Here is a 57,671-nt window from a genome sequence, read left to right as displayed (position 1 = left end):
AAGAAGCCTTTATTGTCTTTATCTTTATAACGATCACTGTAATTGATACCAGCCGTTAGAGTGTGGAAAACATCACCGTCTAAATTACCTACAACTTCAAAGCGTACTGTGGTTAGTTCTTCTTTGAAATCCGCATAATTTAAGAAACCATCTTGAGCTTGAACATAACTGAAAGGTTGTCCGTTTGCTTGTAGTTCAGAATGATCGTCAAAGTTGTCCGCTAAATTAGCCAAACCGCCACCCCATGCTTGAGGTCCAGTTAATTGCAATGCGTTAGGGTCAGAGAATGCATCAAGTCCAGAGGTGCTTGTGAAATCAATACCATCTTGGCTCATCACGAACTCTCGTGTACCGAACAAAGATGGGTCAGAGGCGTCAAGGGCACCGTTACGTGCTAAGCCTGAGTATGATTCACCTTGTAAATCACGTTTAGTTGACTTGCTTCGAGCAACATCTAATTCAACTGACCAGTCGTCGTTTACGTGATATTTAATGTTCAAACCATAGACATTCAAATCACCGTCTTTTTGTTTAGGGTTGTTGATTAAAACAGAGTTGGCGTTAACTTGTGTTCCTGTGGAATTGAATCCTGTACCTGTTACATTTGCTGCTTCAAAGGGTTCGACGAAACCACGAATAATCCCAGAGTCAGAGAAACTAATATCCAGCGCATCTATTACAATATCAAGATCGTCTGTTGGTTGAAATTGTAAGACAGCTGAAATTGTGTCTCTTTCTAAAACGGTACTTTGTACGTTGGTATCAAGACCAGAAGGTAAAATTTGGCCATCATCATTTGCCGGGTTATATCCCCACACACCAAATTTACGCTGATTGTTTGGTGATTCAGTTGTTGCTAGCGCTACTGCAAGACCAATAGTATCGTCGGCAAACTTTTCAACAAAAGATAGTGAATAGCGGTGACCTTTGTTGTCGAATTCTGGATTATCAGATTCGCGACCACTAATTTCATATACGCCAGTTACTGTAAGTGTTTCTTGAGCTTGTAAAGGACGCACAGTTTGTAAATCAACCGTACCGCCTATACCTTGCACCATCAAAGAAGCATCAGTGGTTTTGTAAACTGTTGCGCCTGTCATTATTTCAGAAGGGTATAAATCGTATTCAACACCGCGGTTATCACCAATGCCAATTAGCTCTCTACCGTTCAATGATGTACCGGTGAAATCTTCTTTAAATCCGCGGATTGATATTCCAGATGTTCGTCCACCTACACGCTCTCCAGACATACCTGGTAAACGAGCCAAGGACTCTGCAATGGATGAGTCTGGTAATTTACCAATATCCTCTGCCGAGATTGCTTCAACAATGGAGGAGTTATCCATTTTTACAGCTTGAGCTCGGATTAAGGATCCGCGTATCCCGCTGACAGAAATAACTTCAAGATCTTCCGCCGCGGCATCTGATTCTTGTGCTAAAGCATGGCCTGAAATCAAAGCTGCAGAAATAGCAGCCGATAATAACGCTGGTTTAAAATATGTGCTCGTTTTCATATGTGTGTCCCGCTAAGTGCGTTTTTTATGGTCAATATTGTTACTACAATGTTAAAAGTACTATCAAATGTAAATAAGATCAACATTTTTCTTAATCGTTTAAGAGTTTTTTTAAATAAAAACCATATTTTTTACATGAGTAGAGCTATTTAGATCACTTTTTTGAGCTTTTTATATAGCTGGAGTTTAATCAGTGAGGCGGAAGTGTTTACTCTTGTCTGTGAAAGTAAATAATTGCTAATGCCTTTGTTTATATGATGAAGGTGCTGGTGGTTTTAAATGTTTTGGGGCGGGAATGTAAATGTAGATGGCTATCCAACGCAATTATACAACGCAATTCAATATTAAATTAAAAGATTGAAAAGGAATAAAAAAACCTAACTTAAATGATTTAAATTATGATTGTTTTTTGCCGAATTAGTGGCCTAAAACAGAGTCGTAATTTAAACCATTAACACTTGGCATGTTAATGGTTGCAAACTTGTTATTGTTTAAACTCAATCTCAGGTTAACTCTTTTGAGATAAAACCACTGCCTGATACGCTTTCAACTTTGCCCTTCCATCATTAATATGCAATTCTGAATAGTTGTTACCTTGAATTTCAAAAGATTGCATATTGTCTGGTAATTGAAAAGTTGAATCCGTCTCTACAAAACTGAGTAGCACTAGCCATACCTGATTATCCAGAGTCCTAGAATAAGCGTAGACCTCAGGATTATCTTTGTCCACTTGCTGATAAGTGCCATAAATTAAAACTGGATTGTTGGTTCTAAGGCTGGTTAGCTTTCGAAAATGATTTAACACCGAGTCAGGGCAGGTTTCTTGGGCTGCCACGTTTACCTCTTTATAATCTTGATTGACTGCTATCCAAGGTGAATCGGAACTAAAGCCAGCATGTTCAGAGTTATCCCATTGCATTGGTGTTCGGCTATTATCGCGAGAGTAAAAGCTAAGATTTTGCATAAACTTTTTCATATCCCTACCTTCGCTTAAGGCTTTTTTATAACCATTCTTAGCCGCAATGTCTTGATATTCGTTGATATGCTGAAAATAAATGTTTTTCATCCCCAATTCATCGCCAAAGTAGCAGTAGGGTGTGCCTCGCATGGTCAGTAAGAAAGTATTCAGCATTTTGCTGGATGCAACTCTGAATTCATCGCTATCATTACCGAACCTAGATACCATACGTGGTACATCGTGATTAGCTAAAAATATTGAAATCCAGCCCTTATCTTTAAAGGACTCTTCCCATTTCGAATGAACTTGTTTGAAATCGGCCAAGGTATGTGGGTCATCCAGGCCATTTCCTACTTCAACACCTTCAAAATGATATACCATTTGCAATTCGTTGCGATCTTCATCAACGAGAGAATGGGCATCTTCAAAACTGCTTCCTGCTCCCTCACTGACTGCAAATACTTCATATTTACTAAGTACTTCTTTATTCATTTCACGTATGTGATCGTGCAAAGTCGGTCCCATGCCGTGGTGTTTTATTACATCCACTACATTATTCTGATAACCCTTTGGAAACGGTGGGAAAGAGGTGTCTTTAGAAATAAATTGAAACGCGTCGAGCCGAAAACCATCTACTCCTTTTCTAACCCAAAAATGCATAATGTCATATATTTCTCGACGTACTTCTGGGTTTTCCCAATTTAAATCCGGCTGTTTGGCTGAAAAATAATGTAGGTAATACGCATCTGTGTGTGCATCGTATTTCCATGCATCACCTTTTTCATCGAAATAACTGAATCTATGATTAGGTTTGCCCTTTTCCGCAGGCCACCAATGGTAATAATCACGGTACAAATTATAACGAGAGCTTCGAGACTGCTTAAACCACTCATGTTCGTCACTTGTATGGTTAACAACTAAGTCCATGACAAATTTGATATCACGATCGTGAAAACCTTTTATCATCTCATCAAAATCATCCATGTTACCGAATTCGTCCATAATCTTGCGATAGTCACTAATATCGTAACCATTGTCATCATTAGGGGAGGCGTAAAAAGGATTAACCCAAACAGCGGTTACACCAAGACTCTTTATATAATCGAGCTTTTCAATAATGCCTTTTAAATCGCCAATACCATCACCATCGCTATCAAAAAAACTGCGAGGATAAATTTGATAAATGATTTGTTCTTTCCACCATTTTTTTGAAGATGAGTTTTTTGATATAGCCATTACACACGCTCCCAATTTCAGTCAATTACAAGATGTTAACTGGAATTATTGAATTTTAAATTAGTCGAATATCGCCACTGTTAATGTTTCTAATTATTTACTTTTCAAATTTAATGGATTTAATTCTAAAACGATTAAGTTTATTTTATCTAGATAATATAGTTCATATTTGGAGTTTAATTGGTTATTTATACTTTTAATTAGATTATTTAATTTTTCATTTAATCGATTAAGTTGAGGGTTTGAGTAATATTGAAATATCTAGCCAGCTTCAAACTATGGCTGTCCATGATAAAAGAGGTCGGAATTAAACTATGGCTGTCCATGATAAAAGTTGTTGGAACTAAATTATGACTGTCCATGATAAAAGCTGTGAAACACAGATAAATATTATTGGATCGGTGAGGGGGATGAATGGAGCCCAAAAAGCCTAGATGTAAATATCCCGCGAGGGTTAGTTCTGGAGAGTGGGACGCGAGTTTAAGGCATTAAATGACCTAACTGACTTCTTCACCTTCGTACTTGCTTGCAAGATCATCTAATTCAGCACTGGTGCTGTCGAACCCTGAATCTGCATATTGATAAGTTACCTGCACTTTCAACGAGCCGCGATACAGTTTGGCTTTGATATTCGGACGTTGCTCGGAATTCACATCGTTTAAAAAACGGTTAGCTACTTGGCCGCTGGGGAATTGATAAATAATTTGATTTTGCATATTCAGATTAAAGTGAGGTTATTTTTAAGATTGCAGACTGTCGCCAATAGTGCATGTTCGGCGGCAAATTGGCAATAGTCAGCCTTGGCATATTTGCATTGTAGGCTCAATTAAGTTTTAAACTTAATCAAGCCCAATTCAATACAGGCTATTTATTCAAATGGGAATAAATCACTCTTAGTGTTGTCATGATGGACTCTTTCACACTGGGCCAAAAAATTGAAATACTGTCAACTTCTCCTTGTCGAAAGTCTGCCTCTAATCGGGTGGCTACATCGTCCAACGGATTAGAGTTAACTTTGCGAGCAATATGCGCCAGCTTTCGGGCCTGAGTAAGTATTGCACTGTTATTGTCTTCCATCACCACCTTATCCATGTTGTGCATCGACTCTTCCAGTTCATTCATCAAGGCTCCAAGATCAATGGCCAGTGACTGCTTGGGTGGATTTTTTTGTAAAAAAGGTAATAGGTCGAACCAAATATGCGGATCCCTTGGCATATCTAATTTAGCGAACTCTGGGGCTTGCTGAGGCTCAGGGCTAGGGCGCTGTTCTTGAACCTGTTTCAATTCCTCTTTATGGGCCGCTACTAGGGCTTTCTCTTTGACTTGTAATTTGGCCTGACTAGATTCTAATTGCTTCTGTGCTTGTTCCAACTCAGTTTCTTTATTGGCAATTTGCTGTTTATTATTGTTTAGTTCTTGTTCAAGTAGTTGTAATTTTTCACTTAACTCTGATTGATTGTTATCCTGGGCGTTTAAACTGGCTTTTGTATGATCGTATTCTGCTTGGATAGACTGCAATTCATCGCTCAGTTGTTGTTGCTCGTTGTGCATTTTCTGCACATTTTGTTCGCTGTTATGCAGTGCTTTTTGTTGTTCTGCTAATTGTTGTTGCAGTTTCAATTCCTGCTGCTCTTGCTGTTTCAGTTTATCTTGCAGTTCTTGGGCTTCTCTTTTTGCCTGTTCTAATTCTGATTGTAATTTTTGTTCACCGGATTGGGTGTCGCTAACCTGTGACTCTGCCCGCGCTAATTCCTGCAGGCTTTGTTGCAGTTTCTCCTGCATTTGCTGGTTTTGTCGTTCGGCGTCAAGTAACGACTGTTGTAATTGTTTTTTCTGTTGTTCGATTTCTGCATGGTGTTGACGCCATTGTTCGTCACTTCCTTGCAGCATTTCTTTTTGTTTAGTGGCACGGTTTTCTACATCCGACAATTCCAATTTAAGTTGGTCGAGTTTTTGCTGCTGTTCCAGGCGCTCGCGTTTTTCTTTATCAGTTTGTCGCTGATTCTCGTCTAACTGTTGTTGGGTTTGTTGCAGTTGCGCTTGTTTGGCTTGAACTTCTTGTTTCAATGCTTCTTGACGCTGTTGCCATTGTTGATCACTTTCTTGCATTTCTCGCTGCTGTTCAGAGCTGCGCTGTTCCATTTCTAAAAGCTCAGACTGTAACTGCTCAAAAATCTTTTGCTGTTGTTGTTTAGCTGCTTTTTCAGCTTCGGTTTGCTGTGCGGTTTTTTGCAAAGCTTGTTCGGTTTCGTGAAGTTTCTGTTGTTTAAGTTGTAGCGCTTTTTGCAACTTATCTTGTTTATCCTTCCAGCGTCGATTCGCTTCTTCAACTATTTGTTTTTGTTGTTGTTCACTACGTTTTTCCATATCAACCAATTCAGATTGCAACCGCGTCATTAACTCCCGTTGTTGAGCTTTCTCTGCTTCGGTTTGCTGTTTCGCTTGATTTAGATTCTGTTCTGCCTGTTGCAGTTTTTGTTGTTGTTGTTCAAGTTCTTGTTGCCATTGGCGCTGCTGTTCTTGCAGTCTTAGTTCAGCTTCATCATTCTTTTGCTGTTGCTGTAGTTCACTACGTCTTTCCATTTCAGCCAATTCTTGCTGTAACTTCTCAAACACTTTTTGCTGTTCAGCCTTTGCCGATTTTTCTGCTTCTACCTGTTGTTCTTGTTGCTGCAAAATGCGCTGGGTTTCTTGTAGTTTTTGTTGTTTGTTATGTAACTCTTGTTGTAATTTTTGTTGCTGCTGGGCCCAGTGATTATCTGCTTCGGCTATTTTCTGTTGCTGCTGTTCACTGCGACGTTCAACTTCCGCTAAATCGTCTTGTAATTGCTGCAATCGTTGCTGTTGCTGCTGTTTTTCTGCTTTATCTTGTTCTGATTGTTGTTGTGCTTGATTTAATATTCCTTGGGTTGCCTGCAACTGACGTTGTTTATTTTCGAGCTCTTGTTGCAACAATGCCTGTTGTTTTTCCATATCGCCTTTTTGCTGTTTGGACATTTCTTCAAATTTGTCCATTTCATGCTGCAAATGGTCAATATGACGGGCTTTGTTTGATAATTCAGACTGGGCAACAAAACAGGACTGTTCGAGGTCACGTCGTTGTTTCTCTGCTATTTCACTGGCTTTACGTTGATTAATTAGTAACTGACGTAATTTTTCACTGGCCTGACTAGAGCTAGATAACTTTGATTGCAAACTACTGATCTGGTTGTTTACATCTGAAAGTTGTTTGTCTTTGTGATGAATAGATGTTTTGAGTTGGTTTATTTCCCCCTCAAAGGCAAGCATTTTCTGTTGTTGTTCTTGCCGTTCTATTTCTAAATTACGTGCGGTTTCTTCACTTTCTGCCAACTCTTTTTGAGCGTCTTTGTATTTTTTGTTGCTGTATTGCAATTCATCGGCAATTTGATTTCGCTGTTTTTCTAAGCCGTGAATACGTTTACCGGTTTGCTCAAGTTGCTCGGCTAGTTCTTCATTGGCCCTTTCACTGCTGGCTAGGGAATCTCGGCTCTGTTGATAATCTTGCTGCAATTGATTCAAGTGTGCAGTGATATTGTCATGGGCTTCTTGTAGCGAAGATAACTCTGAGGTTTTGTCAGTAATATCTTCTTCGGCTGCTTTTAATTTAGATTGAGTGTCAGAAAGGGATCTCACTTTACTGGCTAGCTGATCTTGGCTGCTTTCCAATAGTTGTTGTTTTTCAACAATTAATCGCTCGGCTGCTTGGTGCAAATTAATGGCTTCCAAACGTTCTTGATCGGCTTTTTTAATGGCTCTTAAGTCTGTCCAAATACACAATATTGAATCGAAATCCTGACCCTTAAACATTGGTACAAAGGTAACCTGACAGGGAAGTTTGTGGTTATTTAGGTTATGTTGCCAAGTAATTGATAGGGCTTGTCCGTCCTGTTTTATGTACTCAATTTTATGCTGTAAGTTTTCGAGATCTGATTCACTATCATTAAGTTTCTGTGAATAGGGATAGAGCCCAAATAGTTCATCTTGGTCTTCCACCGAGAAAAAGTCACACGCTGCGGGGTTCAGCTTGTTAAAACCGTCCTCGGTTAATACCGCCATTGGCATACTGCTGTGTAACAACAAACTCTCGAATTTGTCTTGTTGATACTGTTCATCACTAATATCCGATATCCAACATAAAAAATGTTGCTTCTCGCGGTCGAACAATTCAATGTTTAACTCACTAGGATGTAACTGTTGTTGCTTGCCTTTTAGGTCGGCATGGAAACCTTCCAAACGGCCATTTTTATGTAGCTTTTTAGCCGCTTTTCCAGAGTTTTTAGGATCATTAAATAATTGATAAAACGAGCTTTTCTTTAACTCTTTCTCAGATAGGTCTAAGCGTTGAGTTAACGCGCTGTTTGCCTGCACAATGCGATCATCGTCATCAATCATGGCGATGCCAAGAGGCGCTTTGTTGATAATATTTGAGAAATGTTGACGCTCATGTTCAAGTAGCGCTTTCGTTTGTTTTAGTTCGCTAATGTCTTCTAACAAACAAATGGAACCGGCAGGATTGCCGCCTTCATCTCTAAAAGATTGAACTTTGACCTTTAAGGTTTTGTTTTCACCAGACGGCAAGGCTAAGCTCATTTCTTTGGCACTGCCAACACTCGTCGAATAAGCCATGCTGGAAGACTGTCCTTGGGGCATAACATCTTGAATGTCAGTCGGTAACACCGGCAGTTGATATGCTGGTTGGCCTCGTAAATTCTCTGCCGAGGTATTAAAAAATAGTTCAAAAGCGCTGTTACAGGCGACCACCATACTATTTTCATCCAATAATAGAGTAGGGTGACTTATAGAGCTGAGCATGCCTTTTACAAGCTGTTTGCTAGCGGTCAATTGATGTTTCAAGTCAACCTGCAGACTGATGTCGGTAACGGTGATATGGACGTTTTGCGATTTGCCTTTGTCATCCATGTTTAGCGGCAAGCCAATTAACCTGACATAGACATCGCCTGCATGGGCATCCAACTTACACTCTAAATCAATGGGTTGGCCACGCTCTAACTCTTTAAGTCCTTGATTCCAAGCAAACTGTGTTTGTTGCGATAGGTATTGTTCAAAGTGTTTAAGCTCGCCACTTAATTGCTCGTCATTGTTTGTTAACAGCTTAGAAAAAACACTATTGGTACTGAAGGTTTTTTCTGATAAGTCGATTTCTAACTGGCCAATTTGGCTATTATCTAACAGTTGGTTATTCAAGCTTAATGAATTTACTAAGGTATCTATTTGTGACTGGGGAGCGGTGTAGTCGACTATGGATATAACTGACGCAATATTCTGTTGATTGTCTTTTTGGGGGGCAAATTCGAGCTGTAAATCGCGGTCTTTAACTGGGCCTATGAGTTGTTCTTTACATTGAATTTTCGCATTAATACCTTTTTCGATCTGTTCGCCATAGTCTTTGTTAAACAGGGAACTTAATGCTTTGCCATTTAAATTTTCAGCTCTGTTACCTAAATAATATGCTGCGAGTTTATTGCAATATTGAATTTCACCAGCGTGATTAACATGCACCATGCCGATATGGAAATTATCTAAATAGTAAGTATTTTGCTCGAGAATACGCTGATTTTCAGCAAGCTGATTAGCTGCTTTTTTTTGTTTGATTTTGAAAACCATCATCATCACAACAAGCACAGCGAATACGACTGCGATAGCTATTAAACCGTATTCAATGTTATCAGCAGATTGCTGCAATACTTTTTCAGCAATTGCATAAACATTATTTGTCATCAATAAAGTGCTTAGTGCAACACAGGTTTTAGACACGTTTTTAAATGCGTGCAGCGTCATTAGACTATTCCCATTCAACATATTGCAGCCAGAGTAACCTGTCAGCTTTGAACAACAAATCTTTTTAAAAACAACTAGGTGTAGAAAACAATACGCAAGTAAATGTTAAACAGTGGATAGCTAGTTAGGCTTTAGTTGATAATTTATGCTGACTTGCTGCCCAGCTTTCAGGAAACTTGCCTTGCAATACATAGGAAAAAGCGATGAGCTCAGCTATGACATGGTAGAGTTGCTCGGGAATTTCCTGACCTAAATCCATACTGGCAAGAAATTCACTTAAATAAGGATCTTCATGTACTAAAACCCCACTTTGTTTGGCAAGTGCGACTATTTCTTCTGCTAGATCCCCAAACCCTTTGGCGATCACTTTTGGCGCTTGTTTATCACCTTCTTGGTATTGAAGGCCAACGGCACTTTTGTTTTTTTTCGCTTTTTTAGGATCAGTCATTGTGTCTGCTCATTAGGCTTGGGTTTGAAAAATTTGATACGGGCGAGTATGCAAATGGGCTGGAATTTTACCTAGCTGACATTGGGCTTTTGCCACCTCAATGCCCAAACTTTTCAAGCGTTTTTTAAATAACGGCAGAAAGTTATATACCAGTTCTTTCACTGCCTCGTTGGAGGTGTACAAATCTAGTTCTAATTCATCTTGTTGTAGTCTGGCTTTAGTCAATATTTGGCCAACATCGCCAATGTCCATTTTCATGGTTAAGTGCCAAACCGCAAGTTTACTTTTTTGTTTATCTGCGTTTCCGTGCTTTTCTGGTTCACGTTTTATCAGTAACTCGATATCTTTTTTGTTTTCACCAACGCCACTGGGCAACACGTAATAAAAACTCTCTTGTCCTTGCAAGGCTTGCTCAGCGTTGTTCAATTTGCTTGATTGATGTTGTGCAAACATTCGTCCTAGCTGCTTGAGTATCTGATGCTTTTGCTCCATTTGGTTCAAATCATTTAAGCTGCGCTGGCTTGGCGGTGTAGTGGTCTTGTTTGAGCTAGAAAGCAGGCTACTAACAATTTGTGCGATTTTTTCACTGTGCTGTGGTTGGTTTCGATTTAACTTGGCGGCTAAGCTAATTTGCAACATTGTCATCAGTCCAGCCACTATCCCTTGGGATGAAATTGCTTGGGTAAGCTGAATGGGTGATAAGTTTAGGGGGGCTTGGGTAATTAATTGTTTAATATTTTCCACATCAGCTTCTTTACCCTGTGGTGTGCCTTGTTGCAGCTGTTTTAAGATGTTTTCTACCACCGCTTTGGCCTCGGGCGATTTGGCTAAAATCGGATCCTTCAATGCCACCTCAATATTTTGCAGGGTTTCACTTGGACTAGCAGCTTGAGGTAAAACCCGGCGCATCAATTCACTTATCTGTGTTAGCACTTGTTGTTTCTGCGCTGCAGGTATCGATTCTAATTTGCTGGTTAAGCTTTGCAGTGTTTTAGTTATTTCTGCTGAATCCGTTTGCGCTGGCTTGGCCGTCACGTCTTTAGAATTCAGTTGATTTGAAACCTTGTCAGCAACAGGTTTACCTTGGTTAGCTGATTGCCCTTCAAGCAGGGTTTTTAGAGCTGATTCTGGCTTGGGAATCGCGGCGTCTGCGCGCAAAGCAGAAGAATCAATGGTTTGCGAGGCAGCTTGTTTAGATTCAGTTTGCAAAAACAGCACACTTTTTACTTGTTGCACTTGGGTTTCAGTGAGGGGAAGCTGGGCAACAGGCGTTTTTACAGGGCCTTTTATCTCGCCTTTACCGGATACCAGTAGATCTATACTCACATTTTTTACCCCTGCATCAACTCGTAAAAGCTTAGCCACAGCATTGTCTAAATGTAACTCGGGAAGTTTTGATAGGGTTTCGATTAATGTCTGGCGAGGCACCGTTAAGGATATATTCTGAGATGGATTATTTAGCCGAGCTGAATCAGATTGTAACAATTTAACAATATCTGTTTTGTTTAAATTGAGCATAATGACTTTTTGCTCACCGCTGGTTTGACTGCCAGTTAGGGGACTGCTGCTGTTTTGGTTTGGCGTGTTAGCTTGAGTTTGCAGGTTCTGCTGCGCAGTTTTGTGTGTTTGATTGTTTTGGGCGTACTTGTCGAAGATAACCTGTTGGCTTATGGGCTCTGATTTTGCTGGTTGAATGGCAGCTTTAGGAGCCGAAGATTGGATATTGATATTATCTGTTTTAGCTTGATTTTGCCCGTTATTAGGGCTGTCTGCGGTTAGTTTCACTTGCCACTGATTACCTTTAGGCAGGATCTGCAATTGCACATTTTGTGTGTTTGCTGGCAGTTTTGTCGCTGATGGTAAATTCACACTAAATGTTTCTGATTTACCTTGTATTTGAGCAGATACATTTAGGGTGTTGCCACTGTTACTCAGCATTTTTGCATCCACGGTGACGCTTTTAGCCTGGCCATTAGGTGATGCATTGCCACTGATGGCATTTAAAATGGTGGCCAATTGTTTTTGATTGAGGCTGGCGATAACTGCTTGCGCGTCTGTTTTGGTTGACGGGCTAAATAATAATAGTTCTGAAGTAGTATTTTGATTACCCGACGAACTGGTATGATTCTGCAATTGTGCTTGCACTTGGGTGGCGTTTAAGGACTGAGGCAAGTTAGTGGGTTTTGGCAAGGTTACAGTTTGTTGCTGTTTGGGTAAGGTTAAGCCAATTTGATTGTTTGCTAAGAACTGCACAATCACTTGTGCTGCTTGTTTTGCTACTGGCGAGTTTGAAGACAGCTTCGTAAGTTGAGCTGCGGCCTGGACAAGTTGCTGTTGAGCATTAAGTGATATATCTGACATAAACAGGTTATCGGCAACACATCAGTAGATTAAACACTGACTAAGCATAACCTGTTGTAGATATAGAATCTAATAGCTGGATTTGGCTTTTTGCTATGGTATCATTTGCGCCGATTTTTCGGCTGGATGTTTTCACAAAATCGAAATATTTTTGATTTAACAATTAGTTAAGTCTTTGTTGTATATAGCCTAACTGGAGAATGACTCAACTTGGCATTGTTACGTGGGCAAAATTTGGGGTGTGTAAAACAAGATCGAACTTTGTTTGAGATGGTTAATTTTTCAATCGATCCCTCCCAATTACTTTATGTGCGCGGCCAAAACGGCGCTGGAAAAACCAGTTTGTTGCGAATTTTGGTTGGCTTAAGCGATCCTGCTGAGGGGCAAGTAGAGTATAAACAGCAAAATATTCAAACTGTCAGTGAGCAGTATTTTCAAGATTTAATCTATTTTGGACACAAACTAGGGTTAAGTCTGAATCTAAATGCCATTGAAAATTTACGATTTTGGTGTCAATTAAATCAAGTGAGCTGTACGGAACCTGCGTTATTCGATTTACTTGCCGAGCTTGGCTTGGTGGGCTTAGAAGATGTTCCCGTGAGTCAGCTTTCTGCTGGCCAGCAACGGCGTGTCGCGTTAGCCCGCTTGTGGTTGAAGACCGACGCTAAGATTTGGATTTTAGATGAACCCTTTACGGCCTTAGATGTCCAAGGTATTGCCTTGTTGCGAAACAAAATGATTCAACATTTGAGTGTGGGTGGGGCGATAATTATTACATCTCACCAAACCTTAGATGTGGATTACCCCACATCTGAATTGTTGTTGGAGTATCGTATATGACCTCCACACTGCTAGCGGTTTTCAAGCGTGACTTGGCCTTGGCGTTTCGTCAACGAGCTGAGCTATTGCAGCCAATGATGTTTTTTGTTTTGGTGATCAGCCTTTTTCCGTTAGGTGTTGGCCCAGGCCCTGAAATTCTGCAAAAGATTGGTCCAGGGGTTATCTGGGTGGCGGCTATCTTATCTTCCTTGTTAGGCATGGAACGGTTATTCCGAGACGATTTTCAGGACGGCACCCTTGAGCAGATAATGCTAAGTGGTGCACCTATGGCCCTAGTCTGTTTGGTGAAGGTGGCAGTGCATTGGTTGGCCAGCATTGTGCCGTTAATTTTATTGTCGCCACTGTTAGGGCTGTTTTTAAACCTGAGTTTAGAAATGTATTGGGCATTGCTGGCTACCTTATTGGTTGGTACCCCTTTACTTAGTTTGGTTGGCGCTGTAGCGGTTGGCTTGACGGTAGGGCTGCAAAAAGGCGGCGTGCTGCTGGCCCTGTTATTGTTACCGGTTTTTGTACCTTTACTGATATTTGCCACGGCGGCGGTAGATGCAGCCTCGTTACAAATATCCTATTCAGCCCATTTAGGCTTAATTGGAGCAATGTTATTATTCGCTCTTGCACTGGCTCCTATGGCCATTGCCTATGCATTAAAAGTGAGTCAAAGTTAATGTGGAAGTGGTTACATCCTTACGCTAAATCAGAGTCAACTTACAAACTCTGTCAAACCTTATTGCCATGGTTTTCAATCAGTGCAGCAATAACCCTAGTCATTGGCCTAATTTTAGGACTGATGTTTGCGCCAGCTGATTACCAACAAGGTGATTCTTTCCGGATTATCTATATCCATGTGCCTAGTGCTATTACCTCCATGAGTGCCTACGCGGCGATGGCTGTGGCTGCCCTTATCGGTTTGGTGTGGCAAATTCGTACGGCGTATATGGCGATGATTGCCATTGCTCCTGTCGGCGCGATGATGACCTTTATCGCTTTATTTACCGGGGCTGCATGGGGCAAACCTATGTGGGGCACATGGTGGGTATGGGATGCACGCCTAACCTCCGAACTGGTTCTGTTGTTTTTATATCTTGGGGTCATTTCCCTATACAAATCCTTCGATGACAAGGTACAGGCAGGCAAGGCTGCAGGTGTGATGTCCTTAGTGGGCGTTATTAATCTGCCGATTATCCATTTCTCCGTTGAATGGTGGAATACCTTGCATCAAGGGGCAACCATCAGCAAGTTTGATAAACCCTCTATTGCACCTGAGATGTTTTGGCCATTGATGGTCAATCTGTTGGCGGCAGTCTTATTAATTGGGGCAATCACCTTAAAGCGTTTGCAAAATGAGTTGTTACGTCGCGAAATACACCGTCCCTGGGCGGTAAAAACCTTATTGAAAGAGGGGAAATCATGACTTTTCAATTTGATTCTTGGCAAGCCTTTTGGGACATGGGTGGATATGGCTTCTACGTATGGTTGGCCTTTGGTGTTTCATTTGTAGCTGTTTTGTTGGTCGTTTACGAGAGCATTTGGGCTAAAAAGCAGCTCATTAAAGCCGTTAATGCGCAAATGGCGCGAAAAAAACGTATTAAACAAAATAAACAGAAAAAAGCGGCGGCAATAGCCGAACAAGAATCCCAATCGAATTCTGAAAAAGAAGGTGAATTATCGTGAACCCAAGACGTCAAAAACGTTTGTTTGGCATATTGGCAATTGTGCTTTTAGTGGCCGCTGCCGTATGGATGATGCTCAGTGCACTGAGTGAAAATATTGACCATTTTTATACTCCCTCTGAAATCATCGATGGTAAAGAAGGTATTAAACCAACCGTAGGTCAACGTCTGCGAATTGGTGGCATGGTTGTTCCTGGCAGTGTTCAACGTGATCAAGAAAGTTTGTCCGTGAGTTTTGATTTGGCCGATGTCGGTCCTATTGTGACGGTGCGCTACGCGGGGATTTTACCAGACCTATTCCGAGAAGGTCAGGGCATAGTGGCTACCGGCCGACTAACGGAAAATAACCTGATTGTGGCCGATGAAGTTTTAGCCAAACATGATGAAGAATATATGCCGCCAGAATTGGCTGAAAAAATGAAAGGCATTAAGCATGTGAAACCCGACAATTTACAATCAGAACCCAAATCTGGTTCTGGCTATTAGGATAAAAGAAACATGTTTGCAGAATTAGGACACTTTTCGCTGGTATTGGCCTTACTCATGTCAATGCTATTGTCTGTTTATCCAATGTGGGGCGCGTACAAAAACCAAGTCCAATATATGGCTCTTGCCAAACCATTGGCCATAGGTATGTTTTTGTTTACTGCTATTTCATTTGGCGCTCTGGTAAACGCGTTTTATACGGATGACTTCAGTGTTGCTTATGTGGCCAACCACTCAAATAGCTTGTTGCCTTGGTATTACAAGATTACCGCAGTATGGGGCGGCCACGAAGGTTCATTTTTATTGTGGATTTTGATCTTTTCAATTTGGACTGTTGGCGTTGCCGTATTAAGTAGAGGTATTCCTCAAGCCATGGTTGCCAGAGTACTGTCAATTTTGGGAATGGTAGCAATTGGCTTCTATTTATATTTATTACTTGCTTCTAACCCATTTGAGAGTCTTTTACCTTTTTATCCCGTGGATGGGCGAGACCTTAATCCTTTGTTGCAAGATTTTGGCATGATTATTCATCCTCCTATGTTGTATATGGGGTATGTAGGATTTGCCGTTGCTTTTGCTTTCGCTATATCGGCGCTTCTTTCTGGTCAGCTTGATTCTACATGGGCCCGCTGGTCCCGCCCTTGGACCTTAGCCGCATGGTGCTTTTTAACCTTGGGTCTTTCTTTGGGCTCGTGGTGGGCTTATTACGAATTAGGTTGGGGCGGCTGGTGGTTCTGGGATCCAGTTGAAAATGCAGCCCTTATGCCTTGGTTAGTGGGAACCGCGCTGGTACATAGTTTAGCGGTAACCGAAAAACGTAAAATATTTAAATCTTGGACAGTGCTTCTGGCTATATCTGCATTCTCTTTGAGTTTATTAGGTACCTTCTTAGTACGCTCTGGTGTGCTGGTTTCTGTGCATTCATTTGCCAGTGATCCCACTCGAGGTTTGTTCATTCTGGCTATTTTAGGTGTGGTTGTTGGTGGTTCGTTAGTCTTGTATGCCATCCGTGCACCTCAACTTAAAAGTATTGGGCGCTACGAATGGTTTTCCCGTGAAGTAATGCTAATTGGCAATAATTTGTTATTAACCGCCGCTACTATTGTGGTGTTAATGGGCACATTATTACCTTTGGTGCATAAAGAAATTGGCTTAGGTTCTATCTCGATAGGTGCGCCATTTTTTAACCAAATGTTCACTTATTTGATTGTGCCCTTCGTGTTACTGCTTGCCATGGGGCCACTGTCTCGCTGGAAAAAGCAGTCAGCTAAAGCGATTCAAAAACAAATGTTAATTGGCTTTGTCATTAGTGTTTGTGCTGCCCTTCTTATTCAGGCTAGTTACAACCAAATGACCTATATGGCGACTTTGGGATCAATTTTAAGTGTGTGGATTTTGGTTTCAACCCTGCAAGAAATCATGCAGAGAGTGGCTAAGGAAAATAACAAAACCAGCTCTTCAACAACTTGGCAACGATTACGTCGTTTAACACCAAGTCATTGGGGAATGGTGTTGGGACATTTAGGGTTTGCGGTAACTTTGATCGGTATTACCCTCGTGAGTAATTACGATCAGGAAAAAGATGTGCGCATGCGCACTGGAGATGTGGTTGAAATTAGTGGATACGTTTTCCAGTTTAACGGTGTCAGAGAGTTAACAGGCCCGAACTATTACGGTCATGTGGGTATCGTCGATGTGTATACGGATACAACGTTAACTGAAAAAATCACTCATCTTGAAGCTGAAAAACGGTTTTATCCTGTGCAGCGTTCGAGTATGACCGAAGCTGGAATTGATAGTGGTATTTCCAGAGATTTATTCATGGCATTAGGTGAACAGCTAAATGACGGTGCATGGGCGGTGAGAATTTATGTCAAACCATTCGTAAATTGGATTTGGGCCGGTTCTATTATTATGGCGTTAGGTGGATTGTTGTCGATATCCGATAAACGTTATCGTATGGCTAAAGTGGCCAAAGTTAAGCAGCGCCTAAGTGGCGAGCAAACAGCTACGGCAACTAGCTCTGACGTGTTAGCAACCAAAGCACAAGGACAAGCATGAAAAAGGCCTCTTTATTTTTAATACCAATAACCTTATTTGTGTTGTTATCGGTTTTTTTATACAAAGGTTTGTATGGCGATCCTAGGCAACTAGATTCCACGGTATTAAACAAACCCGCACCTAACTTTGCTTTGCCTGATCTGATGCAGCCGGATGTGATCTACGATCCATCCATATTTGCAGGCCAAGTGACCTTGATGAACGTGTGGGGTGTGTGGTGCGTGACCTGTGCTGTTGAACTCCCTTATTTAACTGAATTGAGTCAACAGGGGGTGCGTATTATTGGTCTGTATTACGACCAAGATACCGACCCAGATTTTGGGATTAAAAGTATTCCCACCATTCAAAAAGAAGTGGCTGCTAAGTTGGCGCAACTGGGCAACCCTTATGAGTTTAATGTGTTCGATGTAAAACGAGATTATTCCTTGGACCTAGGGGTTACTGGTGCACCAGAAACCTTCCTAATTGATAAGCAGGGTGTGATTAGAATGCATCATATTGGTGATATTAACACTCGGGTTTGGCGAACTAAAATTGCACCTTTATACAACGAGTTAATAGCCCAATGAAAAAATTAATCCTGTTATTCGTGTTGTTTACCAGCCCACTTTGGGCGTTGGAAGAAGCCTATACCTTCGATGATCCGGTAAAACAAAAAATGTTTTTGGACTTGACCGAAGAACTGCGTTGTCCTCAATGTCAGAATCAAAATATTGCTGATTCTGATGCCATGATTGCCCATGATTTGCGCCGCAAAGTTTACGAATTACTGAACGAAGGCAAAAGTAGAGAAGAAATTGTTGATTTCATGAAGTCTCGTTATGGTGACTTTGTATCCTATCAGCCGCCAGTAACACCGTTGACCATTTGGTTGTGGTTACTACCGGTTATTTTTGTCATCGGTGCTGCTTGGTTCGTTTTTACTCAACGTAAAAAGCAAGTGAATGATTTTGATGAAGATGTGCTAGCAAAGGCAGATTCGTTATTGGAGAAAGAAAATGACTAGTTATTGGCTGGGTTTTGCCATGTTGTCGGCCATTGCTGTGGGAATTTTAGTTGTTCCTTGGTTACTTAAACGCAATCGACATAACCAAGATGTGTTGACCAACACCCAAATTATTAAACAGCGGATGCAAGAGCTAAGTCGTGAAGTGGATGAAGGCTTAATCTCGTCTGATGATAAAGACATTGCAATTAAAGAACTAAAACTAGCCTTAGTGGATGAAACTGTTGCCAGTACAGAACAACAACAAGCCGCTTCTTGGCCGTTGTTTTTAGGTATTAGCGTTAGTGTGGTGTTGTGTGCCATTTTGTATTACAAAAGCAACGAAGTGGCGGATTTACAACATTGGGAAGGGGTTAAACAGCAGTCTTCTGAATTGGCTAAACGGATCGTTATTGAAGGGGACTCCAGTGTCACCTTAGATGAGTTAAATGATTTCAGTTTGGCCATGCGCAGCAAACTTGTTGGCGCACCTGATGATTATATTGGCTGGTTGTTATTAGGCAGATTACATGCTTCGTTAAATCGCCTAGAGTCTGCTTTACAAGCCTTTGAAAAAGCGTATTTATTAGCACCAGAACACAGTGGTGTACTATCTAGTTATACACAAACTTTGGTTATGACAGGTGAAGAGAATTATATTCGCAAAGCGCAACGATTGTTAAAATCAATGGTCCAGAGTAACCCACAAGATATGAATGCTATCGGCATGCTAGCGGTGGCATCTACTCAGTTGGGGGATACACAACAAGCACTGAGTAGCTGGCAACAATTGAAGTTAATTTTACCCGCTGATGATGCAATGATCGCAGAGGTGGACAAGCGTATTGAACAACTTAGTCCTGGGGCGGTTGCACCTCAAGTTGATGAACCTATCGAGGTTACAGACGCGGATACCTCGGTATTAATTACTGTATCAATATCCGATGAACTTGCGGCTAAAATACCAAAAGATGCGTTTATCTTTGTGTTTGCACAAGATGCCAAAGGTTCAGTAAGAATGCCAGCCGCGGTGGTCAAAAATCGATTGTCTGACTTACCGCTACAAGTAAAATTGTCTGATGAGAATGCAATGTTACCGAGTTTTAAATTATCTCAGCTAGAAAGTGCGAGGCTGGTGGCACGAATCTCCCTAGATGAAAATGTGGCCCAAGCTAAAGGCGAACTGCAAGGCGAAGTGACAGTGACACTGCAAGCAGGTAATCAAATCACTCAGTCAATAGTTATCGATAAGGAAGTGATGTAATGAAAGCAAAAATTTACTTGCTATTAATTGCAGCATTTGTGCTTGGCGGCTGTGCTTCTCAGCAAGCTGTTAATGGACAAGTTCAAGAGGTTGAATATAACGATCCCCGTGATTCAGTGGAAGGGTTTAACCGTGCTATGTGGGATTTCAACTACGACGTACTTGATGCCTATATTTTGCGACCTACAGCCGTGGTTTACGTTGATTATGTTCCCCAACCTGCCCGACAAGGTTTGCACAACGCCGCTTTGAATTTAGAAGAACCTTCCAACTCGGTGAATAACTTATTGCAAGGTAAAGTTGGCGGAAGTTTAGCTAGTTTAGGACGATTTGTGCTCAATTCAACTGTGGGAATCCTAGGCATATTTGATGTGGCCAAGGAAATTGGCTTAGAAAGGCAAGAAGAAGAGTTTGGAGAAGTGTTAGGTAAGTATGGCGTTGGTACGGGTACCTACCTAATGTTGCCAGCCTACGGCCCTACAGATCTTCGTTCTTTGACCGGTGACTTTGTGGATTCATCCTATTTTCCACTGCAAGATCTGTCATTTTACGTAGCGGCGGTGCGAACTGGTATTAAAGTGCTTGAAGCCCGTGCTCAACTGATGGAACAAGAAGGGCAACTGGATCAATCACTCGATCCCTATGCCTTCGTGAAAAATGCTTATTTCCAAAACCTCGAGTTTCGTGTCACCGATGGAGAGGTACCGCAATCTGATTTGAATACTGATCCGGAAGAAGAAAGCGAAAACTTTGAAGACTTTTTAGACGACCTTTAGGGTCGTCTGTTTATCGAGAGGGCTACCCTTGCTAACGTGTGCAAGTCATGCTGCTATTGGCGTGTTTGATTCAGGTGTCGGTGGTTTATCCATCGCTGCAGCAATTCGCCAACTATTACCCCATGAAAATATCATTTACGTTGCCGATAGTGCCAATGCTCCCTATGGCGGTAAGCCTGAACAGATGGTTTTACAGCGCTGTCAGGCCATTGTCGAGTTTTTAATGGCCCAACAGGTGAAACTAATAGTTGTGGCCTGTAACACTGCAACCTTAACCTGTATCGCCAAGTTACGTGCACTTTATCCCATTGAATTTGTTGGTGTTGAACCTGGTATTAAACCCGCGCTAAATGCTAGCCAAACAGGCACCATTGGCGTGTTAGCCACCCATAACACCATCAAAAGCCAGCAATATCAGCAATTAGTGGCAAGATTGAAAACCCAAAATACGGTGCTGTCTCAAGCTTGTCATGGTCTAGTGGAAAAGATTGAAGCAGGGGAGTTTGATTCACCCGCAACCCAAACATTAATTAAACAATATGTGTTGCCTCTAATCACCCAAGGCGCGGATCAAATCGTCTTAGGTTGTACTCATTACGGTTTTTTAAGTCGGCAAATTCGCGGTATTGCTGGTGAAAATACACAGCTAGTAAATACCAGTGATGCCATCGCTCGCCAAACCTTGGCAGTGTTAACTCGCAATGAAATGCTAAACAGCAGCCAACCACAAGGGCAAACCAAGTTATTTTCCAGCCGCTGTAATCCAGACTTTTTGGCTGTATCTAAGCTGTTGTGGCCTAATGAAATTCAACAGGCTCATGAATTTCCACACTAGCTTGAGTTGTTGGGATATAGTAACCCTGTTTCCTCGGTTCGGTGTGTCAATATGCGCATGATATTTGCGGTTATTTTTAGTTATTTGCTGTCGGCCTGTGCCAGTCAGAACACTCCATACCAAGGCGAAAACTTGGTCATCCCCTCTATTCAAGTACTCAAGTCTTGGCAATTATTTCAAAAACAAGACGACACTTATCGTTCTAACATGTGGCAAAAAAAAGGACAGCGTTGGGCCGATACCTTTGCCGTCAGTATTTATGCTCAACACCAAGAAAATCTGCAACAAAAACGTACTGAACTAGATGCGCCAGGCAAATCCCACTGCCAGGCATTCCAATCCATCGATATGCAACACCCTAAAATACAGAATGTAGCATATGAATATTGGCAAACCCGCTGTGAAGTGAATGGCAAAGTTGTCGCCCGGATGATGCATTTAATGATCCAAGGGCAAGAAAGCTTTTACCATATCCAAAAGGTCTGGGCATTTGATGTGCAAGAGCCGGAGTTTTTGTTTTGGAAAGAGCAAATGGATGACACTTTTTTATGTAATTTAGGAGCAAGTAAGCACACTTGCCCCATGGAGTAGAATCACTAAGTTAGCTCAACAACAGCATCGAATTTATAACTTCAAACCGAGGCAAGCTTCAGTGGATTTAATTGTTGTCATCCACGGGATTAGCGGAGCAGTGTTTAGCAATAAATTGCGCTTGGCTAGGCATATAATCTACCGATTGTTCGATAACACTTTTGACGTTTTCCATTCGTTTGTGGATTTGTTCTTCGCTAAGTACGTCAACCATTGGATGATAACCTTCGGGCATAATACCTTGTCCAACCATTACACTTAACCAGCTTGTTTGATTAAACAATTCTTCATCCTCGCGGAATATGCGTCCATTTGCTTTAAATAAATCTATTTTCCGTTGCAGGTATTCGGGAATTTCCATATTGCGTACGTAATCCCAAAACGGCGTATCGTCTCTTTCTGTGACTTTGTAATGTAAAATAATAAAGTCGCGAATACGTTCCATTTCCAAAGCCGCCTGTTGGTTATAGGTATCAATGTCGGATTGAAAAAATTGTTTTGAAGGGAATAAACTCATCAGCCGAGAAATGCCGCTTTGAACCAAATGGATAGCGGTTGATTCTAGAGGTTCAATAAAACCGCCAGCCAAACCTATTGCTACACAGTTTTTGTTCCAGAATTTTTTTCGCATACCGGTTTTAAATCGAATTATACGAGGATCGGTTAATGGCTCTCCTTCTATTCCTTCTAGCAGTATCTTTTCGGCTTCTTCATCGCTCATAAATTTAGACGAATAGACATGCCCATTGCCAACGCGATGTTGCAGGGGAATACGCCATTGCCAACCCGCTTCTTGTGCAGTAGAGCGGGTATATGGCACTGGTGCTTCCGTGGTTTTACTTTGCACAGCAACTGCACGGTCACAGGGCAACCAATGACTCCAATCTTCATAGCCAGTATGCAGTGCTTGTTCAATTAGTATGCCTCGAAAGCCACTACAATCTATAAATAACTCACCTTCGACTACTTCACCATTGTCTAATACTAGGCTTTCTATAAAACCATCACTGTTACGCAAATTCACGTTCGTTACTTTGGCATCAGTGCGTTTTACACCGTGTTTTTCAGCAATTTCACGCAAATATTTTACGTATAAGTTTGCATCAAAATGAAAGGCATATGCGATATTGTTTAATGGCGAGTTGGGGGTGTTGATTGAACGCATCATCTTGCCTGATTTGGCGGCGACACTGTTAAACGAATAATCTTGTAAATCACCAGCTTTACCGAGTTTTGACATCTTTAACCAAAATTGATGAAACTCGACCCCTTCAAAATTCAGCCCTATAGTGCCAAATGGATGCATATAGCGATGATCTAATTTTTTCCAATTAACAAACTCAATACCATGTTTGAAGGTTGCTTGGGTTTTTCTAACGAATTCATCCTCGTCTAATCCAAGCAGATCATTGAACAGTTTAATTTGCGGAATCGTTGCCTCGCCGACACCGACATTAGAAATATCACTGGACTCTATTAAGCGAATATTCATGCCGTCTTGGCGCAACAAGGTGCCTAAGGCTGCCGCAGTCATCCAGCCTGATGTGCCTCCACCGACGATGACAATATTTTTAATTAGGTGCTCGCTCATATGCTTTTCCTAGTTTATAAATACACACAGCTACTCGGGTTCTGTAGATCTGTTATTTAACGTTGCTCTATGGGCCATAATGCAAAGTGGCAACTATTCTATCTGAGTAGGCCATTTAATAAACGTCGGTGTTTCAATGTGACTCACAACGTTAATTTAAAATATATGCGCCCCTTGTGTGAGGCGCATATATGTTGCAATTTTCTTTAGTAGTTTACTAGTTTAGAAGTTGGCTCTAACTACAAAAGAGAATCGTCTATCATTTACAAACCAAGAACGTCCGGTTCGAGTGCCTGCATCGTCAATCTGCATGGTTGTTTTTGTGACAGTATCTAACAAGTTTACTGCTTGAATTCCCATCTTAATATTGTCAGTTACATTGTAAAAAATAGAACCATCAAGGAAACCCGCACTTTCATTATAAATGGGTCTATAGGGGGCAATAACGTCTCTAGCGGTTAACAGATATGCAGAACGCCAGTTATAAGCCAAGCGCGCCGACAAGTCATTCTTTTCATAGGTCAACACTAAATTAGCAGTGTGTTTCGATTGACCTTCAAGGGGCAGTGACTCAAATGCGGCTTCTGCTGGCCCATCTTTAGGTTGGCCGTCAGGTTCAGTCTCGAAGGTATTACTATTGGGTACGCCTTCTGCTTCAATATAAGTGTAGTTAGCCTGTACGCCTAACCCATCAAAAGGAGCGGGTAAAAAATCGAAAAATTGCGAGTAGGCAAATTCAATTCCTTGCATAGTACCTTCATCGGTATTTAGGGGCTTTTGCACTCTCACCGTATTGGTAACCCCATTGTTGGTGTACTGCTCATCAACAGCCCCGGTAACAAAGAAGTTACTTAAATCTTTGTGGAATATGGTTGTGGTTAAAGAGTTTGAAGGACTAAAGTACCATTCCAAGGAAAGGTCATATTGAATTGACTCCATGGGAGCCAAATAAGGGTTTCCAGAGTTACCTTCCCAAGTAGTCACATCGGCACTGTTAATGATTGCTACACCACCGGGTTCTGCAGGTTCTGTTCGGTCAGTAACAAAGATACCATCCTGCACATTTACGTAGTTTTTCAAGTTGCCCGTGTCTGGGTAGGCAATGGCTTTAGAGACAGCAAAACGTGCGATTAAATCGTCGTCTAACTCTACTTTTATGTTAAAACTAGGCAGAATAAAGTCGTCTTTATAAACATCGTTAAGTACCGCTGTACCATAGTTACCAAAGGCACGATCATCAGCCGGTAAATAATTCAAGCGGTCGGAAGTGTCCGTTGGATCATTGGGAATTAGGTTCGGAAAGGTTACCGCGCCATCGGTTTCCCGTTTTACTTCAATGTAACGAACACCAAAGTTACCGGTAAATGGGAACCTAAGCTCATCATATTCAAAATCAAATCGAACATAAGCAGCTTTATTTGTTTCCACAAAAGTATTCGACTCAGCCGGTCTAAAAGGCCCGTCTAATTGTTCATACGTGGGGTTACCATCGGCATCAACACCGTTTTGTATTTGTCGTTCAGACAAAGGCTCCCAATCAGAGGCAATATCCGCAAGCCTACTTCCCCAATTCGCATAGTCTTGGACTAACGCTATTGATGGGTGCAACGTTGTGCCACCAGGCACTATGACATTGTCTCCACGATGATGATTGTCCCAACTAACTTGCTGCACTTCGTCAACTAAACTCGCGGTGGCAGGCAAATCAAGCCAAGCCGCAGCATACCCATCACCATCGGTGTCATTACTAAATATTGCTCCCAATGATTGCCAGTTATAGGCCGAAAAGCGCACGGTTTGTTCGCGCTGTGAGTAACGAACACCCGCTTTTACCGAGGAGAGAAAGCCGCTAGCAAAGATATGTTTAGTATCGTATCTAAAGGCCACCGAATCTCCTTCACTACGCTCGTAATGATCCATTGCCGAGCGCCAATAATATGAAGATTTTGTTTGGAAAAAAGCAGGGTTACTTTCCTGTCCATTTCCACCAGGATGGCCGTTCCACGGTTCCAGAAGTTCAATTTGCGGTATATCGCCCTTTAAGTTCAAACTCATATTGGCTTGAGTGCCTAAATACAGCGTGACATCGTCATCTTTGGTAGTTGCATCAATATATTGAACGTCAAACTCATGGGACCAGGTATCATTAGGTCTAAACTTCACGTTGAAAGCGTAGTCATCAACAATGGTTCGTTGTTCTTTGGTGCGAGTTGTTGATTGATAGGTATTTCCGAATTGTGGCACTGCTGGGTTTCCCCAATCGGCAGCCGTAGGGACACGTTGCTGATCATTGCCATTTGAACGCCAACCACCATCACGTTGGTCGGTAATTGTGCCATTAATGAAAGTACCACTATCGTCAAACTCATAGGAAGGTGTGCCGTCTAAAGGATAAGTGTCACGTCTCAGGCCGTCGGCTTCCGCCCCGTTATTTAGGTCGGTTTGATAACTAAAGGTATTTTCTGTCCAAGCTAAGGTCGCATCGGAACGCATAAATTGGCCAGTGATAAGAGTCCGTCGATCGGGGCTTTCCCATTGAGCAGCCAGAGCAAGCCCTTGTCTTTCACGGTTGATATTGTTTTTCCCAAAGTTTCCGCCATTAGGAGCAAGAACCGTTTGTCCTTCAACTAAATCATCGCGGGTTAAAAATACTTCAGATTGCATACTGTGGGAAAGGCTTTCTAATTCAGACGTAGCGATGTTGACGAGGAATCCAAATTTCCCTGCATCTGTTTTCCAACTATCACTAAACATAGCAGAGGCGCTTGGCGTGGTTTCTTCTATAAGATCACTGTAGGTAAGATCTGCAGAGACTGCGACAATACGTTCTTCTGAATCAAATGGCAGGCGGGTATGCAGGCTGACAGTACCACCAATTCCGCCCTCAATTAAATCCGCACTTTGATTTTTATAGACTTGTACCGACCCCATTAATTCAGGGGGAACATCTTGGAAACTAAGTCCTCGACCCGAGTTGGCAGTAAATGAGTCTCGTCCATTAAATTCACTGCGCGTGGCCGACATACCGCGGATCACTGCTCCACTGCCTTCCACACCAAAGTGATCAGGATCATTGGCTGCGGCAAAGCGTTCAATTGAAATGCCCGGGATGCGCTGCATCGCTTCAAGCACGCTGCGGTCTGGAAGTGCACCAATATCTGATGCGGTGATAGCGTCTACGAAAGTGTCAGCTTCTCGTTTTAATTCTTGCGCTTGAATGACACTAGAGCGTACACCTCGGACGCTGATAATTTCGACATCGGCGTCTTCCACCGTGCTATTAGGCTGTGTTTGTTGTGCAAAATTTTGACTACTAAATCCCATTATTGCTAATGCAATCATGGATTTATTGAATTTTGGTATACTCTTACGTTTTAGTTCGGCTAAATGGTTTTTATGCTTCACGGTTAAACTCCAAGTTCGTATGTCTATTTATGGTTATCATTTTTAATTGTGTTTAATCGGTAATTTAATTACCGCAAGCAGCCCAATTAATGCCGCCTTAAAAAGGGACTAAAATGATTTTTTCGGGCAAACGTCAGTGAGCTAATCTGGACGATTGAAACCGTCTAAGCTAAAAATGACGTTACCCAAAGAATCTGGTTTTTTAGTTATTGCTCGCTGTAGTGAAAGTAATCAAAATCAGCAGGACATTGCTGGCCTGACACATCCTGACAAGCCATGCCTACAAACCCACCGGTGAAATGCGCCCCGTCGCCGCCACCTGCTTCGTCAGAAATAATGCTGTAGTCGAGGTTAACTGGCAGTTTTGTCCAATGAATTTCGTCAACTGAGAAGGAGAAGTTGAGGAGGTGGTGGTCGACATCTGCTCGCAAATATACGGGCCCTTGCTTAGGTAGCAAGAAACGTTTACCGGTTATAAATGCCTCGGTATGCCCCTCGCGAAGACCAAAGGTTAGGGTCAAGTCTTGACTGCCTAAACAACTCATTACATCGACAAAACGGTTCCCCTCATCGTCAATGGAAACATAGCAGTAGTGAAATTTATTGCTGTTGTAGTAACAAATCAGTCCAGCGGTTTGCTGAAAATTGGTGGGGGAGAACTCCATTGCAGTTTGTGCTGAATATTTGAAAGCCTCTTGTCTACGAGCGACTAAAGCATGTTCGTATAATGAACCTATGGATTCTCTTCCAATTAAGCGTAAATAACCTGAACGAGCAGTTAAACTGAACAAACGCTCGGGGTTAGGGGTGCGTAACCATTGGAATTCTGTTGGTAATTCTGCTGTATCAAAGTTGTGGGTGCGTTGCGCTGCAGGCCAAGGGTGTTCGGGGAGGTCTGGCGCCGGAACTTGCAACTCAGGTAAACCATCGGCAAGGGCATTTTCGACCCTTAGCCAGTTATCATCAGTCCAATAGGTTTTCTGCAATCCTGTTTCACGACCCAAGGGGCAACGACGCTCTCCTAGCAAGGGACGGCCACATAAATGCACGAGGTAGGTTTCGCCATTAGACGTTTCAAACAAGTCACCATGTCCGGTGCGTTGTAGTGGCAAATCTTGATTATCTTTAGCGGTTAATAAGTACCCATAAGGGTCTAGCTCATAAGGTCCATCAATATTTTTTGAACGTGCCATGGTCATTGCATGGGTATAAAACGTGCCGCCTTCAGCGGTTAATAAGTAGTAATAACCATTTCGTTTATACAAGTGCGGAGCTTCTGTGCAAGCCAGTTTACTACCAGCAAATATATTCTTGATTTCACCCACTAACTTTTTGGTTTCAGGACAATACTGTTGTAATAAAATGCCGCCGAACCTATTTTTTTCCCGGCGGTGATCCCACACCATGTTAACGAACCACTTTTTGCCGTCATCATCATGAAATAGAGAAGGATCGAAACCGCTCGAATTCATGTAAATGGGGTCACTCCATTCACCATCTATGGTTTCACAGGTGGTTAGATAATTATGGGCGTCTTTAAAATCGCCATTGAATCGTTTTACGTCTGTATAAATTAAATAAAATAGTCCGTCATGATAGCTAAGACAGGGGGCCCACACTCCGCAGGAATCTGGCTCTCCACGCAAGTCCAACAAAGCTTCTCGATTTAGTGGACGGCTAACTAATCGCCAGTTCTTGAGATCTTTTGAGTGGTGAATTTGCACTCCCGGATACCATTCAAAAGTGGAGGTCGCGATGTAAAAGTCATCATCCACTGCAACAATACTCGGATCTGGGTTGAAACCAGGCAGTATTGGGTTTTGTATCATTGGTCGAGTAGGGGTAGTCATTCTTACGCTTCCTTAAAATCACGTGTAAGTTTGTAGAATTTCATGCATGCAAACACCACAATACCGGCAATAACGGAGCTTGCTGAGTACAAGAAGAGGATGCCGTTCAATGCCGATTCGCTTTGGTCTATGTTGGGTTGATAGCCAGACGTTGCGAGTATCCAGCCAGTAAATGCACCGCCTAGGGCGATGCCCAATTTGATCATCAATAGGTGGCCGGAAAACGCCATGGCCATGGCACTTTGACCTAATTTTTTAGCTCCATAGTCGACGGTGTCGGGTACGGCAGAAAATAACAGGGGGGTAAATATCATGTGGACGAAATTGGCTAATATCGTAAATACCAACGCGATCTCCATTCCATCCCGAGGGACAAAAAACAAGGCTCCATTGGCAATCACTATGGCTAATGCGCAAGTGCGCATAAGAGCAACTTTACAGAATCGTTTTACCAGCCAATTAGCACTTAGTGCGCCAGCAATGCCTGCAACCATGCCGCTGGTCATGAATAGTGTAATGAGTGACTCTTGTTGCAAATAATATTGCACATAAAACGGCGTAGTCGCGCCTCGCATTGCCACGCTAATAAGTAGCAACAGACTTACAATTGCAATGATTCGCCATTGATCATTTTGCAGCATTTTGGCGAAGTCTAGCCAAATGCCTTTAAGAATATGATTGGTTGGGGACGTGGGCATTTCGACACGTTCTTTAGTCAAAGAAAAGCAGCCGACAAAACATAATACGGCAACAATGGATAAGGTCGCCATCGCCATTTGAAAGCCATATTGCTCGTTACCTTGACCAAAGTACTCAACTAAGGGCAGTACACTGGCTGTAACAATTGCGCCACCTACCATGGCTAATGCAAATCGATAGGATTGGACGGAAGCGCGCTCAGTTGGAGATGCCGTCATGACGCCACCTAGAGCTGAATAAGGAATATTGATTGCGGTGTAAACTGTCATCAACAACGTATAGCTAATGTAAGCGTATACGAGCTTACCCGTATCACCCAAATCGGGTGTCGAAAAAGCCACAATTGCCAACAAACCATATGGAATAGCGAACCACAATAAATAGGGACGATATTTGCCCCATCTTGTATTGGTTCTGTCTGCAATTCCGCCCATAACGGGATCTGTAAAGGCATCAAATATTCTAACTACTAAGAATAACGTACCCACTGCTGCTGCAGATATTCCAAATACATCCGTATAGAAATACAGCAAAAATCCCATGACTACTTGGAAGACGATGTTACTTGCTGCATCGCCCAGACCATAGCCAATTTTTTCAGTAACGCTTACCTTCTCCATCGTATATTTACCTTAAATTATCGATATTGATTAGCTAGGGCCACTAAATCTTTTACAAAAGCTTTAGCTTGATAGTCTCGATTAAACAGCAGCGGATAGTCTGTTCGCCCTTGCATAGGCCAGTTATTGCGCCAGGTATCATTGTCAGAAACGCCCCAGAATGTGACTCTATCGATATGCTCTTGGTAGCGTAAAAACAGAGTGAATAGGTCCTGATAGGCGTCAGCTAATTTAAGATTGGATGATTTTGAAATGCCATTTACATATGGGTTGAATTCATCTTCAAGAGCAAAATTCAATGAGATATCTGCACCCATATTTTTTTCGTCGGGAAATTTAAGAACAGAAATATCTAGCTCCGTAATCATCATTGATAAACCCGTTTCAGCGACTTTTTGAATACTGTTTTCTAGCTGTTTAAGAGGGGGCTCTAATCCGTAATGACCTTGCTCGCCAATTCCGTCAATACGAATGCCTTTGGCTTTAAGACGTTTGGCCAATGCTATTACACTGTCCATTTTTTCGGCTTTATATAAGTTGTAATCATTGTAATAAAGCTGCGCATTTGGCGCGGCTTGGTGGGCATATTCGAACGCTTTTTCAATAAAGTCTGGACCAATGATGCGTGACCATTTTGAGTCTCTTAAAGAACCGTCTTCGTTGAACGCTTCGTTCACCACGTCCCAGCCTTTGATATCGTTTTTATAGCGACCTGCTAGGGCGAATATATGGGTTTTCATTCTCGACAGTAGAGCCTTACGACTGATGGGCTTGCCAAATTCGTCTTCGAATACCCAATCTGGCGTTTGTTGATGCCAAACTAAGGTATGGCCAATGATGTCTTTGTTGCTGGCTTTAGCATAGGCAACAAGGGCGTCTGCCGCTTCAAAAGTAAAGTGATTCAATTTAGGTTGAATACTCTCCCATTTCATATCATTTTCAGCGGTGAGGGTGTTGAAATGCTGATCAATAATTGCCACCGACTGGTGGTCCTGACCGTTTGCTTGCTGGGTATTGATTGCCACGCCAACATTGAAGTAAGCAGAAAAAGCTTGCTGTAGTGAAAAGTCTGATGCCAGGTTGGCCTTCGTACTATTTGAGTTGGAATGGGTGCATCCAGATACGCAGCCGAGTCCAAAGATTAAAAGTGTCGTCGCTAAAATAAGTTTCATTACTCACCGAAAATTGATAACAAAATGTTAGCGCTAACAATATTTTGTCACATTCGGTTTGTCAATTATAATTTTACGTTAATTTAACATTATTTTTACTTGAATCTCGTAGCTGCACTTGATATTCCAGTACATGACGCATGTTGGAAGCTTTAAGAGTTTTATCTGTTTTAGGGGTCGTTAGGATATCGATGGCCAGTTCAGCCATCTCTTCTAGGGGTTGAGTAACTGTTGATATGTTTGGCCATATGGTGGTGGCAAGTTCAGTGTCATCAAAGCCGACAATAGAAACATCTTCTGGTACATCTAAATGTTTCATGTGTGCAACGGAAACAACGGCTGCAGCCATTTCATCATTTGCTGCAAATATTGCGTCGGGTTTGTTAGGTAACTCAAGTAATCGTTTGGCTGCGTCTAAGGCAGATTTATAAGTGAAATCTCCTTGCTCAATGTACTCTGGAGGCATCATTTTTTGATTTGACCGTAATGCGTCTAAATACCCTTGATAACGCATTCTACTTGCGCCTTGATTTGGGCTACCAATGATATGTGCAATTCGAGAGTGGCCGCTTAAAATAAGCTGTTCAGTGATATCGAATGCCGCTTGATAGTCATCGATACAAATGTAAGGACTTGCGGTTAAATTGATGTCAGGAGCAATACGTACAAAGTCGATATTCGCACTTTCTACTAAGTCGACAACCTCAGGTATATTGCTAACAGGGGGTAGTAAAATCAATCCATCTACCTTAGTGACTTCAATTAGATCTTTTATTGTTGCTAAGGTTTTATCACGGTTACCTGTGGTCTCATCCAAAATAATATGATAGCCCGTTGTTCGGCACTTCCGCAGTCCGCCAACTAAAAATTTGCTAACGTATGATGAGTTAGCGTACTCACAGACTAAGCCAATAAAATAAGATTTAGAACTAGCTAGATGTCGAGCCGCTATATTGGGCTTATATTGCATTTCCTTGGCAATTTTACTTACTTTTTCTCGGGTTTTTGCTCCTACTTTAGGGTCGTTGTTCATTACCCTAGAGACTGTCATCATTGAGACGCCAGCTTTATCCGCGATATCTTGTAGCTTAACCTTAGACATGTATTTCTAGCCGTTTTGTTAACAGAATAATTTCCAATTTGTGTAGTCTACTGCATCACAAAGAATAATCCTAAATGTTAATTAACATTTTTTTCTGTGTTTTAGTTATGATTTGTAACAAGGTGATTTTAAATCAGCCGCCAACCTCGCTAGCGTGCTTAATCTAGGCAAAGAATAAATACATGCAAGTTTGAGGTTAATTTGTGTTTTGCAGGTTAACCCTTTTAGCGGGTCTTTTAAGAACAAAACATAATCGTATTTTATTACACAGAATCGCAACCTTGTTGCCCTTATGAAGCTTTAAGCGTTCAATAATACGTTTAATGATGCGTTCAATGATGACAGGACAGGAAAGCTTTTATCATATCTAAAAGCTGTAGAGATTTGATGTACTAGCGCCGCAGTTTTTATATTGGAAAGAGCAAATTGACGATAGTTTTTTATCTAATTTTGGGGGCAAGTATTCACACTTGCCCCCCTAGAATTAAGTTTCAGCTTTGTTTAATCCCTTTATTCGCCAAAAGCACCAGCTGCACCGGGGAAGACAACTGGGCTTTCAAATCCTTCTTTGTTAACGCTGCTGACACCAAAAAAGTAGTTATCAATAACCACATTTTCCAATGTAAATTCGGACACTTTGCCAACATATCGACTGAACTGCCATTGGGGGGCATCAGTGTATCGCCAGTAAATCTTATAACCTGCTAAATCTGGTGCCTGTTCAGGTGAAGCCATCTGCCAACTCAAGGTGGTACTAGGTTGCACTGCACCTTTAATTTCTACATTCGCTGGTGGAGTGGGGGCCCATGCCATACCTGCCAGTGACACTGCATTTAACGCGGTTAATTTGGCAGCATAAGCAAAATTAACTCCGTCAATGGTATCGCCAAACTTTATGCCATTTTCAGTGCGTAGATCTTGATGTTGACGATTGTAATTCTCGTTAGTTTCCATAATACGCACACCGGGATAACCCAGGTCATTAAATGGGCGATGGTGTCCGCCACGGGCAAAACGGTCTAAGCGATAGATCACCATGGTATCTAAATTGGGAATATAACGGTCGGCCATCCAGTCAATGTAACGGGCTAAATTACGACTTGGTGAATCCACTTCGCCACCAGTGAATCGTCGCGTTCGCGCTTCATCTTGGGTTTCCGTTTGACGGGTACCTTCTGCAAAAATACGTGCGCTGGTGTTATCAATAACACCATTTATACCTTCGATATTACCGATCATGTCGTTGTTTAGAACCGCTTTTATCCGCCACCCGCTTTGTTTGGCATGTTCGGCTAATATTTTGCCGCCAAATAACCCCTGCTCTTCTCCCGCCAGCGCAGCATAAACAATAGAACCATTAAATTGATATTTGGATAACACTCGGGCTGCTTCTAAGGTGCCGGCGATACCAGAGGCGTTATCATTGGCACCAGGGGAGTCAGAGGTTGAGTTCATTACATCCGAAACTCTAGAATCTATGTCGCCAGACATGATCACGTAGCGCCCAGGATCTGTTTGACCTCGTTGAATGGCAATAACACTTACCACCTCAGTAGCATCGGGGATACGTTTTTCACCACTTATGGTCCCTGATTGAAAATAAACCTGTAAACAACCACCACATTGGGCGGAAATCTTGTCAAATTCTGCCTTTATCCAGCGTCTTGCCGCGCCAATTCCTCGGGTATCTGATTGGGTCTCGGATAAGGTGTGACGGGTGCCAAAGTTTACTAAGGTAGTTATATGGTTTTCAATATTGTCAGCCGAAACTTGCGCCGCAATATCATGTAATTTCTGTTGATCTTGATAGTCCACTTTGTCTTGGGCATATGCACAAGGTAGGCTCGAAAAAATTAAACAGAAAACTAATCTAGAAAGGGTCATGTCAACCTCTTGTTATTTAATGTGCACGGTCACAAACGTCAACCGCTCATAGTCGTTAAGATAATTCTATCTATTTAAACCATAAACTGCTCTGAATGAAATCTTTTATCGTTGAACCGCTTAATTAATGGTGTCAAAAGGAATGATTAAGCCCGCCTAGGGGGTTAGTGATTGCCTAGTCTAGGCATAGAAAAACTACACTTAGGTTTGAAATTAATTCACGTTGCCAATAATAAAATATAGTTTTTGATTTCGAATTTCACGCTGGTTGATTGGTTAACTATCTGATTCCAATGTGGAATTTTAAGGTTTTTCAGTGGTGTTCAAAAGTGGTTCGGTCTTTGCTGTTTAACTCTATTAGAGAATCTTTTATGAACTAAACAGAATTAGTATTTTGACAATGGATGGACTTATGGCAGTGAATAACAAACCGAAAATTGCAGTTACCGGACCCAATAGCTCTGGTCTCACTGCGTGGCTATTTACTGCCTTAAACGTGCGTTTAGCGGGAGGAGTGCCGGTACGCGTCACGCCTGACAAATTTACTGGTCACATTGATTTTGATGGCGTCATCATTGGTGGCGGTTCCGATATTCATCCAGACAATTACACCAAACAAGCATTACCTAAAGTCGAACGTTCCATGTGGTTAAAAATCAAAGAAGCATTGGTGTATCCCATGGAGTTTCTAAGTCGATTCTCAACCGGTGAATACGACAAAGCCCGTGATGCCATGGAACAAGAATTTATCGACTACGCTATGGAGCACGATAAACCTATATTAGGGATCTGTCGCGGGCATCAACTTCTTAATGCAGAACTCGGTGGCAGCATGTACCAATCTACATTGCCACTGTTACAGGAAAAAATGCGGATCCGTAGTCCATTCCCCCGTAAAAAAGTGATTTACACCAAAGACAACACACTGATCAACGACATAGTGGGTGATGATCCTATTCGCGTAAATGCCATTCACTCCCAAGCCATCGCGGAGCCAGGAGACTCTTTGCAGGTAACCGCAAAGGAAAAAGCTGGCATCAATCAGGTTATAGAAAGTAAAGACAGTGACAACGTCTTGGGTGTGCAGTGGCATCCAGAGTATTTGTTTTATATGAAAACCCACAGAAGTATTTTTCAATGGTTAGTACAACAGGCGAAAAATAGTAAAAATAATAAGGAAGGGTGAGATGAAAAAACATAATGGGATTAAATTAGGGGTAATCGTTGCTATTTTGGCCGGTGTTGTTGCGGCGTATTTCTTAACACCTTTAGGGGAATATTTGAGTATAGATAAGATCACTGAACTAACCAGCAGTGTTCCGCAAAACCTTGTCACAGCGTTAGTTTTCTTGGGGATATTTTTTATAGGTGGGAGTTTATTGGTGCCTATTCCTCTGATGGCTTTTGCCGTGGGCTTGGTATTTAATATTTGGATTAGCTTGCTAATTTGTATCCCTGGATTTCTACTGGCAAGCCTCAGTGGTTATGGCGTCGGCAAATTCATGGGCGTTGAAGTATTTGGCCAAAAAGTGAGTAATAGCTTAGACAAAGTAAAAGATAAGATGGATGATAAAGGCGCTTGGGCAGTCCTTGCACTACGATTAGCACCAACACCGCCATTTACAGTAACCAGTATTATCGGTGGTTCTTTAAGCATTAATATTTGGAAATATGCGTTCGGTTCTACTGTGGGGATTATGCCCCTTGGTCTGAGTGCGGTATTCTTTGGAGAAGGTGCGCTGCAGATGATGAAAGACCCTTCAGGGTTAGCGGCTACCTCATTGGTTGCTGCAATTATTCTGTTTATTGTTTATCGTGTCATGGTAAATAAGCAGACCGAGCAGTAAAGCTCAGTAGTTAGATTAATTTTATATTTTGGAAGTCTATGATCCCACTGGTATTTCATCCTATTTATTCGATTCTAGATTTACCGGTGAGACACCGATTTCCGATTCAGAAGTACCAAGCTATTCATACCGCACTACGTCAGTTTGGGGTGCCAGAGGCTAGTTTCCATCAACCCCAAGCGGTTAATATCGAAAGCCTAAAGTCGGTTTTAAATCCCTTGTATGTGCAGCAGTTGACTACCGGCACCCTTGATCCTAAAGCCATGCGTCGCATTGGTTTCCCATGGTCTGAACAATTGATTGAACGAACTCTTACCGCCGTTGGAGGAACGATTTTAACCAGTCAACTTGCCTTACAGACCGGTAAAGCTATCAATTTAACCGGAGGTTACCATCATGCTTTTGCTAATTTTGGCTCAGGCTTTTGCATGGTAAACGACTTGTATCTCAGCGCCTTAAATATGTTGCAACAGCCCAATATCGATCGGATTTTGATCTTCGATTGTGATGTGCATCAAGGGGATGGGACTGCCAAATTGGCCGAACGAAACGCCAACGTTAAAACTGTTTCCATTCATGGCGAAAAGAACTTCCCTCACCGAAAACAAATCTCAGATTATGACTTTCCATTACCCAAAGGAACCACAGATGATGCCTATTTGGAGACTGTGGATTCAGCGTTAAATCTAGCTGTAAATATATTCCAACCCGATGCCGTTATTTATGATGCTGGGGTGGATGTCCATGAAGATGACGACTTAGGACATTTGTGCATGAGCACCGAGGGCGTATACGCCAGAGACAAATTAGTCCTCGATTTATGTGAACAAAAAGGCCTTCCCGTCGCAGCCGTTATTGGTGGTGGGTATCAGCGAGATATCGATGCCCTAGTCAAAGTGCATTTACAGTTGTTCAAAGCCGCAGGAGTTTATTGATTTCCCCCGAGGATAAACGCATCCATGATAATCGCGAATAAATCGCGGGGCTAAAGCACCCGCCTACAGGATAGGGAGGTTCAATTAACCCTTTGTAGCATGGGCTTTAGCCCATGGGGGTGCAGGATAAACGCATCCATAATAAGCGCGAATAAATCGCGGGGCTAAAGCACCCGCCTACAGGGGGGGGATGTTTAATTATCCCTCTGTAGCATGGGCTTTAGCCCATGGGTGTGCAGGATAAACGCGTCCATGATAAATCGCGAATAAATCGCGGGGCTAAAGCACCCGCCTACAGAATTGGGAGGTTCAATTATCCCTTTGTAGCATGGGCTTCAGCCCATGGGTGTGTAGGGTAAACGCGCAGGATAGGGAGGTTCAATTAACCCGTTGTAGCATGGGCTTTAGCCCATGGGTGTGCAGGATTATGCTAGATTGATGCGGCTAACTCTGCACCTTGTCTTATGGCTCGTTTAGCATCAAGTTCGGCGGCCACATCTGCACCACCAATAACATGGACAGTCATACCCGCAGCGACCAAACTCTCTTCTAATTCACGGAAGGGCAATTGACCGGCGCAGATGATAATATTATCGACTTCTAAAAGTTTAGGCTTATCGCCAACCTTGATATGAAAGCCTTGGTCGTCAATTTTTTCATAGCTTACTGAGTTGATCATGTTCACATTGTGATGGGCTAGGGATGTGCGGTGGATCCAGCCGGTAGTTTTACCTAAATTTGCGCCCACCTTTGTGTCTTTGCGTTGCAGTAAGTAGACCTCTTTGTCGGTTGGTGCAATCTGCGGGGGCATTAATGCCCCTGGATTGGAATAACTTTTGTCAATGCCCCAGTGAGTTAACCATTTATCTAAATCGGTGGTGAGATGTTCGTGTTCCACTAGGTATTCAGCCACGTCAAAGCCAATGCCACCCGCACCGACAATAGCCACCCGTTTGCCCACAGGTTTGTGGTCTCGCAACACATCTAAATAACTCATCACACTAGGATGTTCGATACCTGGAATGCTTAATTGCCGTGGTTTGATGCCAGTTGCCATGATGATTTCAGTAAAACCTTGTGCTGCTAACATTTGGGCATCTGCATTGGTGTTTAGATGCAAGTTCACACCTAAAACCTCGATTCTTCTTCCGTAATAACGCAAGGTTTCGTAAAACTCTTCTTTACCGGGAATTTGTTTAGCGTAGTTAAATTGGCCGCCTATTTCAGCGGATTTTTCAAACAGATGCACCTCATGTCCGCGCTCTGCGGCATAAGTAGCAAAAGCTAAACCTGCTGGCCCTGCACCTATGACCGCAAGTTTTTTAGGCTCTGCCACCGTTTTGAAAATAAGCTCTGTTTCATAACAAGCTTGAGGATTAACCAAGCAACTTGCGCGTTTTTGGGCAAACGCATGATCTAAGCAGGCCTGATTACACGCAATACAGGTATTAATTTGGTCTGATTCATTGCGCATGGCTTTGGCCACAAAGTCGGCGTCGGCTAAAAATGGTCTGGCCATGGATACCATATCGGCATCACCATGGGCTAACACTGACTCTGCCACTTCTGGGGTGTTAATGCGGTTCGTGGTGATAAGTGGGATCTCGACCTCGGATTTTAAGCGTTTTGTTACCCAAGTGAATGCGGCTCTGGGGACAGAAGTGGAAATTGTGGGTATTCGAGCCTCATGCCAGCCAATACCTGTATTGATTAAGGTTGCCCCGGCTTTTTCAATTTCCTTTGCCAAGTACACTACCTCTTCCCAGGGGGCGCCTCCCTCAACCAAATCTATCATTGATAATCGGTAAATAATGATAAAGTTTTCACCCACTTTTTGCCGCGTCTGCTTAACGGTTTCTATGGCTAAACGGGCTCTATTTTCTAAACTGCCGCCCCATTCATCATCTCGTTGATTTGTTCGTTGGCAAAAGAACTGATTAATCAAATAACCTTCTGAGCCCATAATTTCAACACCATCATAACCAGCAAATTGGGCGTACTTGGCACTGTTGGCGTAATCTTTAATGGTGTTATACACACCTTTGGTTGAAAGTGATCTGGGTTTAAAGGGGGAAATCGGCGCTTTTACCGCGGACGCAGAAACGTTTAATGGGTGATAACCATAACGCCCGGAATGCAATATCTGCATGCAAATCTTGCCGCCGTGGGCGTGCACCGCATTGGTGACTACCTTATGCTTTTTGGCGTGTCGACGGCTGCTCATTCGCCCTGCAAAAGGGGCCAACCAGCCAGCGATGTTAGGACTTACTCCCCCTGTAACTATTAATCCTACACCACCCTCAGCGCGTTTGGCGTAAAATGCAGCGAGCTTTTCAAATCCACCTTTTTCTTCTTCAAGACCGAGGTGCATTGAGCCCATTAAGGTGCGATTTTTTAAGGTCGTAAAACCAAGATCCAAAGGGCTTAATAAATGTGGAAATGCCGAGGGTATTGTCATATCTTTATCCTTAATTATTATTCGCCAAGATTAGAACGCATATGCACAATACGCAACTATGCATAGGCGCAACTTTGCAACAAACACGATTATGCAAAACCGCAACTGTTAGGATAGTGCTACAATGTTTGTTCGCAAATTAACGTGTTAAATCCAATATGAGTCAAAGTTACCCAGTTTCGTTGCTGGAAATATTAAAAGCCTATTTTCAAGATCCAAAAGTACACAAAGTGGAGTCCATCCAGACTTTGTGGAGTGGCTATGGGGAAATTGCTCGTTATTTTGTGCCTGCTAAACAACAGTATTTTGTGGTTAAAGTGGTAGATCCTAACACCCACTCTGAACATCCTAGAGGATGGAATACCTCTATATCCCACTCTCGTAAATTAGACTCCTATCAAAACGAGCAAGCCTTTTATCAAAAATACAGTGCTTTGGCCGATAACAAATGCCGACTTCCAAAGAGTATCGCCACCGGTCAAAACCAACAGCTACGCTGGCTAATTATGGAAGATTTGGATGCCAGTGGTTTCACCTGTCGATGTGATGATGCGCCTTTGGAATTAGTCAGATTAGGCGTTCGCTGGTTGGCTTATTTCCATGCTCGCTTTATAAATCAGGCTACTCCTGAACTTTGGCCCGTAGGCACCTATTGGCATCTTAAGACTCGTCCAGATGAGTTTCAAAAAATGCCGGAAGGACGATTAAAATCCGCAGCAGCTGCTCTAGATGAAAAGTTGAACTCTGCGAGCTATCAAACCCTTTTACATGGTGATGCTAAGCTGGCTAATTTCTGTTTTGCTGCCGATCAGAAGGATTTAGCCGCAGTAGATTTTCAATATGTAGGTCGAGGTGTGGGAGTTAAGGATTTAGCTTACTTTTTAGGTAGCTGCTTTTATGATGAGGGATTGTTTACCCATGCCGATAATTTGCTAAATGAGTACTTTACCCACTTCAAAGCGGCTGTTTCGCACTATCAACTAAATTGCAATGTTGCATTATTGGAAGCTCAGTGGAGAGCTTTATATCCCTTGGCGTGGGCAGACTTCGATCGCTTTTTAAGTGGCTGGGCGGCTGACCATTATAAACGCAATGAGTTTATGCAAAACCAAACGGAACAAGGGTTACTGTATTTAGAACAGCATAAATCCAGCCGCTAGGCCAGTCATGGCAATAACCAACCAGCGATATTGTTTATCTGGTACACGTTTAACAATTTGAATTCCTACATAAATACCCAGCGCGATAAAGGGCAAGCCCAGTAAACTTAACCCAAAGGAATTCACGCTAATGGTCTCCCACGACCAAATGTGAAAGGGCACTTTAAACAGGTTGATAATCAAAAAGAACCAAGCGGCGGTGCCAATATATTCGTTTTTAGGTAAGCGCATACTCAATAAATACAGGGCCATTACAGAACCTGCCAGATTGCCAATCATGGTAGTAATACCACCTAGGGTGCCCATTAAAATTGCAAACCATAAATAGTCAGGTATTTTTTCTTTATTGGCTGTTTCCATCCATAACATAATGGCCAAGCTGGCAATAATGATGTAGCCCATAATTTGTTTAAACACAGCGTCGTCAATGCTGTTGCCGATTAACGTGGCAATGAGTACACCTATGGCCGCTGAGGGAAACAGCTTGATCAAAAAGCTCCAGTTTGCGTGACGATGATAATATTTAACGGCAAATAAATCGGCCATAATTAACATCGGCAACATTAAACCCGAAGAGGCTTTACCACCGAAAATCAGAGCCAGAATGGGCACCGCAAACAGGGAGATTCCGTGCACACCGGCTTTTGCCATACCGATAAATAGCGCCACTAAAAATAGCAGGCCGAGTTGATCATAATTTAGTGAATAGGAAAATAATTCAAACATTGAATAGCGAGCAACTGTATTTTGACGTTATTAAAAACAAAATAAATATCCAAATTTGCGTTTAAATTGCTGATGTTATTAATTAGTTTAACATTGAAGTATGAGTTAGATTGAATGAGTGGGCGTTAAATTGCCAATGGTTTTTTTGCTAAACAACTGGGTTTTTGATGGCGTTTCAAGGTGGACTTATTCAGTTAATAGCTTGGCTAGGGTTAGTACGCCGGATTCTAATAAGCTATCTTTGCGATAAACCACGGATAGTTGAACATGTCTTGGACCGTACTGGACGGGATGAATTGCCAGTGAGTCTTTATAACGACTGCCCTCAACCATATTTTTTCCAATGATGGTGTAGCCTAAGCCTGCAGATATGCAGCCTAATATTCCGTCGGCGCTACTCATCACCATGAGCTCATCACTCCCTCGGCCCGCCTCGTGTTGCCAGTTAATGGCGTGTTTTCGGTAACCACAACCTTGATCGCGCACAAACAACACAGGATCATGAGCACTTTCTAGCGGAGTGACCATCACCAACTCTTCTTTCACAATGGGGATCACCACCAGTTTGTCATGGCTAGGGGCATTGCCAATGGCGGCGCAATCTACTTTGTTGTTCAAAACCGCAAACACTAGCCTGTCACTGGTGTCTGTGTATATTTTGGCTCGAATATTAGGGTGGTTTTGCTTAAGTTGTTTAAGGGCTAGGGGCATGTGCACAGCAGCAAAGGTTTCAGGCATACCTACTCTTAATTCATAACTGCCTTTATTGCGCTGAATTGCTGCTGTGGCTTCATATTCCAGCTGTAAAATTTGTTCGGCGTATTGCCAGAGTTGCTGTCCACTGGGAGTTAACTGTAATTTTCTGCCGATTAAATTGAATAGTTTTGTATCCAGTTCGCTTTCGAGCTTTTTTATCCGATTGGTTATATTGGATTGAACCGTATGGAGTTTCTCAGCGGCACCTTTAATACCTCCTTCATCCACAACGGCTTTGAAGGTTTTAAGGGTTAATATTTCCATACTATTCTCAAAATAAGAAGTTTAGATTCTAAATAATTCAATTTTTAAGAATAGCATGTGAATGTAATCTTTGTGAATAGAGTGAAAAAGCGTTGATAAGTAGAGGTACAAAGGTGGACATCAAGCTGAGCAAATACCGTGTATATCTGGCGGGGATATGTAGCTTAATTGTGACCGCGGGAATCGCTCGATTTTCCTACAGTCTGTTGTTACCTATTATGCAAGATAGTGCGGGTTTGTCAGAGTCTCAAGGAGGCTGGTTAGCTACCACTAATTTTATGGGTTACATGACCGGGGTTTTTATCGCCTCGAGTATGCACAACCTAAATTATAAATATAACTTACATCGTCTCTATCTTATTCTGAGTATTGTCACCTGTGGGGCAATGTTGCTCACCACCAATATGCTTGTTTGGGCGATATTGAGGTATATCGCAGGGATCTGTGCTTCAGGTGGCTTTATTATCGCCGCAGGTTTAATTTTAAAGTGGTTGGTGAATCATCATCACCGCGCTGAATTAGGTATCCATTTTGCCGGTGCAGGGGTGAGTATAGTGATCACCTCAATTCTGGTGGAAGTCATGTTAACTATGTCGGCAAGTTGGCAACAACAGTGGTTAGCGTTAGCTGTATTGGCTGCGATAGCCGCAATTCCTGCGTGGTTATGGATGCCTCATCCTGCTATCAAAGGCACTGCTACCCATGTCGCTGTGGACAATCCTCCAAGCAAAACTTTTACATCAATTTTAATGCTAGCCTATTTCTGTGCCGGATATGGCTATGCAGTCAGTTCGACGTTTATAGTGGATATTGTTGAACGTGCTGATGGATTAGCTGGAAAGGGGAGTTTGGCGTTTTTATTGATTGGGTTAGCGGCCACTCCCGCAGCTTTGTTCTGGGACCGAATTGCTCGAAAAAGGGGGTATCTGCAAACACTGCTTGGTGCATATATCCTGCAGGCAATAGGCATCATACTGCCCGCAATGAATGAGACTCTGCCCGTTGTTATCATCAGTGCATTGTTATTTGGCGGCACTTTTATCGCATGTGTTAGCCTAGTATTGACCATGGCTGGGAATTTTTATCCAAGTAACCCCGCAAAATTTATGGGCACAATGACCTTAGCTTATGGAGTTGCACAAATCATTGCACCTATCCCCACAGGCTACCTTGCCGAAGCATTTGGCAATTACGATATCGGACTTTATTTGTCTGCCACTGTGGTGGTGATCGGCTCTCTATTACTTGGCTTTTTGTATTTAGATAATGGGCTGGTGGAGAGTAAAAATACCGCCTGATTGAATGCACGCTATATGCACAATATTTTCAAATTATTTACTAACTTACCTGCCTTAACCATTGGTATTAAACATGGGTGTCCATGTAAAAGAAACATGCCTGTCCACGATAGTTAACATGGGTGTCCATGTAAAAGAAGCATGCCTGTCCACGATAATTAGTTCGATAATTAAACATGGGGGTCTATGTAATAGAAACATGCCTGTCCACGATAGTTAACATGGGTGTCCATGTAAAAAAAGCATGCCTGTCCACGATAGTTAACATGGCTGTCCATGTAAAAGAAACATGGCTGTCCACGATAGTTAACATGGGTGTCTATATAAAAGAAACATGCCTGTCCACGATAAAGTACCCGTAGAAATAAAAAACGGCCAACTGGTGGCCGTTTGTAAAATTAGGTTAAGGTGTGCCTTAGTAACTTAAACTTTGGGTTCAGGTACTCTAATCCAACCTTCCATTAAGATCCTTGCACTGCGACTCATTACCGCTTTTTCAACTTGCCACTTACCTTGATTCAGCACAGCTTTTGCGCCAACTCGTAGGGTGCCTGACGGGTGACCAAAACACACCGACTCAAGTTCTCCGCCGCCAGCGGCTAGATTGACTAAGGTGCCTGGAATGGCTGCAGCTGTGCCTATTGCCACCGCTGCAGTGCCCATCATTGCGTGGTGCAGTTTGCCCATGGAAAGCGCGCGTACCGACAAGTCTATGTCTGATTTCGCCACGGTTTTTCCACTTGAAGACAAATAATCTGCTGGTGGAGCTACAAACGCAACTTTAGGAGTGTGTTGACGCTGGGCTGCTTGTTCTAGGTTGTCAATCAAACCCATTTTAACAGCGCCGTGAGCACGAATAGTTTCGAACTTAGTCAATGCATCGCTATTGCTATTGATTGCGTCTTGCAATTCAGTACCTTGATAACCTATTTCTGCGGCATTCAAAAATATAGTAGGAATTCCAGCATTGATGAGGGTTGCATTAAGCTTACCTACACCTGGCACATCCAAAATTTCCGATACTTCACCGGTGGGGAACATATCACTCTCACCGTCGGCAGGATCAATAAACTCTACTGGGATTTCAGCGGCTGGGAAGGTAACCCCATCTAACTCAAAATCACCTAGCTCTTGCACTTGACCATCACTCATGGGTACGTGGGCAATAATGGTCTTTTGAATATTAACCTGCCAAATTTTGATGGTCACAACGCCATTTTCAACCAGTTTTTCACTAGGGATTAAGCCTGCGTGAATGGCGAAAGGGCCCACTGCGGCTGATAAGTTACCGCAGTTTCCAGACCAATCCACAAAGGCTTTGTCGATGGCCACTTGACCAAACAAATAGTCAACATCGTGGTCACTTTGCTGACTCTTCGAGACAATTACCGTTTTACTGGTACTAGAAGTGGCACCGCCCATACCGTCGGTTTGTTTACCGTAGGGATCTGGACTGCCGATAGTGCGCAACAACAAAGCATCGCGATAAGCACCGGCAGTTTGGGCTGGTTCCGGCAGATCAGCAAGGTTGAAAAATACGCCCTTGCTGGTCCCGCCGCGCATATAGGTGGCAGGAACCTTTATTTGTTGAGGAAAATGACTCATTGTCCTTGTCCTTCAGACTCCAAAAAGTCCTGAGCAAAACGCTGTAACACACCGCCAGCTTCGTAAATAGACACTTCTTCTGCTGTGTCTAAACGGCAATTTACGGGTACTTCTACTGTTTCACCGTTAGTACGGGTGATTACCAAGGTAAGTGATGCACCAGGTTGACGCTCACCTTTAACATCGAACAATTCGCTACCGTCGATATTCAGAGTTTTGCGTGTTGTGCCCGCTTCAAATTCTAGAGGTAGCACACCCATGCCAATTAAGTTGGTACGGTGAATACGTTCAAATCCTTCAGCAACTATCACTTCAACTCCGGCTAAACGCACGCCTTTGGCAGCCCAATCTCGAGATGAACCTTGGCCGTAATCAGCGCCCGCAATAATAATTAGCGGCTGCTTACGTTGCATATAGGTTTCAATGGCTTCCCACATGCGTACGGTTTGACCTTCAGGCTCAAGACGGGTGAGCGAACCTTGTTTGACTTCACGGTTTTCTATTACCATTTCATTTAACAATTTAGGATTGGCAAAAGTTGCTCTTTGCGCTGTTAAATGGTCGCCCCTGTGGGTTGCATAGGAGTTAAAGTCAACTTCAGGAACATCCATTGAAAGCAAATATTCACCGGCAGCGCTGTCGGCTAAAATAGCGTTAGACGGTGACAAGTGATCTGTAGTTATGTTGTCGCCAAGGACGGCTAAAGCACGCATGCCTTTCATAGTGCGCTCTGCTGCCAGTGCACCTTCCCAATAGGGAGGACGACGAATATAAGTACTCTTTGGACGCCATTCGTACAAAGGATCAATGTCTTCACCATAATCCACAGTCAAATCAAACATGGGATCATAGACTTTCTTGAATTGCTCCGGCTTGACGCTTTTGGCTACTATGGCATCAATCTCTTCATCAGTTGGCCATAGGTCTTTCAAGGTAATTGGGTTTCCTTGGGCATCGGTTCCCAGTGCGTCTTTTTCAATATCGAAGCGGATAGTACCGGCAATTGCATAAGCGACTACTAACGGTGGAGACGCTAGGAATGCTTGTTTGGCATACGGATGTATGCGGCCATCGAAGTTACGGTTTCCGGATAACACCGCGGTGGAATAAAGATCGCGGTCGATGACTTCTTTTTGAATTTTAGGATCTAATGCGCCACTCATACCGTTACAGGTAGTACAGGCAAATCCAACGATACCAAAACCTAGCTGTTCCAATTCAGGTAACAGTTTTGAGTCTTCTAAGTACAGTTGAACCGCTTTGGAACCTGGTGCTAAAGAGGTTTTCACCCATGGTTTACGCGTTAAGCCCAGCTTATTGGCGTTTCTGGCAACCAGTCCTGCTGCAATTACATTGCGAGGGTTACTGGTATTGGTACAACTGGTGATAGCAGCAATAATAACCGCGCCATCTGGCATTAAATCACCGTCATGTTCAACAGTACCGGAAATTCCTTCGGCGGCTAAATCAGTGGTAGAAACACGTCTATGGGGATTGGATGGTCCCGCGATATTACGACCTACAGATGATAGGTTGAAGGTTAATACTCGCTCATATTTGGCTTTTTTCAGGGTATCGGCCCACAAACCCGCTTGTTTGGCGTAGTTCTCCACAAGTTCAACTTGTGCATCGTCCCGACCTGTTAATTTAAGGTAATCGATGGTTTTGTCATCGATATAAAACATCGCTGCCGAGGCGCCAAACTCTGGAGTCATATTTGAGATAGTGGCACGATCACCAAGGGTAAGGTCAGAAGCCCCTTCACCAAAGAACTCCAAATAAGAAGATACAACGCGCTCTTTACGTAAAAATTCGGTAATAGCTAAAACAATATCGGTGGCGGTAATGCCAGGTTGGCGTTTACCAGTAAGCTCAACACCAATAATATCTGGAAGACGCATGTAAGATGCGCGTCCTAACATAACACTTTCAGCTTCCAATCCGCCCACACCCAAGGCAATCACACCTAAAGCATCAACGTGAGGGGTGTGGCTATCTGTTCCTACTAAGGTATCGGGGAAAGCAACGCCGTCTCTGGCGTGTACAACTGGAGACATTTTCTCCAAATTAATTTGGTGCATGATGCCGTTACCTGGCGGGATAACGTCAATATTTTTAAATGCGGTTTTGGTCCAATTGATAAAGTGAAAACGGTCTTCGTTTCTGCGATCTTCAATGGCACGGTTTTGTTCAAAAGCGTCGGGTTCAAACCCTGCATGTTCTACCGCAAGAGAATGATCCACTATCAATTGTGTCGGAACCACTGGGTTAACTTTGGAGGGATCGCCACCTTTTAAGGCGATGGCGTCACGGAGACCAGCTAAGTCTACCAAGGCGGTTTGGCCCAAAATATCATGGCAAACCACTCTTGCTGGATACCAAGGGAAATCCAAATCTTGTTTGCGTTCGATGATTTGTTCTAGTGCAGCATTCAGTTTTTCAGGCTCACATCTTCGAACTAAGTTTTCGGCCAATACACGAGAAGTGTAGGGTAGGGTCTCATAAGCGCCTGGTTTTATTGCATCTACCGCTTCTTGGGTATCGAAATAATCAAGTTTGGAACCAGGAAGGCGTTTTCTATATTGCGTATTCATATTTTCTACCTTGCTATTGCGTGAGTAGAGTGGGCATATTGAATGCCCACTTATTGATTGCCTGGAAAAGGAAAGTTTTATCGTTGTTTAATCGGGGTAACCTTGCGAGGTTCTTCACCGATGTAATCCGCACTAGGTCTGATGATGCGGTTATTCGATCTTTGTTCCATTACGTGTGACGCCCAGCCAGTTAGGCGTGAACAGACAAATATGGGAGTGAACAACTTCGTTGGAATCCCCATGAAATGATAAGCTGAAGCATGGAAGAAGTCGGCATTACAAAACAGCTTTTTGGTGTCCCACATAAACTCTTCACAGGCCACTGAAATGTCATACAAGCTTGAGTCACCAAACTCTTGTCCAAGTTTTTCAGACCAAGATTTAATGATCACATTGCGTGGGTCAGATTCACGATAAATAGCGTGGCCGAAACCCATGATCTTTTCTTTGTTTGCCAACATTTCGGCCATTTTGATTTTGGCATCTTCAGGGGAGCTGAATTTTTGAATCATATCCATGGCAGCTTCATTGGCTCCACCGTGCAGTGGACCACGTAAGGTACCAATTGCGCCGGTGATACAAGAGAACATGTCAGATAAGGTTGATGCACAAACGCGAGCTGTAAAGGTTGATGCATTGAACTCATGCTCAGCATATAAAATCAAAGACACGTCCATTACTCGACGGTGCAACTCTGATGGGTCTTGATCCGTTAATAGCTTTAAGAAGTGACCTGCGATGGAAACTTGATCACTGGTACATTCAATTTCAACATTGTCGTGGCTATAACGATACCAATAACACATGATGGCCGGGAAGGCTGCTAGCAGTCTATCTGCGCTTTCTTGTTGTTGGCTAAAATCTTCTTCAGGTTCTAAGTTACCTAAAAACGAACAACCCGTGCGCATAACATCCATTGGGTGAGTATCGGCAGGAATGAGTTTTAATACTTCTTTTAAGGCGTCAGGTAAGTCACGCTTTGCGAACAATTGCGCATTATATTCTTGCAATTGTGCTTCGGTGGGCAATTCCCCTTTAAATAACAAATAAGCTACTTCTTCAAAGGTGGCATTGTCTGCTAAATCAGATACATCGTAGCCGCGATAAGTTAAGCCAGAGCCTGATTTACCTACTGTGCACAATGCGGTTTCACCTGCGCTTTGACCACGAAGTCCTGCGCCACTGAGTTTTTTGTCAACCATGATAGAGTCCTGTTTTATATATGAAAAATATAGGGTTATTTATTCTTACCTTGCGAGAAAAGACTATCTAACTTTTGTTCGTAATCGTGATAGCCAAGGTAGTCGTACAAATCCATGCGGGTTTGCATGCTATCTACCACTGCTTTTTGATCGCCATCTTTGAGTATTGAAGTGTAGACGGTTTCTGCGGCTTTATTCATTGCTCTGAATGCGCTCAACGGATAAAGCACCATGTCAGCGCCCCACTGTGCAAGTTGCTCTTTGTTCCACAGTTCAGTTTTACCGAACTCTGTAATGTTGGCTAAAATTGGTACATCTAAGGCTTCAGAGAAGGCACGGTAATGCTCTTCGGTTTGAATCGCTTCGGCAAAAATGCCATCTGCGCCAGCTGCAACGTAAGCTTTTGCTCGCTCAATTGCCGCTTCTAGACCTTCCTGAGCAAATGCATCGGTACGTGCCATGATGAAAAAGTCAGGATCGGTACGGGCATCTACTGCAGCGGTAATTCGGTCAGCCATTTCTTCAATGGAAACAATTTCTTTATTAGGACGATGACCACAGCGCTTTTGAGCTACTTGATCTTCCATATGCACTGCAGCGGCACCGGCTTTTTCCATATCACGTATGGTTTTGGCAATGTTAAATGCGCCGCCCCAACCGGTATCAATATCAACCAACAAAGGCAGGTCACAGGCTGAAGTAATACGTTGTACATCAACAATTACGTCGTTCAGTGATGTCATACCAAGGTCAGGTAAACCGTATGATGCATTGGCCACACCGCCACCAGATAAATAAATTGCCTTATGACCAATCTGTTTTGCCATCATTGCTGAATAAGCATTGATAGTGCCAACAATTTGAAGTGGTTTATTATCAACCAATGCTTGTCTGAATTTTTTGCCTGGAGTCATTATTTTCTCTCTTTAACAATCGGTGAGTTTGTTAACCTGTGGTGGGAATAGCGTATTTCTAATCAACTCTGCTTAGTCCCAAGCTCAGGTTAGTTACGTTACTGCAATTTCTTTTCAATATTATTTTTGGAATACAAAATATGGCGGCGCATTAACATTTCAGCTAATTCACCATCACGATTAGCAATGGCCTGCACTATGTGTTTATGTTCATCAAACGCGGTGGAGACCCTTGGCCCTGCCATGCCCAGTTGTACGCGGTACATACGCACCAAGTGATAAATGCCATTGATGAGCATGGAAATAAGGTGTTCATTTTTACTGCCCACTATAATTCGGTAGTGAAAATCCACGTCTCCGGCTTCTTGGTAATAGGACTGTCCTTCTTTAACTTCTTGGAAGTGTTCAGAAAGCAAAGATTCAAGCTCGTGAACTTCTTCGTCGGTCATATTTGTTGCTGCCAAACGAGCAGCCATTCCTTCAAGAGATTCTCGTACTTGATACAACTGAATTAGCCCTTCAGGTGTTAATGTCACCACTCTGGCACCGACGTTCGCTTTACGTTCTACCAAATGACAGGTTTCTAAGCGATTAATGGCTTCTCGCACAACGGCTCGACTAACCGCATATTTTGTCGACAATTCAGTTTCACTTAGTTTGCTACCAGGTTGGATATCACCTTCGACAATATCTTTGCGAAGTTGAAAAAACGTCTTATCCGCTGATGTAACCGGTGATTCTGATAAAAAGTTGACCAAAATAATGTCTTCGTGTTGCCTTTAATGTCGACAATATAGACCTGAAATGTGAATAATTCAATATTTAATCGCAATATTGTCGACAATTTATCAATTTTGTTGATCTAAGTCAGTTTTAACCACTTATAACGGGTTTTGCATTAGAAGAAAGCAAATTGCGAAAATTTGAAGGTAAAGTGTTTTCGAGAAGGGGGGCGACTAACCTTAGTTGATCAACCTATAAGAAAAGGTTAGCCGGGTTGTGTGTTAATACCAAAGATACCAGTTACGTCAGAATGTGAATTTAAACTCTATAGCGAGGAGATTTTAACGGTGCCAGCAACAGGTAAAATATCCAAGCGAACCAAGAAATAAAAATCACCGCTAATAACCATGCCGCTTTTTCGCCTCCTGTGGTGCGACTTGAAGTGGCGATTGCCACTATGGGAATGAGCCATAAACAAAAAATGATTAAGCCACATAAAAAAGTAAACATCTGTATTCTCCTTTTTACCGCAACCACAGTATGGTGGGGTTTAGATTATTATTTTGCTCGGTTGTTTCTAACCGTTGCCACTTTGCAGGTAATTAAGCAAAGCACACTTATACAGAGCAACTTTTATTCCAGATGAAAAAACTATAAAAATCAATTGAGTAGGTTTTTGATTCAGTGTGCTTCCACAGCGTTTTGACTAAAAAATAGTAATTTTGCCTAAATAAATAAGAGGCGCAAAATCAAAGGCATATAAAGGTGCAGACAATTTTAGTTTCGCTGATATACTCCCAAGGTAATTAAAAAGTAATAAAAATGTAATTAAGTAATTGATGACTTAATAGGTTTATTAGCAATCGTTTGGACAAGGTGTTTCCTTTTCGTTTTGCTGTTTGGAACTCCATATGCGTGAAAAGTCAAAGCTGACGTCAGATCAGTGGGTAGCGTTACTTGCCAAAGAGGAATTGCCGGCAATTACCTCCATTGCGGGTATTTTAGATAAATTCTCAAATGACGATAGATCCTCTATCCCCAATCTTAGCAAAGTCATTTTGCATGATCAGGCACTATCATCCAGCTTATTAAAAGTAGCCAACAGTTCGAGTCGTTCCCCTGTTAAACGGGTTACTACTGTCTCTCGTGCCGCTATTTTTCTAGGTATTCAATCAGTTAAAAATATTTGCTTAACCGCCAAAGTGTTAGAAGGTTTGTTAAATAGCAAACATCTGTCACCTGCGGTTTATGACAGACTGATGAAGTTAATGGCGAATGCTTTTTATGCTGGGTTGTTGGCCAAAATGATGGTCCCTGACTACGATGAAAGTACTCAAGAAGAAGTGTATTTAGCCGCAATGATGTACAACATTGGAGAAACTTCATTCTGGAGTACAGGCAATCCACTTACACGTCAATTGATCCAAAAAGTAAGTATGCCGAAAATTGCTTTTGAGCAATATTGTGCATCCACTGCAGGTATAAAATTTAAAGACTTGAGCATTGGTCTTGCACGGACTTGGAACTTAGGTGAACTGCTAATTAAATCTTTAAATCAGCCGCAAAGTCGCACAAAAGAGATGAATATTATCAGTTTGTCTAATCAACTGAGCGAAGCGATTGGCTCTCCTCCCAAAAATAAGGCTAAATTTGATCAACTTATAAAAGATGTTGGAACGCTCATTAATGTTGATGAACATAAATTAAAACTGCGCATAGAGTCGACTCGTAAACTTGCCGTTGAATTGCTGGGCTCGTATAACGCATCTGTGTTAGAAACCTATATTAAACCGCTGCCTAAACAGCAGGATTTTGGTGGCTTACCCAGCCCGGTGGAGCTGGCGAATCTGACCATCGAAGAACAACTTATTATTGGCATAAAATCACTAAATGCATTAACCAAAACAAGTCGGAGTATGAACGAGTTTCTTACTCATACGTTGCAGTTATTGTCACAAATATTCTATTTTCATCGTTGTAGTTTTTGGGGATTTAGCCAAGATAAGCGGCAGATGGAATGCAGACAAAGTGTCGATAGTGACGGGGATCCCGTGCGCTTCCATTATACTTTTGCTTTGAGTGATTCTCAGAACATTATGAGCCATGCCGTTAATCAAAACGAAACCCTATTTGTTGAAAACTTTAAAGACCTAAAATGGCGAGACTATTTAACCTTCGAATCAGAGCAGTTTATTGAAAGTGGATTGTTATGTTTAGCACCGGTAAAAGTAAACTCGAAAGTGGTGGGTATGATAAGTGCGCAGATTTTCGATAAAACAGGTTACTTTACTGAACAAGATTTCTCCCATTTTGACTTAATAACTGAGCATCTAAATCTTTGTTTATCCTATGTTTCTAAGCAGCTTCAGTCATAACATAAGTTTTCCTAGAGCAATAAAAAAGCCGTTAGCATTAACTGCTCACGGCCCAGGGAGATTCAACAGTTCACTACGCTGTCATTAATTAAGACGCACAGAAGCTGCAAAAAGTTTAAAAAATATTCAATTTTTTTTCATTTTAGCTATTTTTAAACATAAATCTCCAATTGAAATCAAAAAGATGCCATCAAAATGATTGCTATCTGGTTTTAAAATCCCTATAGTTAGAAAAAAACAATATGGGAATACCGCTATGGAAAACGAATTAGACAGCATGAACCACGGTCAAAAAGAGCGATTGGCCTTTATCGATTTTAGTTTGCAGTATTTTGGTCATGTGGCACGCACTGACTTAATTCAGCGTTTCAAAACAGGCTTAGCGGCATCGACTCGAGACTTCAGTGCATACAAAGCCTTGGCACCAAATAACCTAATTCTTGTCCATCAAACCAAAAGTTATCACCGAACGAAAGATTTTAAGCCGGTTTTCAAACATGATCCGGAAGTGATTTTAACTTCCTTAAGTCGTGGTTTTGGTAATGGTATTTCCAATGGTGTGCAACCGTCAGAGCAATGTTTCGACGCCGTACGTTTAATCCATCCTGACCAAAATATTATTGCCGCATTGATGCGCGCCATTCATATTAAACAACCCATTGAGTGTGGTTATGTCTCGATAAGCTCTGGCGAGTCAACCAGAGTAATAGTGCCCCACGCGATTGTTAACAATGGACATCGCTGGCATGTAAGAGCCTATGATAGGAAGCATCAAAGTTTCAGAGATTTTGTGTGCACAAGGTTTACCTTTGTCACCCCATTAGCCCAAGACATTAATACCTTAGAAAGTCGAAAGTTTGATGGTCAATGGAATAACCAAATTGAGTTGGTTTTGGTGGCTCACCCTAGTATTAAATACCCCAAAGCTATTGAGTTAGATTATGCCATGGTTGAGGGCAAGTTAAGGGTGAAAGTCAGGTCAGCCTTGGCGGCTTATTTGCTTAGGCAATGGCAAGTTGACTGCTCTCAAGGACATAAATTTAGAGGACAAGGGTGTCAACTAGCTTTAGCTAACTTAGAAGTATTGAATGGAGTTGAGAATACCCCTTTAGCCCCAGGCTATAAAACTTAGTGTGTCACTAATACCCTGAGGTGCCTAGCTCTTAGGCGCTCAGCGTTTTCCAACTCAGTTAATGAAAAAATGACCAAGCCCTGATGTTTTTCAATTACGGTAAAAAGTAAATCAAGATTAATTTTTTCATCTGAGTGGGCATAGGTAATATTATTGCTAATTAAGTCGTCTGCTTGGTCAAAATAAATTATCGCATTATGTTGTTGGATATCGGCAATGAGTTTGGCCAAATTGGAGGGAGACAACTGGTTAATCCGTTGTTGGGTGATAAACAATACTTTCTTTTTCGATTTATAGGCAATATCGGCGAGCAGCAAACTTTTGTTTAGTTCGGAGTTTCCAAACAACCCACACACTGACGGGCTGTGTTTTTTACTCAAACTAACCAAAAGGTAAGTCTGTTCACGATCTTGCTCCGATAGGGGAGGGTCCTGTGTTGCTTTAGTCACAAGGCTTAACAAAAATGTATTTTTCAGTGGACCTTGGACTTTGTCGCCAAAGTGTTTGCTGTAATTAACTAAACTCATTTATCTACTCTAGCCCGTTAGGATACCCATTTACAGTGTAGCCATTTTCTGCAAATTGCAAATATTCAAGGTTGAAACAACATAGATTACTACGCTTGAATTCCCTTTTTTTAATCCAATACTAGTAAATATACGTTCCTATATGTAGTTAATAATTAAGGAAAATAAATGTCAGCATTATTTGAGCCATTAAAGCTAGGAAATATTCAGTTAAACAACCGTGTTGTTATGGCGCCGCTAACAAGGTGCAGGGCAACTGAAGATAACGTACCCACTGAGCTAATGGCTACTTATTATGCTCAACGAGCTGACGCGGGACTGATTATTGCTGAAGCGACAATGGTCATGCCGGGCAATTCAGCATTTTATCGGGAGCCAGGAATTCATTCTGATGAGCAAGTTGCCGGGTGGAGAAAGGTAACGGATGCGGTGCATCAAAACGGTGGGAAAATAGTATTACAGTTATGGCATGGAGGCAGAGCTTGTCATCCCGTATTGAATAATGGCAGAACACCTGTAGCACCCAGTGCCCTGTCCATAAATGGTTATGTGCATACACCTCAAGGGAAAAAAGATTATGTGGTCCCTCAAGCACTCAATACAGAAGATATACCTGCAATAGTAGAAGGCTTTGTTAAAGCAACGATCAACGCTAAAGCCGCAGGTTTTGATGGTGTTGAGATACATGGTGCTAACGGTTATTTAATTGATGAGTTCTTACGCGATAGTGCCAACATCCGTAATGATAACTACGGTGGTAGCTTGGAAAACCGTAGCCGTCTGCTATTTGAAGTTCTAGATGGAGTTATCAATGTTTGGGATAGTGGTAATGTTGGTCTGAGGATCTCGCCAATCAATAGTTCCAATAGTATGCGAGACAGTGATCCACAAGCGCTTACTAGTTATTTAGCGGAAAGACTAAACGACTATCAGCTAGCGTATTTTCATGTGATGCGTTTTGATTTTTTGCAAAAACAGCAAGGTGATGTGTTGTCAGTTGCAAGTCACCTTTATCAAGGCAATCTCATTAGTAATATGGGCTATGATTATGCAGAAGCTAACGATGCTGTAGGACAAGGACTTGTAGCGGCAGTTGCGTTTGGCTCTGCTTTTATTGCAAACCCTGATTTACCTTATCGCTTTGAACATGGACTAGCGTTAGCGAGCCCCAACCCTAAAACCTTCTATACCCATGATAGCCAAGGGTATACCGATTATCCTAAAGCTGAAGAAAGATAAAGTGCAAACTGCCTGTAAATAAACTCTGAGTTAAGAAAGTTTGGTTCAGAGTTTATTTATATGAGAAAAGGAAAAATTAAGGCTAAGGTTAGCTTGATGGGGCTTTTTCTGAGAAAGGCTCTGTTTGGTAAAATATAGGTTTCATAGAGCCACAAAAACTCAAACGATAATTCAGCATATCTTCAGCTGGAACACTGCTTCTAGCATTTACATCAGTAATACAGCTAATGTTTTCAAACAGTAAAATAAGATGGTCATAGCTTGGCGCACCTTGGATTTGGTGGATCAATGCATGACTATTATAGCCTAGCTCAACCTTATCGTATTTTTGCAAATTAACGGGTTCTCCTAACTTTTCCAACACCCGCACATACTTTTGCTCACTGAAAGTTATCTCCATCTGTTCGTAGGTTAAACTACCACCGTGATCAAAGTGCCCAATAAATACATCCGCTTTCACTGTTAACGATTGGCCGCGGACTAACCTTTGTAAGTTGAAAGGTTCCGGTTTGATGGTGACTAAGTCTGCATCTCTAGTTAAGTAAATTAAAGCGGGATTCTTGGGTGTCAGTTTATAAATTAATTGCACATTGTGGGGCTTTCTATAATTAGCAAAATTAGAAACAAACAAAGAAGAAGCATGATTAAATACCACCATTCCATGCACACCTTCATAGGCAGGATCTAATGGTTCTGCTGTCGCATCGCTATCGTCGCTTTGCGCAAAGCCAGAGGTTGAGAACACTAACAACAACCAGCAAAAAACTATTCTAATCATAAAAAACCTTAAGTTTGGAAACAGGACTACCATTTACAATTTTAGTATATAAATTAATCGACATTATACCTGTGAGTGTAGCAAGAGGTGATTGCACTTTAGTCTAAATCAAGATTGCTTAAATTCAGGGGCAGTAGAGTAATTACTATAAAAAAACAGAATAAGAAATTTGCGTAGATAAATACGTCAGGACTCTAGCTTAGATTGGCTAAATGTTTAACTTAAGCAAATTTCACAAACTGCTTAGTAGCAACTGCAAATATTCAAACATTTAGTCAATCAATGTCACCGCTGTTATTAATTGCTGAGATTATCTACAGTCTTAGATTCAACGCCGTATTTATGCAAGATCACGGATATTTACCGTATTTTCACAGAGAGAAAAGCAGATATATGAAAAACCTCATATGTTGTAATAAGTTACACTCTGTGATTAGAATAGGTTAAATTTGTATACGGCCAAATACCGTGTTTAAACACGGACTTTTGCGACTTAATAATACTGTTATGTGCCAATAGACTATGATATTTTTTGAATTTTCCGTTCTTTTAATTCCAACCTTTTGTCTAGTGTTCGCCTACCTGTTTTGGGTTCGAGCTAAGGAAAGTCCACGTTATTTTGCAGCTCTTTGGTTGGTGTTCCTATGCTTACTATTTATCTTGGGGTGGCATACTTGGGAACCAGGTCATGAAATTAGCCAATTTGGCAGTGCTTTATTGGTAAGTGCTAGTATTTGGTTAAATGGTATCCTCATGGTTACTACGGTAAAAACTAGTAAGTTAAGATTTTGGGTAATTCCATTATCTGGGCTTTTGACTGTTTTATCGGTATATTTTTGTTTTTACCTTTTAGCCATCACCAATCAAATATGGGGGCTTTGATGGCACATAACAAAAACATCATGGTGGGAATTTTACTCGCTGGCCTTCGGCCAAAAACACTCGTAAAATCCCCATATGTTAAGCGTTA

Annotated in this window: 45 protein-coding genes (1 of these 45 running past the window's edge); 21 read left to right on the top strand and 24 right to left on the bottom strand. The window is 42.1% G+C overall.

Annotated elements, in window-relative coordinates:
- The 6 genes from ABJV04_RS08570 to ABJV04_RS08545 all read right to left on the bottom strand — a co-directional run.
- Positions 1 to 1,514, bottom strand: partial view of a TonB-dependent receptor gene (locus ABJV04_RS08570; RefSeq protein WP_348491113.1) — the 5' portion only. Its footprint begins 1,417 nt before the window's first position; 1,514 of the gene's 2,931 nt are visible here — the first part of the coding sequence; its start codon is at positions 1,512 to 1,514; its stop codon lies off the left edge, out of view.
- A 508-nt stretch (positions 1,515 to 2,022) separates the two neighbouring features.
- Complete coding sequence (locus ABJV04_RS08565) at positions 2,023 to 3,708, bottom strand: alpha-glucosidase (protein WP_348491112.1); 1,686 nt, start codon at positions 3,706 to 3,708, stop codon at positions 2,023 to 2,025.
- A 497-nt stretch (positions 3,709 to 4,205) separates the two neighbouring features.
- A complete protein-coding gene (locus ABJV04_RS08560; protein ID WP_348491111.1) occupies positions 4,206 to 4,424 on the bottom strand; it encodes a hypothetical protein in 219 nt (72 codons plus the stop codon).
- A gap of 148 nt (positions 4,425 to 4,572) precedes the next feature.
- Positions 4,573 to 9,528, bottom strand: coding sequence for a PAS domain-containing protein (locus ABJV04_RS08555; protein WP_348491110.1), 4,956 nt, complete (start codon positions 9,526 to 9,528; stop codon positions 4,573 to 4,575).
- Between the two features lie 124 nt (positions 9,529 to 9,652).
- Entirely contained in the window at positions 9,653 to 9,976 is a 324-nt protein-coding gene (locus ABJV04_RS08550; RefSeq protein ID WP_348491109.1) for an EscU/YscU/HrcU family type III secretion system export apparatus switch protein, read from the bottom strand.
- Positions 9,977 to 9,988: 12 nt separating this feature from the next.
- Positions 9,989 to 12,337 (bottom strand): flagellar hook-length control protein FliK, encoded by a 2,349-nt coding sequence (locus tag ABJV04_RS08545; protein WP_348491108.1) that lies wholly within the window; start codon positions 12,335 to 12,337, stop codon positions 9,989 to 9,991.
- Positions 12,338 to 12,547: 210 nt separating this feature from the next.
- Here ABJV04_RS08545 and ccmA point away from each other — a divergent pair, with 210 nt between their 5' ends.
- The 12 genes from ccmA to ABJV04_RS08485 are packed head-to-tail and all read left to right on the top strand — an operon-like array spanning position 12,548 to position 21,845.
- Positions 12,548 to 13,177, top strand: a complete 630-nt coding sequence (ccmA, locus tag ABJV04_RS08540) for a cytochrome c biogenesis heme-transporting ATPase CcmA (RefSeq protein ID WP_348491107.1) — start codon at positions 12,548 to 12,550, stop codon at positions 13,175 to 13,177.
- Positions 13,174 to 13,842: a heme exporter protein CcmB gene (ccmB, locus tag ABJV04_RS08535; protein WP_348491106.1), complete on the top strand. Its 669-nt coding sequence runs from the start codon at positions 13,174 to 13,176 to the stop codon at positions 13,840 to 13,842. The genes ccmA and ccmB overlap by 4 nt, the downstream gene beginning before the upstream one ends.
- Entirely contained in the window at positions 13,842 to 14,588 is a 747-nt protein-coding gene (locus ABJV04_RS08530; protein WP_348491105.1) for a heme ABC transporter permease, read from the top strand. Before ccmB ends, ABJV04_RS08530 begins: the two co-directional genes overlap by 1 nt.
- Positions 14,585 to 14,848 (top strand): heme exporter protein CcmD, encoded by a 264-nt coding sequence (ccmD, locus tag ABJV04_RS08525; RefSeq protein ID WP_348491104.1) that lies wholly within the window; start codon positions 14,585 to 14,587, stop codon positions 14,846 to 14,848. The genes ABJV04_RS08530 and ccmD overlap by 4 nt, the downstream gene beginning before the upstream one ends.
- Positions 14,845 to 15,333, top strand: coding sequence for a cytochrome c maturation protein CcmE (gene ccmE, locus ABJV04_RS08520; RefSeq protein ID WP_348491103.1), 489 nt, complete (start codon positions 14,845 to 14,847; stop codon positions 15,331 to 15,333). The genes ccmD and ccmE overlap by 4 nt, the downstream gene beginning before the upstream one ends.
- A gap of 12 nt (positions 15,334 to 15,345) precedes the next feature.
- Positions 15,346 to 17,394, top strand: coding sequence for a heme lyase CcmF/NrfE family subunit (locus ABJV04_RS08515; RefSeq protein WP_348491102.1), 2,049 nt, complete (start codon positions 15,346 to 15,348; stop codon positions 17,392 to 17,394).
- Positions 17,391 to 17,963: a DsbE family thiol:disulfide interchange protein gene (locus tag ABJV04_RS08510; protein ID WP_348491101.1), complete on the top strand. Its 573-nt coding sequence runs from the start codon at positions 17,391 to 17,393 to the stop codon at positions 17,961 to 17,963. The genes ABJV04_RS08515 and ABJV04_RS08510 overlap by 4 nt, the downstream gene beginning before the upstream one ends.
- Positions 17,960 to 18,400: a cytochrome c-type biogenesis protein gene (locus tag ABJV04_RS08505; protein ID WP_348491100.1), complete on the top strand. Its 441-nt coding sequence runs from the start codon at positions 17,960 to 17,962 to the stop codon at positions 18,398 to 18,400. Before ABJV04_RS08510 ends, ABJV04_RS08505 begins: the two co-directional genes overlap by 4 nt.
- Positions 18,393 to 19,643, top strand: coding sequence for a c-type cytochrome biogenesis protein CcmI (gene ccmI, locus ABJV04_RS08500; RefSeq protein WP_348491098.1), 1,251 nt, complete (start codon positions 18,393 to 18,395; stop codon positions 19,641 to 19,643). The genes ABJV04_RS08505 and ccmI overlap by 8 nt, the downstream gene beginning before the upstream one ends.
- The gene (locus ABJV04_RS08495) at positions 19,643 to 20,419 is read left to right on the top strand and encodes a VacJ family lipoprotein (protein ID WP_348491096.1); all 777 of its coding nucleotides are present in this window, start codon (positions 19,643 to 19,645) and stop codon (positions 20,417 to 20,419) included. The genes ccmI and ABJV04_RS08495 overlap by 1 nt, the downstream gene beginning before the upstream one ends.
- A 28-nt stretch (positions 20,420 to 20,447) precedes the next feature.
- The gene (murI, locus tag ABJV04_RS08490; protein WP_348491095.1) at positions 20,448 to 21,254 is read left to right on the top strand and encodes a glutamate racemase; all 807 of its coding nucleotides are present in this window, start codon (positions 20,448 to 20,450) and stop codon (positions 21,252 to 21,254) included.
- Between the two features lie 51 nt (positions 21,255 to 21,305).
- Positions 21,306 to 21,845: a hypothetical protein gene (locus tag ABJV04_RS08485; protein ID WP_348491093.1), complete on the top strand. Its 540-nt coding sequence runs from the start codon at positions 21,306 to 21,308 to the stop codon at positions 21,843 to 21,845.
- Positions 21,846 to 21,912: 67 nt separating this feature from the next.
- On the opposite strand, the gene ABJV04_RS08480 is transcribed toward ABJV04_RS08485, so the two are convergent.
- The 7 genes from ABJV04_RS08480 to ABJV04_RS08450 form a co-directional block, all read right to left on the bottom strand.
- A complete protein-coding gene (locus ABJV04_RS08480) occupies positions 21,913 to 23,436 on the bottom strand; it encodes a tryptophan halogenase family protein (RefSeq protein ID WP_348491091.1) in 1,524 nt (507 codons plus the stop codon).
- A 222-nt stretch (positions 23,437 to 23,658) separates the two neighbouring features.
- The gene (locus ABJV04_RS08475; protein ID WP_348491089.1) at positions 23,659 to 26,841 is read right to left on the bottom strand and encodes a TonB-dependent receptor; all 3,183 of its coding nucleotides are present in this window, start codon (positions 26,839 to 26,841) and stop codon (positions 23,659 to 23,661) included.
- Between the two features lie 206 nt (positions 26,842 to 27,047).
- The gene (locus ABJV04_RS08470; RefSeq protein ID WP_348491088.1) at positions 27,048 to 28,691 is read right to left on the bottom strand and encodes a glycoside hydrolase family 43 protein; all 1,644 of its coding nucleotides are present in this window, start codon (positions 28,689 to 28,691) and stop codon (positions 27,048 to 27,050) included.
- A 2-nt stretch (positions 28,692 to 28,693) separates the two neighbouring features.
- Positions 28,694 to 30,010 (bottom strand): glycoside-pentoside-hexuronide (GPH):cation symporter, encoded by a 1,317-nt coding sequence (locus ABJV04_RS08465; protein WP_348491086.1) that lies wholly within the window; start codon positions 30,008 to 30,010, stop codon positions 28,694 to 28,696.
- Between the two features lie 17 nt (positions 30,011 to 30,027).
- Positions 30,028 to 31,182 carry an endo-1,4-beta-xylanase gene (locus tag ABJV04_RS08460; RefSeq protein ID WP_348491085.1) on the bottom strand — a complete coding sequence of 385 codons (1,155 nt, stop codon included), beginning with the start codon at positions 31,180 to 31,182 and terminating at the stop codon, positions 30,028 to 30,030.
- A 73-nt stretch (positions 31,183 to 31,255) separates the two neighbouring features.
- Complete coding sequence (locus ABJV04_RS08455; protein ID WP_348491083.1) at positions 31,256 to 32,284, bottom strand: LacI family DNA-binding transcriptional regulator; 1,029 nt, start codon at positions 32,282 to 32,284, stop codon at positions 31,256 to 31,258.
- A 510-nt stretch (positions 32,285 to 32,794) separates the two neighbouring features.
- Positions 32,795 to 34,168: a M28 family metallopeptidase gene (locus ABJV04_RS08450; RefSeq protein WP_348491082.1), complete on the bottom strand. Its 1,374-nt coding sequence runs from the start codon at positions 34,166 to 34,168 to the stop codon at positions 32,795 to 32,797.
- Positions 34,169 to 34,580: 412 nt separating this feature from the next.
- Between ABJV04_RS08450 and ABJV04_RS08445 the strand changes: the two genes are divergently transcribed.
- The 3 genes from ABJV04_RS08445 to ABJV04_RS08435 are packed head-to-tail and all read left to right on the top strand — an operon-like array spanning position 34,581 to position 36,950.
- Positions 34,581 to 35,354 (top strand): gamma-glutamyl-gamma-aminobutyrate hydrolase family protein, encoded by a 774-nt coding sequence (locus ABJV04_RS08445; RefSeq protein ID WP_348491080.1) that lies wholly within the window; start codon positions 34,581 to 34,583, stop codon positions 35,352 to 35,354.
- A 1-nt stretch (position 35,355) separates the two neighbouring features.
- Positions 35,356 to 36,015, top strand: coding sequence for a VTT domain-containing protein (locus ABJV04_RS08440; protein WP_348491078.1), 660 nt, complete (start codon positions 35,356 to 35,358; stop codon positions 36,013 to 36,015).
- 38 nt (positions 36,016 to 36,053) lie between these two features.
- Positions 36,054 to 36,950: a histone deacetylase gene (locus ABJV04_RS08435; protein ID WP_348491076.1), complete on the top strand. Its 897-nt coding sequence runs from the start codon at positions 36,054 to 36,056 to the stop codon at positions 36,948 to 36,950.
- Positions 36,951 to 37,380: 430 nt separating this feature from the next.
- Here the strand turns inward: ABJV04_RS08435 and ABJV04_RS08430 are convergent, their stop codons facing one another.
- Positions 37,381 to 39,408, bottom strand: a complete 2,028-nt coding sequence (locus ABJV04_RS08430) for an NADPH-dependent 2,4-dienoyl-CoA reductase (protein WP_348491075.1) — start codon at positions 39,406 to 39,408, stop codon at positions 37,381 to 37,383.
- A gap of 158 nt (positions 39,409 to 39,566) precedes the next feature.
- Here ABJV04_RS08430 and ABJV04_RS08425 point away from each other — a divergent pair, with 158 nt between their 5' ends.
- Positions 39,567 to 40,568, top strand: coding sequence for a phosphotransferase (locus ABJV04_RS08425; protein ID WP_348491074.1), 1,002 nt, complete (start codon positions 39,567 to 39,569; stop codon positions 40,566 to 40,568).
- Here ABJV04_RS08425 and ABJV04_RS08420 read toward each other — a convergent pair.
- Positions 40,542 to 41,294 (bottom strand): sulfite exporter TauE/SafE family protein, encoded by a 753-nt coding sequence (locus ABJV04_RS08420; protein WP_348491073.1) that lies wholly within the window; start codon positions 41,292 to 41,294, stop codon positions 40,542 to 40,544. The two genes, ABJV04_RS08425 and ABJV04_RS08420, sit on opposite strands and share 27 nt — an antisense overlap.
- Before the next feature lie 186 nt (positions 41,295 to 41,480).
- Positions 41,481 to 42,314 (bottom strand): LysR family transcriptional regulator, encoded by an 834-nt coding sequence (locus ABJV04_RS08415; RefSeq protein ID WP_348491071.1) that lies wholly within the window; start codon positions 42,312 to 42,314, stop codon positions 41,481 to 41,483.
- A gap of 113 nt (positions 42,315 to 42,427) precedes the next feature.
- On the opposite strand from ABJV04_RS08415, the gene ABJV04_RS08410 reads away from it, so the two are divergent.
- Positions 42,428 to 43,612 carry a YbfB/YjiJ family MFS transporter gene (locus tag ABJV04_RS08410; protein ID WP_348491069.1) on the top strand — a complete coding sequence of 395 codons (1,185 nt, stop codon included), beginning with the start codon at positions 42,428 to 42,430 and terminating at the stop codon, positions 43,610 to 43,612.
- A 423-nt stretch (positions 43,613 to 44,035) separates the two neighbouring features.
- On the opposite strand, the gene prpF is transcribed toward ABJV04_RS08410, so the two are convergent.
- The 6 genes from prpF to ABJV04_RS08380 form a co-directional block, all read right to left on the bottom strand.
- Positions 44,036 to 45,217, bottom strand: a complete 1,182-nt coding sequence (prpF, locus tag ABJV04_RS08405; RefSeq protein WP_348491068.1) for a 2-methylaconitate cis-trans isomerase PrpF — start codon at positions 45,215 to 45,217, stop codon at positions 44,036 to 44,038.
- Positions 45,214 to 47,811 carry a Fe/S-dependent 2-methylisocitrate dehydratase AcnD gene (acnD, locus tag ABJV04_RS08400; protein WP_348491066.1) on the bottom strand — a complete coding sequence of 866 codons (2,598 nt, stop codon included), beginning with the start codon at positions 47,809 to 47,811 and terminating at the stop codon, positions 45,214 to 45,216. Before acnD ends, prpF begins: the two co-directional genes overlap by 4 nt.
- Before the next feature lie 77 nt (positions 47,812 to 47,888).
- Complete coding sequence (prpC, locus tag ABJV04_RS08395; RefSeq protein WP_348491064.1) at positions 47,889 to 49,013, bottom strand: 2-methylcitrate synthase; 1,125 nt, start codon at positions 49,011 to 49,013, stop codon at positions 47,889 to 47,891.
- A gap of 35 nt (positions 49,014 to 49,048) precedes the next feature.
- A complete protein-coding gene (prpB, locus tag ABJV04_RS08390; protein WP_348491063.1) occupies positions 49,049 to 49,927 on the bottom strand; it encodes a methylisocitrate lyase in 879 nt (292 codons plus the stop codon).
- A 98-nt stretch (positions 49,928 to 50,025) separates the two neighbouring features.
- On the bottom strand, positions 50,026 to 50,685 hold the full coding sequence (locus tag ABJV04_RS08385; RefSeq protein ID WP_348491061.1) for a GntR family transcriptional regulator: 660 nt from the start codon (positions 50,683 to 50,685) through the stop codon (positions 50,026 to 50,028).
- Positions 50,686 to 50,968: 283 nt separating this feature from the next.
- A complete protein-coding gene (locus ABJV04_RS08380) occupies positions 50,969 to 51,160 on the bottom strand; it encodes a PLDc N-terminal domain-containing protein (protein WP_348491060.1) in 192 nt (63 codons plus the stop codon).
- Between the two features lie 401 nt (positions 51,161 to 51,561).
- Between ABJV04_RS08380 and ABJV04_RS08375 the strand changes: the two genes are divergently transcribed.
- A complete protein-coding gene (locus ABJV04_RS08375) occupies positions 51,562 to 53,025 on the top strand; it encodes an HDOD domain-containing protein (RefSeq protein ID WP_348491058.1) in 1,464 nt (487 codons plus the stop codon).
- A 256-nt stretch (positions 53,026 to 53,281) separates the two neighbouring features.
- Complete coding sequence (locus ABJV04_RS08370) at positions 53,282 to 54,157, top strand: WYL domain-containing protein (RefSeq protein WP_348491056.1); 876 nt, start codon at positions 53,282 to 53,284, stop codon at positions 54,155 to 54,157.
- Here ABJV04_RS08370 and ABJV04_RS08365 read toward each other — a convergent pair.
- Positions 54,154 to 54,684: an AAA family ATPase gene (locus ABJV04_RS08365; RefSeq protein ID WP_348491054.1), complete on the bottom strand. Its 531-nt coding sequence runs from the start codon at positions 54,682 to 54,684 to the stop codon at positions 54,154 to 54,156. The two genes, ABJV04_RS08370 and ABJV04_RS08365, sit on opposite strands and share 4 nt — an antisense overlap.
- A gap of 168 nt (positions 54,685 to 54,852) precedes the next feature.
- On the opposite strand from ABJV04_RS08365, the gene ABJV04_RS08360 reads away from it, so the two are divergent.
- A complete protein-coding gene (locus tag ABJV04_RS08360; RefSeq protein ID WP_348491052.1) occupies positions 54,853 to 55,923 on the top strand; it encodes an alkene reductase in 1,071 nt (356 codons plus the stop codon).
- Positions 55,924 to 56,011: 88 nt separating this feature from the next.
- On the opposite strand, the gene ABJV04_RS08355 is transcribed toward ABJV04_RS08360, so the two are convergent.
- The gene (locus tag ABJV04_RS08355) at positions 56,012 to 56,701 is read right to left on the bottom strand and encodes a hypothetical protein (RefSeq protein ID WP_348491051.1); all 690 of its coding nucleotides are present in this window, start codon (positions 56,699 to 56,701) and stop codon (positions 56,012 to 56,014) included.
- Between the two features lie 788 nt (positions 56,702 to 57,489).
- Between ABJV04_RS08355 and ABJV04_RS08350 the strand changes: the two genes are divergently transcribed.
- Positions 57,490 to 57,671: hypothetical protein (locus ABJV04_RS08350; protein WP_348491049.1), on the top strand; the 182-nt coding region annotated here is incomplete at its 3' end.

This window comes from Aliiglaciecola sp. (assembly GCF_039982535.1).
GTDB lineage: Bacteria > Pseudomonadota > Gammaproteobacteria > Enterobacterales > Alteromonadaceae > Aliiglaciecola.
Note: the sequence above shows the minus strand (reverse complement) of the source record. Positions and strands in the feature narration are given on the sequence as shown.

What these genes read in the sequence shown, in the direction of transcription:
- ABJV04_RS08375 (WP_348491058.1), top strand. Translation starts at nt 51,562, where the DNA reads ATGCGTGAAAAGTCAAAGCTGACGTCAGATCAGTGGGTAGCGTTACTT.
- prpF (WP_348491068.1), bottom strand. Translation starts at nt 45,217, where the DNA reads ATGAGTCATTTTCCTCAACAAATAAAGGTTCCTGCCACCTATATGCGC.
- ABJV04_RS08565 (WP_348491112.1), bottom strand. Translation starts at nt 3,708, where the DNA reads ATGGCTATATCAAAAAACTCATCTTCAAAAAAATGGTGGAAAGAACAA.
- ABJV04_RS08460 (WP_348491085.1), bottom strand. Translation starts at nt 31,182, where the DNA reads ATGAAACTTATTTTAGCGACGACACTTTTAATCTTTGGACTCGGCTGC.
- ABJV04_RS08485 (WP_348491093.1), top strand. Translation starts at nt 21,306, where the DNA reads ATGCGCATGATATTTGCGGTTATTTTTAGTTATTTGCTGTCGGCCTGT.
- ABJV04_RS08425 (WP_348491074.1), top strand. Translation starts at nt 39,567, where the DNA reads ATGAGTCAAAGTTACCCAGTTTCGTTGCTGGAAATATTAAAAGCCTAT.
- ABJV04_RS08545 (WP_348491108.1), bottom strand. Translation starts at nt 12,337, where the DNA reads ATGTCAGATATATCACTTAATGCTCAACAGCAACTTGTCCAGGCCGCA.
- ABJV04_RS08415 (WP_348491071.1), bottom strand. Translation starts at nt 42,314, where the DNA reads ATGGAAATATTAACCCTTAAAACCTTCAAAGCCGTTGTGGATGAAGGA.
- ABJV04_RS08455 (WP_348491083.1), bottom strand. Translation starts at nt 32,284, where the DNA reads ATGTCTAAGGTTAAGCTACAAGATATCGCGGATAAAGCTGGCGTCTCA.
- ccmB (WP_348491106.1), top strand. Translation starts at nt 13,174, where the DNA reads ATGACCTCCACACTGCTAGCGGTTTTCAAGCGTGACTTGGCCTTGGCG.
- ABJV04_RS08550 (WP_348491109.1), bottom strand. Translation starts at nt 9,976, where the DNA reads ATGACTGATCCTAAAAAAGCGAAAAAAAACAAAAGTGCCGTTGGCCTT.
- ABJV04_RS08365 (WP_348491054.1), bottom strand. Translation starts at nt 54,684, where the DNA reads ATGAGTTTAGTTAATTACAGCAAACACTTTGGCGACAAAGTCCAAGGT.
- prpB (WP_348491063.1), bottom strand. Translation starts at nt 49,927, where the DNA reads ATGACTCCAGGCAAAAAATTCAGACAAGCATTGGTTGATAATAAACCA.
- ABJV04_RS08530 (WP_348491105.1), top strand. Translation starts at nt 13,842, where the DNA reads ATGTGGAAGTGGTTACATCCTTACGCTAAATCAGAGTCAACTTACAAA.
- ABJV04_RS08515 (WP_348491102.1), top strand. Translation starts at nt 15,346, where the DNA reads ATGTTTGCAGAATTAGGACACTTTTCGCTGGTATTGGCCTTACTCATG.
- ABJV04_RS08510 (WP_348491101.1), top strand. Translation starts at nt 17,391, where the DNA reads ATGAAAAAGGCCTCTTTATTTTTAATACCAATAACCTTATTTGTGTTG.
- ABJV04_RS08505 (WP_348491100.1), top strand. Translation starts at nt 17,960, where the DNA reads ATGAAAAAATTAATCCTGTTATTCGTGTTGTTTACCAGCCCACTTTGG.
- ABJV04_RS08560 (WP_348491111.1), bottom strand. Translation starts at nt 4,424, where the DNA reads ATGCAAAATCAAATTATTTATCAATTCCCCAGCGGCCAAGTAGCTAAC.
- prpC (WP_348491064.1), bottom strand. Translation starts at nt 49,013, where the DNA reads ATGGTTGACAAAAAACTCAGTGGCGCAGGACTTCGTGGTCAAAGCGCA.
- ABJV04_RS08445 (WP_348491080.1), top strand. Translation starts at nt 34,581, where the DNA reads ATGGCAGTGAATAACAAACCGAAAATTGCAGTTACCGGACCCAATAGC.
- ABJV04_RS08465 (WP_348491086.1), bottom strand. Translation starts at nt 30,010, where the DNA reads ATGGAGAAGGTAAGCGTTACTGAAAAAATTGGCTATGGTCTGGGCGAT.
- ABJV04_RS08480 (WP_348491091.1), bottom strand. Translation starts at nt 23,436, where the DNA reads ATGAGCGAGCACCTAATTAAAAATATTGTCATCGTCGGTGGAGGCACA.
- acnD (WP_348491066.1), bottom strand. Translation starts at nt 47,811, where the DNA reads ATGAATACGCAATATAGAAAACGCCTTCCTGGTTCCAAACTTGATTAT.
- ABJV04_RS08380 (WP_348491060.1), bottom strand. Translation starts at nt 51,160, where the DNA reads ATGTTTACTTTTTTATGTGGCTTAATCATTTTTTGTTTATGGCTCATT.
- ABJV04_RS08470 (WP_348491088.1), bottom strand. Translation starts at nt 28,691, where the DNA reads ATGACTACCCCTACTCGACCAATGATACAAAACCCAATACTGCCTGGT.
- ABJV04_RS08430 (WP_348491075.1), bottom strand. Translation starts at nt 39,408, where the DNA reads ATGACAATACCCTCGGCATTTCCACATTTATTAAGCCCTTTGGATCTT.
- ABJV04_RS08360 (WP_348491052.1), top strand. Translation starts at nt 54,853, where the DNA reads ATGTCAGCATTATTTGAGCCATTAAAGCTAGGAAATATTCAGTTAAAC.
- ABJV04_RS08450 (WP_348491082.1), bottom strand. Translation starts at nt 34,168, where the DNA reads ATGACCCTTTCTAGATTAGTTTTCTGTTTAATTTTTTCGAGCCTACCT.
- ccmI (WP_348491098.1), top strand. Translation starts at nt 18,393, where the DNA reads ATGACTAGTTATTGGCTGGGTTTTGCCATGTTGTCGGCCATTGCTGTG.
- ABJV04_RS08420 (WP_348491073.1), bottom strand. Translation starts at nt 41,294, where the DNA reads ATGTTTGAATTATTTTCCTATTCACTAAATTATGATCAACTCGGCCTG.
- ABJV04_RS08370 (WP_348491056.1), top strand. Translation starts at nt 53,282, where the DNA reads ATGGAAAACGAATTAGACAGCATGAACCACGGTCAAAAAGAGCGATTG.
- ABJV04_RS08555 (WP_348491110.1), bottom strand. Translation starts at nt 9,528, where the DNA reads ATGACGCTGCACGCATTTAAAAACGTGTCTAAAACCTGTGTTGCACTA.
- ABJV04_RS08355 (WP_348491051.1), bottom strand. Translation starts at nt 56,701, where the DNA reads ATGATTAGAATAGTTTTTTGCTGGTTGTTGTTAGTGTTCTCAACCTCT.
- ABJV04_RS08440 (WP_348491078.1), top strand. Translation starts at nt 35,356, where the DNA reads ATGAAAAAACATAATGGGATTAAATTAGGGGTAATCGTTGCTATTTTG.
- ABJV04_RS08435 (WP_348491076.1), top strand. Translation starts at nt 36,054, where the DNA reads ATGATCCCACTGGTATTTCATCCTATTTATTCGATTCTAGATTTACCG.
- ccmD (WP_348491104.1), top strand. Translation starts at nt 14,585, where the DNA reads ATGACTTTTCAATTTGATTCTTGGCAAGCCTTTTGGGACATGGGTGGA.
- ABJV04_RS08495 (WP_348491096.1), top strand. Translation starts at nt 19,643, where the DNA reads ATGAAAGCAAAAATTTACTTGCTATTAATTGCAGCATTTGTGCTTGGC.